Annotated in this window: 55 protein-coding genes and 1 pseudogene (1 of these 56 running past the window's edge); 27 read left to right on the top strand and 29 right to left on the bottom strand. The window is 58.6% G+C overall.

All coding sequences use genetic code 11. From position 1 onward, the window contains the following. A pseudogene (gene tuf / locus MHN28_RS02760) lies at positions 1-365 on the top strand (elongation factor Tu); the annotation flags it as partial. 76 nt (positions 366-441) lie between these two features. On the opposite strand, the gene MHN28_RS02765 reads toward tuf, so the two are convergent. Beyond that, complete coding sequence (locus MHN28_RS02765; protein WP_239335715.1) at positions 442-1,776, bottom strand: surface lipoprotein assembly modifier; 1,335 nt, start codon at positions 1,774-1,776, stop codon at positions 442-444. A 108-nt stretch (positions 1,777-1,884) separates the two neighbouring features. On the opposite strand from MHN28_RS02765, the gene MHN28_RS02770 reads away from it, so the two are divergent. Together MHN28_RS02770 and MHN28_RS02775 are read left to right on the top strand one after the other, a co-directional pair. Beyond that, complete coding sequence (locus tag MHN28_RS02770; RefSeq protein WP_239335717.1) at positions 1,885-2,787, top strand: transferrin-binding protein-like solute binding protein; 903 nt, start codon at positions 1,885-1,887, stop codon at positions 2,785-2,787. Positions 2,788-3,012: 225 nt separating this feature from the next. Then, entirely contained in the window at positions 3,013-4,353 is a 1,341-nt protein-coding gene (locus MHN28_RS02775; protein ID WP_239335719.1) for a tetratricopeptide repeat protein, read from the top strand. 47 nt (positions 4,354-4,400) lie between these two features. Here the strand turns inward: MHN28_RS02775 and rpe are convergent, their stop codons facing one another. Next, positions 4,401-5,087, bottom strand: a complete 687-nt coding sequence (gene rpe / locus MHN28_RS02780) for a ribulose-phosphate 3-epimerase (RefSeq protein ID WP_239335721.1) — start codon at positions 5,085-5,087, stop codon at positions 4,401-4,403. Positions 5,088-5,252: 165 nt separating this feature from the next. Between rpe and phnC the strand changes: the two genes are divergently transcribed. The 5 genes from phnC to MHN28_RS02805 all read left to right on the top strand — a co-directional run bounded on the left by phnC (position 5,253) and on the right by MHN28_RS02805 (position 9,998). Further along, the gene (gene phnC, locus MHN28_RS02785; RefSeq protein ID WP_239335723.1) at positions 5,253-6,074 is read left to right on the top strand and encodes a phosphonate ABC transporter ATP-binding protein; all 822 of its coding nucleotides are present in this window, start codon (positions 5,253-5,255) and stop codon (positions 6,072-6,074) included. Positions 6,075-6,139: 65 nt separating this feature from the next. Beyond that, entirely contained in the window at positions 6,140-7,042 is a 903-nt protein-coding gene (gene phnD, locus MHN28_RS02790; protein ID WP_239335725.1) for a phosphonate ABC transporter substrate-binding protein, read from the top strand. A gap of 66 nt (positions 7,043-7,108) precedes the next feature. Continuing rightward, positions 7,109-7,990, top strand: coding sequence for a phosphonate ABC transporter, permease protein PhnE (phnE, locus tag MHN28_RS02795; RefSeq protein WP_239335727.1), 882 nt, complete (start codon positions 7,109-7,111; stop codon positions 7,988-7,990). Beyond that, positions 7,987-9,354 carry a phosphonate ABC transporter, permease protein PhnE gene (phnE, locus tag MHN28_RS02800; protein WP_239335730.1) on the top strand — a complete coding sequence of 456 codons (1,368 nt, stop codon included), beginning with the start codon at positions 7,987-7,989 and terminating at the stop codon, positions 9,352-9,354. Before phnE (MHN28_RS02795) ends, phnE (MHN28_RS02800) begins: the two co-directional genes overlap by 4 nt. A gap of 23 nt (positions 9,355-9,377) precedes the next feature. Continuing rightward, positions 9,378-9,998 carry a chloramphenicol acetyltransferase gene (locus tag MHN28_RS02805; protein ID WP_239335731.1) on the top strand — a complete coding sequence of 207 codons (621 nt, stop codon included), beginning with the start codon at positions 9,378-9,380 and terminating at the stop codon, positions 9,996-9,998. Between the two features lie 155 nt (positions 9,999-10,153). Here the strand turns inward: MHN28_RS02805 and phnF are convergent, their stop codons facing one another. Further along, positions 10,154-10,864, bottom strand: coding sequence for a phosphonate metabolism transcriptional regulator PhnF (gene phnF / locus MHN28_RS02810; protein ID WP_239335733.1), 711 nt, complete (start codon positions 10,862-10,864; stop codon positions 10,154-10,156). A 103-nt stretch (positions 10,865-10,967) separates the two neighbouring features. Between phnF and phnG the strand changes: the two genes are divergently transcribed. From phnG to MHN28_RS02850, 8 genes are read left to right on the top strand one after another with little or no spacing between them, the layout of a single operon-like run. Beyond that, entirely contained in the window at positions 10,968-11,426 is a 459-nt protein-coding gene (phnG, locus tag MHN28_RS02815; protein WP_239335735.1) for a phosphonate C-P lyase system protein PhnG, read from the top strand. Next, on the top strand, positions 11,426-12,001 hold the full coding sequence (phnH, locus tag MHN28_RS02820; RefSeq protein WP_239335737.1) for a phosphonate C-P lyase system protein PhnH: 576 nt from the start codon (positions 11,426-11,428) through the stop codon (positions 11,999-12,001). The genes phnG and phnH overlap by 1 nt, the downstream gene beginning before the upstream one ends. Positions 12,002-12,004: 3 nt before the next feature. After that, a complete protein-coding gene (locus tag MHN28_RS02825) occupies positions 12,005-13,096 on the top strand; it encodes a carbon-phosphorus lyase complex subunit PhnI (protein ID WP_239335739.1) in 1,092 nt (363 codons plus the stop codon). After that, positions 13,093-13,362 carry a hypothetical protein gene (locus MHN28_RS02830; protein ID WP_239335740.1) on the top strand — a complete coding sequence of 90 codons (270 nt, stop codon included), beginning with the start codon at positions 13,093-13,095 and terminating at the stop codon, positions 13,360-13,362. The genes MHN28_RS02825 and MHN28_RS02830 overlap by 4 nt, the downstream gene beginning before the upstream one ends. Then, positions 13,355-14,215: an alpha-D-ribose 1-methylphosphonate 5-phosphate C-P-lyase PhnJ gene (locus MHN28_RS02835; RefSeq protein WP_255731966.1), complete on the top strand. Its 861-nt coding sequence runs from the start codon at positions 13,355-13,357 to the stop codon at positions 14,213-14,215. Before MHN28_RS02830 ends, MHN28_RS02835 begins: the two co-directional genes overlap by 8 nt. Next, positions 14,212-14,982, top strand: coding sequence for a phosphonate C-P lyase system protein PhnK (gene phnK / locus MHN28_RS02840; protein WP_239335741.1), 771 nt, complete (start codon positions 14,212-14,214; stop codon positions 14,980-14,982). The genes MHN28_RS02835 and phnK overlap by 4 nt, the downstream gene beginning before the upstream one ends. 22 nt (positions 14,983-15,004) lie before the next feature. Then, positions 15,005-15,688 carry a phosphonate C-P lyase system protein PhnL gene (gene phnL, locus MHN28_RS02845; protein WP_239335742.1) on the top strand — a complete coding sequence of 228 codons (684 nt, stop codon included), beginning with the start codon at positions 15,005-15,007 and terminating at the stop codon, positions 15,686-15,688. Further along, complete coding sequence (locus MHN28_RS02850) at positions 15,685-16,233, top strand: AAA family ATPase (protein ID WP_239335743.1); 549 nt, start codon at positions 15,685-15,687, stop codon at positions 16,231-16,233. Before phnL ends, MHN28_RS02850 begins: the two co-directional genes overlap by 4 nt. Here the strand turns inward: MHN28_RS02850 and MHN28_RS02855 are convergent. After that, the gene (locus MHN28_RS02855; RefSeq protein ID WP_239335744.1) at positions 16,215-16,898 is read right to left on the bottom strand and encodes a DUF1045 domain-containing protein; all 684 of its coding nucleotides are present in this window, start codon (positions 16,896-16,898) and stop codon (positions 16,215-16,217) included. The two genes, MHN28_RS02850 and MHN28_RS02855, sit on opposite strands and share 19 nt — an antisense overlap. A gap of 52 nt (positions 16,899-16,950) precedes the next feature. On the opposite strand from MHN28_RS02855, the gene MHN28_RS02860 reads away from it, so the two are divergent. Then, complete coding sequence (locus tag MHN28_RS02860; protein WP_239335745.1) at positions 16,951-18,090, top strand: alpha-D-ribose 1-methylphosphonate 5-triphosphate diphosphatase; 1,140 nt, start codon at positions 16,951-16,953, stop codon at positions 18,088-18,090. Here MHN28_RS02860 and MHN28_RS02865 read toward each other — a convergent pair whose 3' ends face one another. The 7 genes from MHN28_RS02865 to MHN28_RS02895 are packed head-to-tail and all read right to left on the bottom strand — an operon-like array spanning position 18,091 to position 24,585. After that, a complete protein-coding gene (locus tag MHN28_RS02865; protein ID WP_239335746.1) occupies positions 18,091-18,567 on the bottom strand; it encodes a class I SAM-dependent methyltransferase in 477 nt (158 codons plus the stop codon). Positions 18,568-18,581: 14 nt separating this feature from the next. Beyond that, entirely contained in the window at positions 18,582-19,334 is a 753-nt protein-coding gene (locus tag MHN28_RS02870; RefSeq protein ID WP_239335748.1) for a polysaccharide deacetylase family protein, read from the bottom strand. Next, complete coding sequence (locus tag MHN28_RS02875) at positions 19,331-20,473, bottom strand: glycosyltransferase family protein (RefSeq protein ID WP_239335750.1); 1,143 nt, start codon at positions 20,471-20,473, stop codon at positions 19,331-19,333. The genes MHN28_RS02870 and MHN28_RS02875 overlap by 4 nt, the downstream gene beginning before the upstream one ends. Then, positions 20,470-21,054, bottom strand: a complete 585-nt coding sequence (locus tag MHN28_RS02880) for a histidine phosphatase family protein (RefSeq protein ID WP_239335752.1) — start codon at positions 21,052-21,054, stop codon at positions 20,470-20,472. Before MHN28_RS02880 ends, MHN28_RS02875 begins: the two co-directional genes overlap by 4 nt. Next, positions 21,051-22,127: a glycosyltransferase family 4 protein gene (locus MHN28_RS02885; RefSeq protein ID WP_239335754.1), complete on the bottom strand. Its 1,077-nt coding sequence runs from the start codon at positions 22,125-22,127 to the stop codon at positions 21,051-21,053. The genes MHN28_RS02880 and MHN28_RS02885 overlap by 4 nt, the downstream gene beginning before the upstream one ends. Further along, positions 22,127-23,374, bottom strand: coding sequence for a glycosyltransferase family 4 protein (locus tag MHN28_RS02890; RefSeq protein WP_239335755.1), 1,248 nt, complete (start codon positions 23,372-23,374; stop codon positions 22,127-22,129). The genes MHN28_RS02885 and MHN28_RS02890 overlap by 1 nt, the downstream gene beginning before the upstream one ends. Then, positions 23,371-24,585: a glycosyltransferase family protein gene (locus MHN28_RS02895; RefSeq protein ID WP_239335757.1), complete on the bottom strand. Its 1,215-nt coding sequence runs from the start codon at positions 24,583-24,585 to the stop codon at positions 23,371-23,373. Before MHN28_RS02895 ends, MHN28_RS02890 begins: the two co-directional genes overlap by 4 nt. Before the next feature lie 367 nt (positions 24,586-24,952). Here MHN28_RS02895 and MHN28_RS02900 point away from each other — a divergent pair, with 367 nt between their 5' ends. Further along, the gene (locus MHN28_RS02900) at positions 24,953-27,328 is read left to right on the top strand and encodes a mechanosensitive ion channel domain-containing protein (protein ID WP_239335759.1); all 2,376 of its coding nucleotides are present in this window, start codon (positions 24,953-24,955) and stop codon (positions 27,326-27,328) included. Positions 27,329-27,416: 88 nt separating this feature from the next. On the opposite strand, the gene MHN28_RS02905 is transcribed toward MHN28_RS02900, so the two are convergent. From MHN28_RS02905 to MHN28_RS02925, 5 genes are read right to left on the bottom strand one after another with little or no spacing between them, the layout of a single operon-like run. Next, positions 27,417-28,772, bottom strand: a complete 1,356-nt coding sequence (locus tag MHN28_RS02905; protein WP_239335760.1) for a CoA transferase — start codon at positions 28,770-28,772, stop codon at positions 27,417-27,419. Next, the gene (locus MHN28_RS02910) at positions 28,769-29,923 is read right to left on the bottom strand and encodes an ABC transporter permease (protein WP_239335761.1); all 1,155 of its coding nucleotides are present in this window, start codon (positions 29,921-29,923) and stop codon (positions 28,769-28,771) included. Before MHN28_RS02910 ends, MHN28_RS02905 begins: the two co-directional genes overlap by 4 nt. Next, positions 29,920-30,948, bottom strand: coding sequence for an ABC transporter permease (locus tag MHN28_RS02915; protein ID WP_239335763.1), 1,029 nt, complete (start codon positions 30,946-30,948; stop codon positions 29,920-29,922). Before MHN28_RS02915 ends, MHN28_RS02910 begins: the two co-directional genes overlap by 4 nt. Before the next feature lie 14 nt (positions 30,949-30,962). Further along, complete coding sequence (locus tag MHN28_RS02920) at positions 30,963-32,870, bottom strand: ABC transporter substrate-binding protein (RefSeq protein WP_239335765.1); 1,908 nt, start codon at positions 32,868-32,870, stop codon at positions 30,963-30,965. Beyond that, on the bottom strand, positions 32,863-34,635 hold the full coding sequence (locus MHN28_RS02925) for an ABC transporter ATP-binding protein (RefSeq protein ID WP_239335766.1): 1,773 nt from the start codon (positions 34,633-34,635) through the stop codon (positions 32,863-32,865). Before MHN28_RS02925 ends, MHN28_RS02920 begins: the two co-directional genes overlap by 8 nt. A 233-nt stretch (positions 34,636-34,868) precedes the next feature. Here MHN28_RS02925 and MHN28_RS02930 point away from each other — a divergent pair, with 233 nt between their 5' ends. The 7 genes from MHN28_RS02930 (at position 34,869) to MHN28_RS24955 (ending at position 42,727) form a co-directional block, all read left to right on the top strand. After that, a complete protein-coding gene (locus tag MHN28_RS02930) occupies positions 34,869-35,366 on the top strand; it encodes a class I SAM-dependent methyltransferase (protein ID WP_370645643.1) in 498 nt (165 codons plus the stop codon). A 17-nt stretch (positions 35,367-35,383) separates the two neighbouring features. Further along, positions 35,384-36,013, top strand: coding sequence for a glutathione S-transferase family protein (locus tag MHN28_RS02935; protein WP_239335767.1), 630 nt, complete (start codon positions 35,384-35,386; stop codon positions 36,011-36,013). 114 nt (positions 36,014-36,127) lie between these two features. Then, the gene (locus MHN28_RS02940; RefSeq protein ID WP_239335769.1) at positions 36,128-38,530 is read left to right on the top strand and encodes an FAD-dependent oxidoreductase; all 2,403 of its coding nucleotides are present in this window, start codon (positions 36,128-36,130) and stop codon (positions 38,528-38,530) included. A 2-nt stretch (positions 38,531-38,532) separates the two neighbouring features. Then, positions 38,533-40,083: a trimethylamine methyltransferase family protein gene (locus MHN28_RS02945; RefSeq protein WP_239335771.1), complete on the top strand. Its 1,551-nt coding sequence runs from the start codon at positions 38,533-38,535 to the stop codon at positions 40,081-40,083. Further along, complete coding sequence (locus MHN28_RS02950) at positions 40,084-40,758, top strand: TetR/AcrR family transcriptional regulator (protein ID WP_239335773.1); 675 nt, start codon at positions 40,084-40,086, stop codon at positions 40,756-40,758. It abuts the gene before it with no gap. Continuing rightward, on the top strand, positions 40,755-42,059 hold the full coding sequence (locus MHN28_RS02955; protein WP_239335775.1) for an FAD-binding oxidoreductase: 1,305 nt from the start codon (positions 40,755-40,757) through the stop codon (positions 42,057-42,059). Before MHN28_RS02950 ends, MHN28_RS02955 begins: the two co-directional genes overlap by 4 nt. 326 nt (positions 42,060-42,385) lie before the next feature. Further along, entirely contained in the window at positions 42,386-42,727 is a 342-nt protein-coding gene (locus tag MHN28_RS24955) for a hypothetical protein (protein WP_370645644.1), read from the top strand. A gap of 134 nt (positions 42,728-42,861) precedes the next feature. On the opposite strand, the gene MHN28_RS02965 is transcribed toward MHN28_RS24955, so the two are convergent. Next, positions 42,862-43,221, bottom strand: a complete 360-nt coding sequence (locus MHN28_RS02965) for a DUF3307 domain-containing protein (protein WP_370645656.1) — start codon at positions 43,219-43,221, stop codon at positions 42,862-42,864. A 244-nt stretch (positions 43,222-43,465) separates the two neighbouring features. Between MHN28_RS02965 and MHN28_RS02970 the strand changes: the two genes are divergently transcribed. Continuing rightward, complete coding sequence (locus MHN28_RS02970; protein ID WP_370645657.1) at positions 43,466-46,462, top strand: cyclic nucleotide-binding domain-containing protein; 2,997 nt, start codon at positions 43,466-43,468, stop codon at positions 46,460-46,462. Between the two features lie 3 nt (positions 46,463-46,465). Here MHN28_RS02970 and MHN28_RS02975 read toward each other — a convergent pair whose 3' ends face one another. The 9 genes from MHN28_RS02975 to MHN28_RS03015 form a co-directional block, all read right to left on the bottom strand. Further along, positions 46,466-46,807, bottom strand: coding sequence for an ArsR/SmtB family transcription factor (locus MHN28_RS02975; RefSeq protein ID WP_370645645.1), 342 nt, complete (start codon positions 46,805-46,807; stop codon positions 46,466-46,468). Positions 46,808-46,865: 58 nt separating this feature from the next. Then, positions 46,866-48,098 carry a mandelate racemase/muconate lactonizing enzyme family protein gene (locus tag MHN28_RS02980; RefSeq protein ID WP_239335779.1) on the bottom strand — a complete coding sequence of 411 codons (1,233 nt, stop codon included), beginning with the start codon at positions 48,096-48,098 and terminating at the stop codon, positions 46,866-46,868. Positions 48,099-48,122: 24 nt separating this feature from the next. Continuing rightward, the gene (locus tag MHN28_RS02985; protein ID WP_239335781.1) at positions 48,123-49,217 is read right to left on the bottom strand and encodes a Zn-dependent alcohol dehydrogenase; all 1,095 of its coding nucleotides are present in this window, start codon (positions 49,215-49,217) and stop codon (positions 48,123-48,125) included. Positions 49,218-49,298: 81 nt separating this feature from the next. Continuing rightward, entirely contained in the window at positions 49,299-50,498 is a 1,200-nt protein-coding gene (locus MHN28_RS02990; protein ID WP_239335783.1) for a TCR/Tet family MFS transporter, read from the bottom strand. A gap of 67 nt (positions 50,499-50,565) precedes the next feature. Further along, positions 50,566-51,294, bottom strand: a complete 729-nt coding sequence (locus MHN28_RS02995) for an alpha/beta fold hydrolase (RefSeq protein ID WP_239335785.1) — start codon at positions 51,292-51,294, stop codon at positions 50,566-50,568. Between the two features lie 12 nt (positions 51,295-51,306). After that, on the bottom strand, positions 51,307-52,095 hold the full coding sequence (gene pcaD / locus MHN28_RS03000; RefSeq protein WP_239335787.1) for a 3-oxoadipate enol-lactonase: 789 nt from the start codon (positions 52,093-52,095) through the stop codon (positions 51,307-51,309). A gap of 59 nt (positions 52,096-52,154) precedes the next feature. Next, positions 52,155-53,129 (bottom strand): threonine/serine dehydratase, encoded by a 975-nt coding sequence (locus MHN28_RS03005; protein ID WP_239335789.1) that lies wholly within the window; start codon positions 53,127-53,129, stop codon positions 52,155-52,157. Continuing rightward, positions 53,126-53,953 carry an alpha/beta fold hydrolase gene (locus tag MHN28_RS03010; RefSeq protein ID WP_239335791.1) on the bottom strand — a complete coding sequence of 276 codons (828 nt, stop codon included), beginning with the start codon at positions 53,951-53,953 and terminating at the stop codon, positions 53,126-53,128. The genes MHN28_RS03005 and MHN28_RS03010 overlap by 4 nt, the downstream gene beginning before the upstream one ends. Further along, complete coding sequence (locus MHN28_RS03015; protein ID WP_239335793.1) at positions 53,953-54,639, bottom strand: haloacid dehalogenase type II; 687 nt, start codon at positions 54,637-54,639, stop codon at positions 53,953-53,955. Before MHN28_RS03015 ends, MHN28_RS03010 begins: the two co-directional genes overlap by 1 nt. Before the next feature lie 127 nt (positions 54,640-54,766). Here MHN28_RS03015 and MHN28_RS03020 point away from each other — a divergent pair, with 127 nt between their 5' ends. Then, on the top strand, positions 54,767-55,195 hold the full coding sequence (locus MHN28_RS03020; RefSeq protein WP_239335795.1) for a peptidylprolyl isomerase: 429 nt from the start codon (positions 54,767-54,769) through the stop codon (positions 55,193-55,195). Between the two features lie 21 nt (positions 55,196-55,216). On the opposite strand, the gene MHN28_RS03025 is transcribed toward MHN28_RS03020, so the two are convergent. The 3 genes in view from MHN28_RS03025 to fabB are tightly spaced (at most 59 nt apart) and all read right to left on the bottom strand, a layout consistent with a single transcriptional unit that may run on beyond the window. Next, positions 55,217-55,408: a hypothetical protein gene (locus MHN28_RS03025; protein ID WP_239335797.1), complete on the bottom strand. Its 192-nt coding sequence runs from the start codon at positions 55,406-55,408 to the stop codon at positions 55,217-55,219. A gap of 59 nt (positions 55,409-55,467) precedes the next feature. Next, complete coding sequence (locus tag MHN28_RS03030; RefSeq protein WP_239335799.1) at positions 55,468-56,259, bottom strand: enoyl-ACP reductase; 792 nt, start codon at positions 56,257-56,259, stop codon at positions 55,468-55,470. 5 nt (positions 56,260-56,264) lie between these two features. Further along, a protein-coding gene (gene fabB, locus MHN28_RS03035) for a beta-ketoacyl-ACP synthase I (RefSeq protein WP_239335808.1) crosses the window boundary here: on the bottom strand, positions 56,265-57,143 show its 3' portion. Its footprint extends 351 nt past the window's final position; the window shows 879 of its 1,230 coding nt (coding positions 352-1,230); its start codon lies off the right edge, out of view — the gene reads right to left on this strand; the stop codon is at positions 56,265-56,267.

A 57,143-nucleotide genomic window follows, 5' to 3' on the forward strand; every position in this document is an offset into this window, starting at 1 on the left:
ACATCGGCGCGCTGCTGCGCGGTATCGACCGTGACGGCGTTGAGCGTGGCCAGGTTCTGTGCAAGCCGGGTTCGGTTACACCGCACACCAAGTTCGAAGCCGAAGCCTACATCCTGACCAAGGAAGAGGGCGGCCGTCACACGCCGTTCTTCGCGAACTACCGTCCGCAGTTCTACTTCCGTACGACTGACGTGACCGGCACCGTGACCCTGGCCGAAGGCACCGAGATGGTTATGCCTGGCGACAACGTCGGCTTCACCGTCGAGCTGATCGCACCGATCGCCATGGAAGACGGCCTGCGTTTCGCCATCCGCGAAGGCGGCCGCACCGTCGGCGCCGGCGTCGTCTCGAAAATCATCGAGTAATTCGCGCAAGCGATTACCAGAAGAAAGGGCGCCCATCGCGGCGCCCTTTTCCGTATCCAGAAAGAGATCTTTGAATCTAAAAACGACGCTCGATGCCCAGTTCGAATTCAGACTCTTTAAAACTGAAAGCATCTATCCCTGATTTGGTCCGCCGATAGGCTAATAGAAGAAATGGAGAAAAGCCGTTTCCGAAAAAGAGATCATTTTTTTCGACGCGTAGTGATCCGCCAAATGTTTTTTCATTCGGATTCCCGGTAAACAATGCGCTTGGGGTCTTGAACCTTTTTTGTTCGGCAAAGACAGAGGGTCGAAGTGTGAACCCGCCCTGAACGTCGACTTGCCCAAAGATTGTAAAACGTTGGCGGATAAAATTTTCGAGATTATCCTCGACGGATTTATCTTGGAATAGGAAACTGGCGCCAACTAAGCCTTTGCCGCCAAGAGATCTGCGTACTCCGATTTCTGCGCCAATTTCGTCGCCGTCCAGCGAACTTGATGTAGGATTGTGTAAACGCGTACCGCTAAGAATCGCAAAGAATGACGCACCCCTTTGGTTCCGCCTTTCAATGGCGGCCTGAAGAGCGATACGGTTCTCAAATACGTTTCCGCCCAGAAGGCGGGTCGAGACTAAGGGGCCAATTGAAGCTGTCGTATTCTGCGTGAGCATCCGAAGTCCAAATCGGGTGCCAAGGATGTAGTCGTCATAGCTCGATGCCCGCGCCTCGGTAACATCGAAAGACAGCGAGGCGAATGCGACCGTGTCGGCCCCAAGCAACTTCCATTTGACGGGCTTACGGAAATTGGCCGAGCCTGTAGCGCGCAGACCGATTTCAGACGACTTTTCCCGATTAAAGCTGAAAGGCAGATTACCGTTTGGAAAGTCTAGGATAATTTCGTCTGTGTCGTATTCCCTTTGGTCGCCGACATTCGCTACACCGATGCTGAAATCCCAGTCGAACCCGCGACGTGCATCGATTTCGCGGATCAATCCAAGAACCTTGTTACGGACGGAATCCGGCAGATCACCTGAAAGAGCTGTAAAGAACTCATTTCGGGCCCGGTTCCATTGGCGAGAGAGGTAATAGGCAAGGCCAAGCTCCAGCCGGACCCTGACGAGATTGGGATTGTCCGCCAGGATTGAGGAGAACTTTGTGATCGCTGCGTCCGTGTTCCCCCGTTGCAAGTCCTGAAGCCCGCTGAGAAAGACACGCTCGATTTGCTCGGCTTCAGCGATTGAAGCGGAACCTTGGGAGATTTGCGTCTGTGCGCTGGCACTGGTTACGTTCAAAGTGATCGTGGCTATGGCGGCAATCAGGAAAAGAGTTCGAAGCAAAACGAGGGCCAGTTTTTGAAACACGATAGAATTTGTGCTTATTCGGAGTTCTTTCGATTGAACAGATACCAGCAGCATCGACTGCGTTCTGTGTCGAAAAAGACACGCAAAGATTGTATTTAATAATTTCCTTGTACCTTCTTCGTGTGAAATTAATCTGCACTAAAAGCCAGTGTCGGAGGGGTTATGACGGCCAAATTTAGTTTTGTTGTAATTGCGTTGTTTTCTGGAATTTCATTAAGCGCTTGTGGTAGTGTCAGTGGTGGTTTTGACAGTGGCGGTAGCGACGGTGGTGCGCCAAACACCGGTGGTGCTCCGATCCCGGCGATTGTGCTGCCAGATAACGGGACATTGGAACTGCAAGGGACGGCGGTAACGACGGCCTTCACGAATAATGCCGGTAGAATTACCGTTGGTACGGTCAACGCCCCAGCGGCGTCGACACTACAGATGACTACGGAAAGTGGCGAAATAGTTGCGGCGACTTTCCGGGCTCCTGCTTCGGTTGCTTCCTTTGACACTCGCGGGGACGATACGCGCAATGGAGACGTAGCTGTTGCGTTCAATTCGTCGGGAAACGGAGAAAACGGATATCTGATCGATCCATCCGAGTCACGGTTTGAGCACCAGACATTTGGTTTTTGGATCGAAGGCCGCGGGAATACAACGGGTACTGCCGGTGCAGGGTCTTTCGGGAACAGGACGCCATCGCAGGATGTTCCCGTCGGCCGAGACGCGTCTTTTCAAGGGGCCAGTGCCGGATTGGCGGTTCTTTCGGATGGCACTCTCCATCAGACCACATCAACTGTTTTGGTTTCGACAGATTTTGAGACGGCAACAATCTTAAGCTCGGGGACCGAAATCAGAAGCCTTGTCAATGGCGCGGAAAGAAGCGCTCCAGAGCTGAATTTCTCTGGTTCAGGAAATGTTTCGGGTAACACGTTTAATGCCAACGTGTCAGGCACTGGTAACAATGGTACGGCGGACGGTGTCTTTTATGGCCCCAATGCGACTGAAGTCGGCGGTACGTTCCGAACAACTGGAGCCGGCGGCGCTACATATATCGGAGCATTCGGCGCGGATCGCTAAGTCCAGTTTTAGCCGAGACCTACGTACAACTTGAACCCAGCCCCACGGAGAATTTGGTGGGGTTGGTGATCCAGCGTCGCTAAAACTGCGGTTTTCACTTCGGCTGCCTGACCATCCGCTTTTGCCGTGACGTCCTTTGCTGGTCACCTGAGGCGGCCTCTTTCTTATCACAATTGTAAGTATTCTGTTCGCGGACATTGAGATTTCGGTAGCATGATACAGTCGTTGACCAATTTGACCGGGGCTTTTCTGGCGTCATTGATCGCGTTCGCTGGGGTTGGGTTCGCTAAGCCACTGCTGACGAACTCTCAAGAGACATATGCCTCCGCCTGTCTTGATCAGAGTGACACGCCAGATCGCATCATCGAAATCTGTCAGCGTGGGTTAGGTGGCGTTGGTGCGTCTGACCGGCAGCGTATTGAGATGTTGGACAAGCTGGCATGGACCTATTTCGATCTTGATGAGCTGGATCGAGCCGACGACACATTTGCCGAAATTCTGGCCATCAATCCCAACGCCGAGCATGGGCTGCAGGGGCGGGCTTGGGTTCAATACAATCGTGACGATTATGCAGCCGCGACCGAGTTGTTTCGACAAGCCGTATCGCGCAAACCCAATGCGAATAATCTGGCCGGACTGGCGGCCAGCGCGCGCCGGTTGGGCGAGATGGATTTTGCGGAATTCGAACAAACGATGCAAACCGCGCTGGCCCTGAACCCTGAATACACTTGGGCTATGCGGGAACTGGCATGGGTTCTTGTGGACCATCAACGGCAGGACGAGGCGTTGGAACTGTTCAGAACGGTTGGCGATTTGGATCCATATGACCCCTATGCGGAATACGGCATCGCCATTCTTTTGTCCGAGCAGAACGATTGGGCGGCCTCGTTTAACCATGTAAGCCGGGCTTTGGAGTTGAAACCGGGCTTTGTGGCCGCGTTGTCTCGCCGGTCTCTTATCCTGTTGATGCTGGATCGCCCCAAACAGGCGTTAAAAGATGCCGAAGCGGTGATTGCGGCCAAGCCCAACGATGCGGACGGGTATGTTCGAAAGGCGCGTGCCCTTTCCGACCTGGGCCAAAGATCACAGGCGCACGACGTTCTGGAAGAGGCTGAAAACCGGGCGGGGCCGGGCAGCTATCTGTTGTATTGGCGGGCAAGCCTACTGGCGGATGACCTCGACTATGAAGCCGCGCTTTTTCACATTCGGCGCAGCGTCGTGCTGGATGACGCTGATCACTTTGACCATCGCCTCCATGCGGAAATCGCGCTTTGGCTGGGAAACACGGCCGAGGCGCGCGAAGCCATCGATCAGGCGCTGGACCTCGACCCGAATGGGGCGTTTGTGCAGTATACCAACGCGCTGGTGATGTTAGGCGAAGGCAGTTTCGATACAGCGGAGGACACGTTCGATACAGCAATCGCCGATGGTCTGTCCGACGATTATCTAGGAGACTTCCTGTCTGCTCTGGTGGCAGAGGGGCGCTTTATTCAGGCGATAAAGATGCGTGCGCGTTACAGTAACCGCGGGGCGGAAACGGAAAGCGACGCGCCAAATTCGAATTAGCGCGCCGCTTTGAAATTCGACACCACAGTTTAGGGTGGAGGGTTCTGTTATAGGGCCGACTCTGCGGCAGCCCGTACAGCTTTGATGTTTTCCCCATAAACGCCTGGGTTCTCGACCGACCCACCTTTGAACACTGCCGATCCTGCAACCAGCACGTCCGCACCAGCGGCTGCCACCAGAGGAGCAGTTTGAGGATCAACGCCGCCGTCAATCTCGATGTGAACCGGGCGGTCTCCGATCATCTCTCGCAGGCGGCGAACTTTATTGGTCATGTCGATGAACTTCTGCCCGCCAAAGCCGGGGTTCACAGTCATGACGCAAACCAGATCGGTGAGGTCCAGCAGTTGTTCAACAGCTTCGGCCGGCGTGCCGGGGTTCAGTGCAACGCCTGCCTTCATTCCCGCCGCGCGGATGGCCTGCAGGGTGCGGTGCGTGTGCGGACCGGCCTCGACATGCGCGGTCAGGACGTCGGCTCCGGCATCCGCATATGCCTGAATGTAGGGATCAACCGGAGTGATCATCAGATGCACGTCCATTACCGTTTTGACATGCGGACGGAACGCTTTGACCGCTGGCGGGCCAAAGGTCAGGTTTGGCACGAAATGGCCGTCCATCACGTCGACATGGACCCAATCAGCCCCCTGGGCTTCGATGGCCTGAATTTCGGCACCGAAATTGGCGAAATCGGCGGACAGGATCGACGGGGCGATCTTGATGCTGCGGTCAAAGCTCATGGTTGGCCTCATTAGGATAGCGTGTTGGCACCGCATATAGCGGCGATAGGTGCTGAAGGGTAGGCCCCTTGGGTCATAGCTGCGTTTACAAAACTTTCACCCAACCGACACAAAGCCGTTGAAACTCATCTGTAGCTGACCGCCAACACGAATTGGGGGTGGCACGTGCTGCGCATAGAGAAACTGACCAAGCGCTTCGGCGACAATGTAGCCGTTGATGCCGCAACGCTGGATGTAGACAAGCCTTGCATGATTGGCATCATCGGACGCTCGGGCGCGGGCAAATCGACCTTGTTGCGGATGATCAACCGCCTGACCGATGCAAGTGACGGCGAGATCCTGTTTGAAGGCCGCGATGTCACCAAACTGAAAGGCCGCGAGGGGCGCGCTTGGCAGGCCGATTGCGCAATGATCTTTCAGCAGTTCAACCTTGTGCCGCGTATGGATGTGGTGTCGAACGTGCTGCATGGCACGCTGAACCGCCACTCGACGCTGGCGACCATGTTCAACCTGTTCCCGATGGAGGACATCCATCGCGCGATTGATATTCTGGATCGTCTGGGCATCGCTGAACATGCGCCCAAACGCGCCGAGGCGCTATCGGGCGGTCAGCAACAGCGTGTTGCGATTGCGCGCGCCCTGATGCAAGACCCCAGCATCATTCTGGCAGACGAACCCATCGCCTCGCTGGACCCGATGAACGCGCAAGTTGTGATGCAGGCGTTGCGCCGCATCCACGAAGAAGACGGCCGTACTGTTATCGCCAACCTGCATACGCTGGACACAGCGCGCCGCTATTGCGACCGCGTGGTCGGTATGCGCGATGGCCGTATCGTATTCGACGGCCTGCCCGAGCAACTGACAACGGGTGTGGCCCGCGAAATTTATGGCGCCGATGCCAGCTTCTCGGAAGAGGCAACGTCGACAGAGATCGACACGCTCGACGCAACCCAGAAGGCGCTGATGGAAGCCGAAGCCACCATCTAAGCCGATTTCACCCCTTTCATCGACCGGCCGATGAAAGGCCGGCGCATCAAACCGGAGAGAGACAGATGAAAAAACTGATTGCTGCCCTGGTGGCCACAACCGCGATGGCCGCGCCGGCCATGGCCCAGGACATCAGCGAATTTCGCATTGGCATTCTGGGTGGCGAAAACGCCCAGGATCGCCTGAACAACAACGAATGCCTGCGCGAATACACCGAAGAAGCGCTGGGCGTTGAAACCAAGCTGTTCGCCCCTGCCGACTATGACGGCGTGATCCAGGGCTTGCTGGGCGGCACCATCGACATGGCCTGGCTGGGCGCATCGAGCTATGCAAAAACCTATCTGAGCGACGCCGATGCGGTCGAGCCGGTTCTGGTTAAAGTCAACACCGATGGCGGCTACGGCTACTACTCGATCGGTTTTGCCCGCAAGGACAGCGGCATCACTTCGCTGGAAGACATGAAGGGCAAGGCCTTCGGCTTTGGCGACCCGAACTCGACCTCCGGCTACCTGATCCCGTCTATCGAAATTCCTGCAGCAACCGGCGCAACCATGGACTCGGGTGTTTACTTCGGCGAAGTGAAATTCACCGGCGGCCACGAGCAGACCATTGTTGCAGTGAACAACGGCGACGTTGACGGGGGTGTAACCTGGGCCGACGGTTTGGGTGATTGGGAAGATGGGTATCAGTCGGGCGCGCTGCGCCGCGCCGTGGATGCCGGTCTGGTTGACATGAACGACATGGTCGAAATCTGGAAATCCAAGCCGATCCCGGAAGGCCCCATCGTTCTGCGCAAAGCTCTGCCATCAGACGTCAAGGAAAAGATGACTGCCCTGATGGCGGGTCTGGCGGAAAAAGACCGCGAGTGCTTCTACGGCGTTGCGGCGGGTGAAGCGAAGGCGTTCGAGCCGATCACCCATGATGCGTATGAAATCATCATCGAAGCGCGCAAGCTGAAGTCCAACTAAGCCTGCATACCCAATGATCGGGGTCCGGTAAAAAGCCGGGCCCCGTTTTCCACTCAGGAGCATTCCATGACAGACCTGACCGCAGGGTCCCCAAGCGTCGCCCAGATCCGGGCCGACTATACCGAAATGACGCGACGCAAGCGGGTCTATGGTGGTATCCTTCTGATCGTATTCGTGGCCCTGATGGCCGCGGGTTTCCGCACTGCTGATGATCGAAACGCCGGTAGTTTCATCGACGGCTGGCACCGCATCTTCGATTATCCGGCTGAGGTCCTGTCCGAAGCATGGGAAAAGATCGACGCGCTGCCCGCCAATCTGGTCAAATTCTTCCCGGCTTTGGTCGAGACCATCAACATCGCCGCCGCGTCGACCCTGATCGGGACCATTGCCGGCACGTTTCTGGCGCTGATGTCAACACGCGGAATGGCGCTGTGGCCGTCGCTTATCCCGCTGTTTCGCCGCATCGCGGATATCTTCCGCGCAATCCCCGAGATCGTGATTGCTCTGGTGCTGATCTTTGTTCTGGGCGGTGGCCCGGTTCCGGCGATGATTGCCATCGCCATTCATACGGCGGGCGCGTTGGGAAAGCTGTTTTCCGAGGTGAACGAGAATGCCTCGTTGAAGCCGGTTGAGGGGCTGCATTCGGTCGGTGCAAACTGGTCGCAGCGGATGTATCTGGGCGTCATTCCGCAGGTCGGTCCGAACTATGTCAGCTATGCGCTGCTGCGGTTTGAAATCAATATTCGCGCCTCGGCCATTCTGGGTTTCGTTGGTGCAGGTGGCCTGGGCTATGAGCTTCGCAACTCGATGTCTTGGGGGCAGGGACGTTACGACGAAGCGGCCGCAATCTTCCTACTGCTGTTCGTCACAATCGTTGTTGTCGATCAGATTTCGGGTCTGCTGCGCGAGCGTCTGACCCACGGTTCCGAAAAAGGGGCGCGGGCATGAGCACCTTCGCCACCGACCTGACAATCGACGAACTGAAGGCCGAGGCTGACCGTCTGTTCAACCGCAAACGGCTGACCAACTTTGGACTGCCCGCACTAGTTCTTGCCTATTTGGTCTATGTGTTCTTTGCCTTTGACGTGCCGGGACTGACGGAGCGGGCGAATTGGGAAAACGGCAAGACGCTGGTTGCTGACAGCTACAGCTACAAGACCCATATTGAACGTGACAACCGGACCGGTGAGGTTTCGGCCGCCATCGAGGGTGAGCGCAAGGGTCGTTACCCCGAAGGGCAGGCTCCGGATTGGGTGAGCCTGGGCGAAACCACGGTCATCGATCTGGAAGACGGCCACATCGTGCGCTTCGGCCCCGAGACCGTAGAATACGATATCCCGGGTTACGGCACGGTCCGTGCGACACCTACTCGCGCAGCGGGGGTTCAGGCTGAACTGCCCGCAGGCGAGGTGCCCGATTGGATCAACGTCTCGAAAAATCGGATGGCAATCACCACGGATGCCGGACGTTTGACAGTGACGCGCAACCGGTCCGAAGTGTTCCGCTATTTCAACGGGTGGGAGCTGTTCTGGTTCACGCTCGACAGCCCGTATTATGGCAAGTCCTTCCCGGAGCTGGCCGGGCTGGCTGCGCAAGGCGAGGCCGGAGCGATTTTCAACGACTTCTGGACCAACAAGATGTGGCGACATCAGGACGTTGCCTGGGCAATCTTTGAAACTATCCTCATGGCCTTCTTGGGAACATTGGGAGCGGGCATGGTTGCGCTGCCGCTGGCCTTCCTTGCCACACGCAACTTTAATCCGCTTAGATCTGTCCGGTTTCTGACGCGTCGCGTGTTTGATTTCGTACGTGGTGTGGATGCGCTGATCTGGACCGTCGTGCTGGCCCGCGCCTTCGGACCCGGACCGTTGACCGGTGCATTGGCCATTCTGGTTACCGATACCGGTACATTCGGAAAAATCTTCTCGGAAGCGTTGGAGAATGTTGACCAAAAGCAGATCGAAGGCGTGCAGTCCACCGGGGCGAATGCGCCACAGAAGTATCGCTTTGGTGTAATCCCGCAGGTGACTCCTGTTTTGCTGAGCCAGTTGCTCTATTTCCTCGAGTCCAACACGCGTAGTGCGACGGTGATCGGTGCGATCACGGGTGGCGGCATCGGTCTGCTGCTGACGCAGGCGATCATTACTCAGAAGGATTGGGAAGAAGTCGCTTATTACATCGTCCTGATCATCCTGATGGTGATGCTGATGGACTGGTTATCGGGGTGGCTGCGGCGGCGGCTCATTCAGGGAGAAACCGGCAAAAAGCATAAGCCCAAGGACGCTAAAGCAAAGTCGTTCCTGCTGCCATGACCATAGTTAAGGACAAACAGACCATGGCACGATTGCGTTCAGACCAGCCGTTCATCCATCCGGAGTGTCAGATCACCGGCAGTTCCTTTGGTGAATTCGTCGAAATCGGCGCAGGGACCCGTGTGGCGAATTCGACATTTGGCGATTACTCCTACTGTGACCGTACCTGTGACATCGCCAATGCGGAAATCGGCAAATTCGCCAACATCGCCAGCTTCACCCGGATCGGCGCAACCGATCATCCAATGGAGAAGGCGTCATTGCATCACTTCCTCTATCGCTCGGCAGATTACTGGGACGATGCAGAAGATGACGCGGAGTGGTTCGAGTACCGTGCCAGCCGCGTAACTCGGATCGGTCACGATACGTGGATCGGTCATGCGGCGATCATCAAGCCCGAAGTGACCATCGGCAACGGCGCGGTCATAGCTTCGGGTGCGGTCGTCACCAAGGATGTCGCGCCTTATAACATCGTAGGTGGTGTCACGGCTGTGCCTATCCGAGGTCGTTATCCGAAAGGCGTTGCCGAGCGTATGATGACTTTGGCCTGGTGGGATTGGGACAATGCCCGCCTGCGCGCGGCGCTGCCGGACTTCCGATCCTTGAACGCGGAAGCGTTTCTGGAAAAGTACGAAACGGCCTGAACCGCTGAGAGGCAAAAACTCCCGCGCCCGCGGCCGCATCGGCTGCGCCGAAGCGGTCTGGCGGCCTTGGGTCCGGCGCCGCGCTTTGCGCGGCGCTATGCCCAACGGGATGAGACCTCCGTCAGGAGGTTGAAGACGGGCGGGAGCGTTACGACCTAATCTTCGTTCAAGGTCAGAGTTACCCGGTCTCCGGCAAAAACAGTCCGTCCGAATTCAACAGGCAACCCATTCGGGTCCGCGTTGATTCCGACAGAGTACAAAACCGGCGCGCCTTCGGGCAGGCGCAGGTGCAGAGCTTGGGTCGCCGTGGCTGCGCGGGCGGTCAGGCGCGTTGAGATACGTGTGTAGTCCGCAATGCCGCATTGCTGCAGAGCTTTGGTCACGGACTGGGTATCTGAAAGGGTTTCGAGAATTTTGGGCAGGCGTGCCGCAGGAAAGACGCTTTGAAACAGGCCGATCGGTTGCCCGTCAGCAAGAGAAAGCCCGTCGTACACATGCACCGGATCACCAGCGGCAATCTGTAACGCTTCGGCCTCGGTTTCGTCCGCTGTGCGTGTGGTCAGAGTCAGGATTTTTTTCCCAGGGATCTTGCCACTGGCTGAAATGCTCTTGTGGTATCGCACCCGCTTACCAATCGCATAGTCAGTTGGCTGTGCGGCCACAAAAACACCCGCGCCGCGGCGTGCATGGACCAGGCCTTGTTCGGCCAGATCCGACAGGGCACGTCGCACAGTGTGGCGGTTGACCCCATGTTTAGCGGCCAGTTGCGCTTCGGTCGGCAGACGATCACCGGTGCTATAGCGGCCTTCGGCAATGTCGGACGTCAGGCTCAACGCGATGCCTTTCCAGACAGGTGTTTTTCTCATGTCATCAAAACTTCACAAGGATGCGGATTGCGAGTCACCGTGGCGGGGTGTAATATTTGTCTAGTTGTATAGATCAAGTAGACAACCCGGCCAAGAGGCTTTGATGGCAGATCAGACAAATATTGCGAATGCGGCGCGGCAGGGCTGGATGGGCCTGTTGGCTCGAGCTCCCGAAGGGGCGCTGATGGCGCTTTGGAGCAAATACGACGCTCGTCCAGACTTTGAGTGGCTGCGCAGCCCCGAAGTCGGTGGCGTGATGGTTCGCGGGCGCACGGGTGGTACCGGCGCACCGTTTAACCTTGGAGAAATGACAGTCACGCGCTGCTCATTGGTGCTGAACGACGGAACAGTCGGGCACGGATATGTGCAAGGTCGCTCCAAGCCCAAGGCCGAAGCGGCAGCGCTGATCGATGCGCTAATGCAGACCTCGGCAGCGGATGCTGTTCGTGCACAGGTGATCTCACCGCTCAAGGATCAGATGGAAAACGCCAAAACGGACCGAGCGGCCAAGGCTGCAGCAACGAAGGTCGAGTTTTTTACCATGGTCAGGGGAGAGGATTGATGAGCACGCGGACCCAGTTCTCGGGTGGATTTCAGAACGCGCCGGTCGATGCTGCCCACGCATTTCGCGCCGCCATGACCGTGATGGCCCGACCGGGCGAGATCCGTCACCTCACCGGTGGCCAGCCGCCAGAACCGCTTTCGGTCGCAGCGGAAACTCTGCTGCTGACACTGTGCGATCCGGACACAAAGGTTCACCTGGCGGGCGCAGCTGATACGGATGCCGTACGCCATTGGCTGACCTTTCACACGGGGGCACCTCTTTCGGCGGCTGCCGACGCAGATTTTGCGGTCGGGACGTGGTCGGAACTTGGGCCATTAAGCACATACCGTATCGGGACGGCGGAATACCCGGACCGGTCAGCAACCCTGATAGTTGAATGTGACGACCTGCAACAGGCGGGAGCTGTATTGCGCGGCCCGGGCATCAAAGACACGGCGCGTCTGAACTTGCCGGACGTTGCGGCGCTGCAGGCCAACGCGGCTTTGTATCCGTTGGGGTGTGACTTCTTTCTCACGTGCGGTGACAGGGTTGCGGCCTTGCCGCGCAGCACGCAGATCAGTTTGGAGGTCTGAGCGATGTATGTAGCAGTCAAAGGTGGTGAAAAGGCCATCGAAAACGCGCATGCCTGGTTGGCCGAGGAGCGGCGTGGGTCGACCGATATCGCCGAGCTGAGCATCGCGCAAATCCGTGAGCAACTCAGCCTGGCGGTGAACCGAGTTATGGCCGAAGGGTCCTTGTATGACCCCGATCTGGCTGCACTCGCGATCAAACAGGCACGGGGCGATCTGATTGAGGCGATCTTTCTGATCCGGGCCTATCGGACCACGCTGCCGAGGTTCGGGTGTTCGAATCCGGTTGAGACCGGAGAGATGGCTTGTGATCGTCGTATCTCGGCCACGTTCAAAGACGCGCCGGGCGGTCAGGTTCTTGGACCAACCTTCGACTACACCCACCGGTTGCTGGACTTCAAACTGGCAGCTGAGGGTGAGGTTTCGGCAGCGCCCGAGGGTCAACCCCGTACCGAAGCAACGCCGCATATCACCGAGTTCCTGAAGGGCGAGGGCATCATTCAGGATGAACCTGCCAGCGACGCCACACCGGGCGACCTGACGCGTGAACCGATGGAGTTTCCGGCAAACCGCCCGCTGCGTCTGCAATCCCTGACCCGTGGCGATGAGGGGTTCGTGCTGGGCATGGCTTACTCGACCCAGCGCGGATATGCCCGCAACCACGCTTTTGTCGGTGAACTCCGGATCGGCAAGGTCGCAGTCGAGATGGACATCCCCGAACTGGGCTTTGCCATCGAGATCGGCGAGGTCGAACTGACCGAATGCGAAACGGTGAACCAGTTCAAGGGCTCCAAAACCGAACCGCCGCAGTTCACGCGCGGTTACGGTTTGGTCTTTGGGCAGTCAGAACGCAAGTCCATTGCCATGGCGCTGGTAGACCGGGCGCTACGCTGGGAGGAACTGGGCGAGGACAATCTGGGCGCGCCTGCGCAGGACGAAGAGTTTGTTCTCAGCCACTCAGACAACATTCAGGCCACCGGGTTCCTCGAACATATCAAGCTGCCGCATTACGTGGATTTCCAGTCCGAGCTGGAACTGGTTCGCAAATTGCGCCGCGAGGCTGAGGAACGGATTACGCCGAAGGAGGCCGCGGAATGACCCTATTTTCCCCGTCGCTCGGCACGATGCCGCCGAGCAGGGTCCCAATTGCCGCCCTGAACACCATCACATTCGCGGTGGACTGTTTTGTCCGTTGCGCCAATCGAACTCCATTCGTTCGCTCGGTCGCGTTTCACAGCCCGTCGTCGACGTTGAGAGTGGCGGGTGTGCCAAATCAAGTAGGCCAAAACGACAAAAAAGAACGAACTTATTGCAATAACGTCCACAAAAACACCAATAAACAAAGCGATACATCAAATGAATGAGTATAACTTCGCATATTTGGACGAACAAACCAAGCGGATGATCCGCCGCGCCATTCTCAAAGGTCTGGCGGTGCCCGGCTATCAGGTGCCTTTCGCAAGCCGCGAAATGCCGATGCCTTATGGCTGGGGCACGGGTGGGGTGCAGGTCTCGGCCGCTACCCTGACGCCTGAGGATACGTTCAAGGTGATTGATCAGGGTGCGGACGATACCACCAACGCCGTATCGATCCGTAAGTTCTTTGAAAACACCGCTGGCGTCGAAACCACGGAAGAGACCGAGAAGGCAACGGTCATCCAGACGCGCCACCGTATCCCCGAGGCAAAGCTGCGCGAGGATCAGATCATCGTGTACCAGGTGCCGATCCCTGAACCGCTGCGCTTTCTGGAACCGCGCGAGACCGAAACGCGCAAGATGCACAGTCTCGAGGAATATGGTTTGATGCATGTGAAGCTGTATGAGGATATCAGCCAGCACGGGGCGATCTCGACCGCTTATGCCTATCCGGTGAAGGTGTCGGACCGCTATGTCATGGACCCGTCGCCGATCCCGAAATTCGACAACCTGAAGCTTGAGATGGACGCGATCCAACTGTTTGGTGCAGGGCGCGAGCAGCGGATTTACGCGGTACCCCCACATACCAAGGTCGTGAGCCTTGATTTCGAGGACTACCCGTTCGAGGCGACCAAGGCCAATCATCCCTGCGATCTGTGCGGGGCCGAAGACAGCTATCTGGACGAGGTAATCATGGATGACGCGGGAAACCGGATGTTTGTCTGCTCGGATACCGATTATTGCCGGTCGCGCCGCGAGGTGGGCCATGTAGGCCGATTGGCTAAGGAGGACGCGGCATGACCCCCCTGTTGCAGGTCAAAGGCATCGAGAAACGCTATGGCGCGCGGATCGGCTGCACGGATGTAAGTTTCGATCTCTATCCCGGCGAAGTGATGGGGATCGTGGGTGAAAGCGGCTCGGGCAAATCCACCTTGCTGAATTGTATGGCCGGGCATCTGGAGCCTGACGCGGGGCAGGTAATCTTTGACACCCGTGCCGATGGACCGGTGGATACGGTTACAATGTCCGAGCCCGGACGCCGAATGCTGAGCCGAACGGATTGGGCCTTTGTGCACCAGCATGCCCGTGACGGTTTGCGGATGTCCGTCAGCGCTGGCGGCAATATCGGCGAACGCCTGATGGCCGTCGGTGACCGCCACTACGGCGCCATCCGGGACCGCGCTATCGACTGGCTGGGCCGGGTCGAGATCGACGTGACCCGCGTGGATGACCGCCCAACAGCCTTTTCTGGCGGGATGCAGCAGCGATTGCAGATTGCGCGCAATCTGGTGACGGGCCCGCGGTTGGTGTTCATGGACGAACCGACCGGAGGGCTGGATGTTTCGGTACAGGCGCGTTTGTTGGACCTGCTGCGCGGGCTGGTTCGTGAGATGGGGTTGAGCGCCATCATCGTCACCCATGATCTGGCCGTGGTGCGTCTGCTGGCTGACCGGCTGATGGTGATGAAGGGCGGTCATGTGGTCGAGGCCGGCCTGACCGATCAGGTTCTGGACGATCCGCAACATGCCTATACGCAACTCCTGGTCTCCAGCGTGTTGCAGGTTTGAGTATTTGGGAAAAGATGAAGCGATGATTGAGCTTATAGACGTCAGCAAGACTTTTACCCTGCACAATCAGGGCGGTGCCGTGATTCCGGTGATGGAACGAGCCACGCTGAAAGTTTTGCCTGGCGAATGTGTTGCCCTGACAGGGGCTTCAGGGGCGGGGAAATCCACGCTGATGCGGGTGATCTACGGGAATTACCTGGCCGCCTCGGGGCAGGTTCTGGTCGGTGGGCTGGATGTTGCGCAGGCTGAACCGCGCGAAGTTCTTGCACTAAGGCGCGAGACACTTGGCTACGTCAGCCAGTTCCTGCGCGTTGTACCCCGCGTTCCGACCCTCGAGGTGGTGGCCGAACCTTTGCTGGCCATCGGGTGTGATAAACAGGTTGCGTTGGACAAGGCTGCGGGGCTGCTGGCCAGGTTGAACATTCCAAAGCGTCTGTGGACCCTCAGCCCAACCACTTTCTCAGGGGGTGAACAGCAGCGGGTCAATATCGCGCGTGGCTTTGCGCATGAATACCCTGCGATGCTGTTGGATGAACCCACGGCGTCTTTGGACGCACAGAACCGCGAAACGGTGCTGTCCCTGATCGAAGAGGCCAAGGCGCGGGGCGCGGCGATCGTCGGGATTTTCCATGACGTCGGAGCGCGTGACCGTGTGTGTGACCGCGAGATCAACGTCTCGGACTTCACCCCCGGTATGGCCGCATGAGCCTTGCCCCGGTCATAGCGGTCGTTGGACCATCTGGTGTTGGTAAGGACAGCGTGATGGAGGCGCTGGCCGCGCGTGCGTCGGGGATATCTCTTGTTCGTCGGGTGATCACTCGCCCCGAGGGTGAAGAGGGCGAGGATTTTGACCGGGTCTCGGCCGAAATCTTCGAGCAGATGGTGCTGGATGGCGCGTTTGCGCTGCACTGGCCAGCGCACGGATTGCAGTACGGTGTCCCGAAAGAAATCGCAGAGCAACGGCAACAGGCCGATGCCCTGTTGGTCAACCTGTCCCGGTCGATGCTGCTGCGGGCGCAGGAGGTTTTTGGTGATCTGATCGTGATCTCTCTGACCGCTGTCCCCGAGGTGCTGGCGCAGCGCCTGTCCGCGCGCGGACGGGAAAGCGCAAGTGATCAGGTGCGCCGTTTGGGACGGGCCGGTATTCCTTTGCCGGAGGGGTTGAACCGTGTGATCGAGGTCGACAATTCAGGGCCGCTGGACGTCACGATAGACAACATCCTCGCACGGCTTCAGCCGGAAAGGGCGTAACGATGGATCAGGTGAAACCGGCCATCTTTGGCTTCGCCCATCAGAGCCAGATCCTTGATCTGAAACGGGACGGGCAGCAGTGGGACCAACCGGTCTTCCAAAGTCGCCTGAACGTTTCTCAATGTGGGCTTGTCCAGCTTACCGCTGAGCGTGATGTGAAAGCGAAATGTTTCCATCACGTAAGGGTATCCCCACCGAATAAGATTGGCGTCCTGTTCAGGGGTCAGGCCGGACGCGCGCCGACGCGCCAGTTCAGCCTCGGGCGCAGGGGCGCGAAAACTGTCCAGTTCACGAACACAGGCCGCCGCCAGATCGCTCAGCCCGTCAGTATTGCCTGTCGGCCGCAGCGCCAGAAATCGACCCAGCCGGGCAATCTCAACCCCATCCAGAGTCACCGCAGGTCGAGATCCGGCCAATCGTTTGCACGCGTCTTTCAGGTCTTCCAGCGACTGCCCGTCGTTGAGACGAAACGGCGGCTTCATCGTCGCATGCAGCCCATATTTTCGCGGAACTTCGGTCACGGCCGAAACGTCCACGCCGTCAACGATCGGATGCGTAACCTCGTTCCCGGATTCAATGTCCCAACCCAGCCATTGGGTCGCAAATATCGTCCATTCGGCCTCGGCCGGTGGCGCAAAATAGATCGCGTATCGCGTGAATGTCACATTGGCCTCCTATGCGTGGCCTTCCCAATAGCTCAAATGTTGTGAAATTCAGATGACAGAAGAAATGATACTTGCCAATGCCACACTTGTTCTTCCGGATGAGACGGTGACAGGCAGCATTCGGATTGTGGGTGATACCATTGCTGAGGTCGCAACCGGCGCGACGGTTCCGGCAGGCGCAACGGATTGCGAGGGCGATTACATCTGTCCTGGTCTGGTTGAGCTGCACACCGACAATCTGGAGCGGCACATTCAGCCGCGTCCCAAGGTTGACTGGCCGCACGCCCCCGCGATCCTGGCCCATGACGCGGAACTGGCAAGCACGGGGATCACCACCGTGTTTGATGCAATGCGGATCGGTTCGATCCCATCAGGCAACCGGTACAAGAAGTACGCTCGGGGCCTGTCGCAAGAGCTTTGGGACCTGCGCGAGCAGGATGCATTGAAGATCAGTCATTTTCTGCACCTGCGCGCCGAGGTGTGCTCGGAAACGCTGGTGGATGAACTGGATGAATTTGGTCCCGAGGACCGGGTGGGTCTTGTTTCGCTGATGGACCACACACCCGGCCAGCGCCAGTTCCGCGACATGACGCAGCTTGAAGCCTATATGAAGGGCAAGCACGCGATGAACGACGATGACTTCCTGCAACATGTGGCGCAGCTCAAGGCGTTGCGGGACCGGTTCGGTGACAGGCACGAAATCGAAACCGTAAAGGCCGCAAATCGTTTCGGCGCAATGCTCGCCAGCCATGATGACACGACCGAGGGGCAGGTCCGCGTGTCGGCGGGGCACGGCATCACCTTGGCCGAGTTTCCTACGACGGTTGAGGCTGCACGCGCCTGCCATGATCACGGTATCAAGGTGATGATGGGTGCGCCGAACGTGATCCGGGGTGGATCCCATTCCGGCAATGTTGCTGCGCGGGAACTGGCCGAGCTTGGTCACCTCGACATCCTGTCTTCGGATTACGTTCCCGCCGCCCTGCTGCTGTCCGCTGCGCGCCTGGGCGAGATGTGGGGCGATTTCGCCCGCGGCCTGAAGACCGTGACAAAGACACCTGCCGAGGCTGTTGGATTGGAAGACCGGGGTGAACTACGAGCAGGCGCGCGCGCCGACGTTATCCGGTTTCGCATGCGCGAGGGTGCACCTGCACTCAACGGCGTCTGGTCACGCGGGCGGCGTGTGGCCTGATCAGGCCCTGTAGAACAGATAGCGGTCCGGAGCGATGGTGTCCGGGCCGCTAATCTGCTCAAAGCCAACCAGAGGCTGGCCTGAGATCAGCAGCCCCCCGGGCAGCACCACTTGCGCGATAAGAGGGCTGAGGCGCGCTGCTTCGGCAACATCCTCCTCCTTGACGCCACGCCCGAAATCGTAATGCGCCATGGCGACAGCCGGCCCACCCTCAGCCAGTTTCTGCAGCATCGGCTCGGCCTCGCCCTGCAGAAAGTCCTCTGCCGGAGGCGTACTGGACGGATGACATTGCAGCACGCGGTCCATCACCCAGATTCTTCGGTTCGGCAGGATTTCCCGCAGATGGTCGTAAGTGCGGCCGTTTCCAAGGCCCATGTCCAGCACATCGCCATCCATGTCGGCAATCTGATCAACTGCCCAGTTCAGACCGTCGCGTTGGGCGGTCAGGCGGCGCAGCATGGAATCCAGTCGGCTCATTCAGGTCTCCGTATTCAATCGCGGGCTACAGACCAGACGTACCCCGGGCCTTCCAGAAGCCGGTGCAGCAGGTCATGAGAAAAGGCCCAGATGTCCTCATCATGAACCAGATGGTGGGTCAAGACACCAAAGGGTTCCGCGTTGTCCGCGCGCCCTTCACGGCGGTCGCGCAGCAATTGCGCCGTTTTGGCGATCAGCGTCTCGGGTGCGGCCAGTCCGCGGGTTCCGCGCCAGTCGATCGGATCCAGGTGCGTGTTGATCTGTTCCAGCGCCGGAGCGGCCTGTGGGCTTGTTCTTGGCGTCGCTGTCGACAGGATACGATACCCTGCGGCAGGCAACTCGTTTACCACTTCAGGCGCTATGCGGTTCCAGGGCGGTACGAACATGGGGCACAGCTGATCTGCGAACAGCGTGCGCATGCGCAAAGCTCCGGAACGGGCGTTTTGGATGATTTCGGGCAAAGGTCGATGCAGGCGAAACTCGGACTTCTTCTCGCCTTTTGGCGCGTGGTTCTTATGTGCCCATCCGTGAACAACAGGGATCAGGTTCGACCGGGCGGACACGTAATCGACAAGCCCGATTTCGACATCGCGTGGAATGACGGCCAGATGTACTGGTACGCCCAGCTTATCCGACATTGCCGACAGGCGATCCAGTTGCGGCGTTGATGAAATCGCATCATCGTCGCGCCACCAAAGCGGCAGCGTCAGCCCCTGCTGTTGCCAGATTGCAAGCTCGGCAGTCAACGGGCTCCAGTCTGCAGTCATGTGCGCTGCTCCCAAAGCCTTTTTGCAATCTGAACCGATTGCGCGGCACCGTCGAAACCATGGGTGGAAACCGGGCGCGGGCCTGACTCGATAACTTGGCTGACGGACTGAAACAGGGCTTCCCCGTCCAGGGATTTACTTGGCAGCACGCCTATGGCGGGTAGCTCCGATAAGGTTTGGCCGCGCAGGCTTTGCTCGATTTCCTTGCCGTCATCAAACGGGATGAAAACAGCGGGTGTCCCGGTTTGCAGAATGTCCAACGCAGTGTTGTAGCCGCACATACTGACCGAGGCCGCCGCATGAGGTAGCATCTGCCGGAAATCGGGGCGTACGGGTTCCACTATGACGGGGACGTCTCCCGCCAGTTGCGCCAGTTGTTCAATACGCGCCCGTGCGTTCTGCCCGCCCACCAACAGGCGCCAGCGCCTGTTGGGCATCTTTCGAGCGGCCTCGATGGCCGCGCGAAAGATCGGCTGGCCTACCGATCCACCCCCGGCGCTGACCAGTACTTCGTCTTTGCCGATCGCGTCTGTGTGTGGGGTTGGGGCGGGCGGAGCCACGAAACCCGTATAAAACAGGCGATTTTCCAGTTGTGCGGACACCGGCCAACTGATGTTTAGGGGCACGACGTTCTGGTCCGAATGTACAAGGACGCCGTCGTAATGCTCCAAGACAATTTCCTCGGCCCGCTCGGCCTTCGAGGGTTTGGACGGCGGTGCCAGAATGTCCCGGATCGATCCCAGAATGACCGGGCGCGGGTTCATCTTCCGGGCTTTCTCCAATGCGGCCGTGAATTCAGCGGCCAGTGACCGTCGACCGAATGGATAAAGCTCTGTGATCAGAACGTCTGGCGCAAAGGTGCCAATAGCCTCGACCAAAGCGGTTTTTCGCGCTTCGAAATAGTCGGGATCGGCGACAGATCCTTCCTGAGTTAACAAGCGGGTGAAGTCCGTACCATCTGAACGTAAAGGCGGCAGTCCCAACACTGTCAGTCCGGTGCTGTCTAATTGCGGGGCAGGCATTCCGCCGGACACAATGAAGGTTCTGTGACCATCCTGAACAAAGGCTCGGCCCAAGGTCAAAGCGCGGCTGAGATGCCCGGTGCCCAGCAAATGGGTCACAACGATCATAACCTTCATTCAGATGCCTCCTGTCTAAGCAGGCGGATCGGCTCTGGCTGAGGGTCGGAGCTATTTAGGTCGATGACATAAAGGCGGTTTCGTTTGATCTTAAAGGGTGCAGGGCCTTCAAAATTCCAACCCCACGCCCCGGCTAATATCACGCGCATGATACCAATGTGGCAAACGGCCACCGTGTCACCCTGCAACCCCTCCAGCCAAGGCTGCAACCGTGCCCGGACTTCTGCAGGGCTTTCGCCGTTCGGCGGGCGGTAATCCCAACCCCAGTCTTCAATATGGAGGTATCCGCTGTCTGCGTCGGCAATCAGGTCGACACCCCGTTTACCTTCCCAATCGCCCCAGTTCATTTCGGTCAGCGCTTCGGAAACGCTGGGTTCTCGCCCTACCACCAAGCGAGCTGTCTCGCTCGCGCGTTGCAGTGGGCTGGACCAGAGGGCCGCTGCTTCCCACGGTTCGGGCAGTTGATAACCTGCCAGTTCCGTTCGGGCGTCGTCATCCAATGGAATGTCGCTGCGTCCCTGAATGCGGCCCGCACGGTTCCAATGCGTGTGACCATGGCGCAGAAGGGCAAGCTGGCTCATGATGTGGTCTCCGTCAAAGGTCGGGCCGCCTGCCAGAACCGGTCGGTTGCCGCGGGCATCAGGTGGCGTTCGGACATACGTTTCCGGGCCTCGTTGCCCAACGCACGGCGTGTTGCGATATCTTTGAGCAGCACCTGTATTCTGGTGGCAAGCCCTTCCGCTCCGGCATCGACGGACGGATACTCAGCAGGTGCCAAAACGTCTCGTACGCCCGGTCTGTCCTGCGCAACGACAGGTACGCCATTGGCCTGAGCTTCCAGATAGACCATGCCATACGCTTCGTTGACGCCGGGCCAGACAAAAAGAGAGGCAGTGGCGTAGGCTGCTTGCAGGGTTTCGCGGTCCAACTGGCCAAGAAACCGGACTTTAGACCCGAAAGGCGCCATCAGGTCTTCGACTTTGGACCGGGCAGGGCCGTCGCCCGCAATATTCAAGACCCAATCGCCGGAAAGTCGCGCCAGTGCCTGTGCAAGCAGTTTGTAGGAGGCAAATTTGTCACCGTGCCGCATCATCCCAACAGTCAACATTGGCCCTTCGCAGGTTGACGCAAGCGGCAGTTTAGCCATCGGAAGGAACGGTGGCAGTTCGACCAAACTCTGATCGCCGAATTTTTCGCGCTCCAAAGTAATCAGGTCGTTGGCAGTGTGGTAATAGATGACCTGCGCGGCGTCGCAAGCGTTGTGTGCGGCCCTCGCGAAATCGGCCCACGGGCCGTGCAAACGACTGGTCGCGCGAGTGCTTTCCAATTGAACGTAGGGAATGTTCCGCTCGGCGCACACCTTGGGACCCAGAAGGTCGGGCGCTTTGTAATAGTTGTGGTACGTCACCCACAAGGCCGTGTCTGTGGGCAAAGCGGCAAGTACGCGCTGCGCCTCAGACTCGGCTTCGGCCCGAAGATTGGATTGAACCTGTGCATCGCCTGCTTTGTCGTAGATGCGCAGCCGGGACACCAGATCCACCTGGTCCCCCTGCGCGGCAATTGCCTGCATCAGATTGCGCGCCATTTCTCTGTCGCCCGAAGGCACCGGACTGTCCGGTGATTTCATCGGAGAGTAAAAGGCGACGCGGGCCATCAGCCTCTGTCCGCGCCCAGCGCACTCAGGCGTTTGGACAAAAGAGCAATGCCGGGGTCCATGCGGAACTCGGCAATCAGGCGGTCATAGGCAGCCGCCGCCATCGCGGCCGTGCGTTCAGGATCGGTCGCCATTTCCGTGATAGCGTCAGCAAGCGCCGCCGGGCTGTCATCCGACAAAAGCCCATGTACGCCCGTGTCGATGAATTCGGGGATGGCGGACACCGGGGTCGATAAAATGGGCAACAGCTGAGACGCGGCCTCCATCAAGACATTCGGCAAACCGTCCCGGTCCCCGTCAGCTGCGATCCGGCTCGGAAGCACGAACAGATCAGACTGGCGCATTGCCTCGATAACTTCGGGTTGATCGCACGCCCCTTTCCAGGTGATCTGATGCGATATCCCGGCGGCTTCGGCCTTGTTGCGCAGCGCATCGCCAAGCCCACCGCCGCCAATATGCGTCCAGTGCCAGTCCAGCGTTTCCGGCAGCATGGCAAAAGCATCAATCAGGCGGTCGAATCCCTTTTTTTCGACAAGGCGGCCAACCGAAACCATGTGAAACGGTCCCTCAGGTTTCCGGGCCTCTCGGATTGGGGGAGCAGGGAAGCGGTTCAGATCCAGACCGTGGTAGATCAGGTCGACCCGCGCCGGGTCGTCGGCCAGACTGCGCAGGTGTTTGGCACCGATGGCGGTGCAGGTCGCGCCGAAGGCCGCGCCGTGGGTGCTGGCTTGCAGTTTTTCCGCCTTTTCCCAGTCGGGCGAGGTCCAGATGTCCTTGGCATGTGCGGCAAAGCTCCAGGGCAGGCCGCGCATGATGGCCGCGTATCGCGCGACCGAGGATGGGGTATGCATGAAATGCGCGTACATGACCCGGGTTTCCGCTGGCAATTCGGCGGCCAATACGCAGGCCTGCCCAAACCGCCGGATTCGGTTATGCGTCGGATCACGGCGCAGATCCGCGCGCCAGACCTTATAGGCCTCGGCGTATCCGGGCAGGGTTTGCGCAACGCGACGCCCGGCCCAGACGCGCTCAGGTTCCTCATACAGGTATTCGGGCAGATAGTGCACGTTCCCGTTGAAACGGTCATGCAGCGGGTGGCGCTTGACATCCGTTGGGTGGCGCAGCGACCAGATGTCAAAGTTGTGCCCCGCGTCCTGCAAGGCGACCAGTTCCTGCGCGATGAACGTCTCGGAAAGGCGCGGCCACCCTTTGACCAGCACCGCGAGCTTAGGTTTTTCAGAAGTCATCCGGTGGCCCGTTCCCGTTCCCCACCAAGCAGCGCGTCAACGCGGCTTGTTACATAGTCCAGGCCGTCCAGCAGGCCTTCGCGGATTGCCTGAGATGGCAATGGCTGATGGGGCAGATCGCGGATGGCCTGTATCATGGCGTCGGCAGTCAGCCCGTCGCGGTTTTCGTCCAGCATCCGAACAAGCCCCAGATCCTCGGCACGGGACGCCCGAATCCATTGCTCTAAACGCGGGGTCGTGCGCGGAACGATGACGGCACGTTTGTCGAACGACAGGACCTCGCAAAAGGTGTTGTACCCGCCCATGCAGACTACCCCCGCCGCGCCTGCAAACAGCGTTTCGATTTGGGATTCGAAACCGACTGCTGTGACCCGTCCATTCAGTGCGGCAACACGCGTCTCAAATTCTTCGCGCAGTTCACCGGCCAGAAAAGGGCCGTACACAAGTACGGCGCGCGGCGACAAGGTTGGGTCTTTCTCATAGGCGGACAAGACCTGATTGACCATGGCTTTGCCGTCGCCGCCGCCACCGGGCGTAATCAGGATGTAAGGTTGTTCCGGCGGTTCGCCGATCGGCCCCAGATCGCGCCGCAGATAGCCGGTCCAATGGATGCGCGACTGCGCGGCCGGGCTGAGCGGTAGACCTTGGGTGGGATCATAGATCGAGCGCAGCCCGTAGACCCAGATTTCGTCATAGTAGCGCTCGGTTGCCTCGATGGCCTCTTTCCGCTCCCACTCGGCGGCCAGAACCTCGGGCTCGTCCAGAACGTCGCGCAGGCCAAGAACCAGTTTGGTGCGAGGGGACTGTAACAGGCTTTCCAAAGTGGGCAGAAGCTCGCTCCGAAAACCGGTTGGTTCCTTGTCGACGATCAACACGTCGGGGTCGAACTGTTGCACCGCCGTCTGGATCAGACCCGCGCGCAGTTCGGTCACTTCCTCAATGCCCATTCCGATCGTCTGTGAGGCATAGGACCCATCGGCGCGCTTTGTCACACCCGGCAAGCGCACGTGGTCCACACGACGCGGAAAGGTGAACCGTCCGGCCACGGGTGATCCGGTCAGGATCAGTGCAGAGGCCGACGGGTCAGCCTGAGTGATCGCCCCGGCCAACGCACGGGAACGACGCAAGTGGCCCAACCCGAACGTGTCGTGGCTGTAGAACAGAATGCGCGGCGCACGGCCGGTTATTTCTTTTTGTATTCCTAGGCTCATGCCTTCGCCCGTTTCAGTGTTTTGGTGCAACTCCGCGCGCTTGCACCAGTATCGTATATTTTTTCCAACCGCTTGCAAAATCACCGGTGTGACCAGTCATTCCCGGCTTTCATTGCGAATTGGTGACATTTTACCAGCCCGGTTCGAGTGTCCGCTCTGTTTTACATCAAAATGCCAGCTCGTCCGCCAATTAGCCTGCGCCGGACCGGTCATATTCAGTTTTTGCCGGGTTGAAAACACTTCTATTCATAGCATGGTCTCAGGAACACGGCTTGACACGATATCGAGACGGCAGGGGTTGATTATTTGAACCCACTTGTCGGCTTCTATAACCTGTGTCGCGAAAGACGAATTGGAAAAGTACCCGATGACACGCACACTGTTGGCTGGATTAACGCTTATAATCTGGTCCCTTACCCTGACATTTGTTACCGGGGCTGCCGCGCAGACCTCGCTTATTCCTGGGTATACCTCGGGTACGGACACCAGTACTGCAACATCCGGCGAAGGGGATCTGGCTGCGGCGATCCGTTCGGCGACCGAAGCCGGGGCCAGTGTGATCGTCATAGACAGCACCGGCCAGGTCGTATCGTCAGGTGGACAAAACACGGCTGGCACCGGACCCGAGTCACAAGACCCGATGGGCGACGGGTCCCAGCTTATGAAGGCGCAGGAGCGGTTCTCGAGATTTCGAGAGTCGATGAACTCACGACTCGAGGCTTTGCCCTATTCGATCTTTGAGGTCCAATACATCTTGCGCCAAACCAGCCCGGACGGCCGGATACAAACCTATGTCGAGGTCCTGTTCTGGAATGTCCTGTTCCTGCTGATCGGCCGATGGTTGTCGATTGAGATCTATGGCAAGCGGATCGCAAAAGGCATTGTCGTCGCCCGATCCAAGGAAGACCCGCAAGGTTATCGGGAAAAGATGCCTTTTCTGGTCTTCCGGTTCCTTATGGGGATTGGGGCCACGATCTTTGCAATGTTGATGGCGCTGATCGTCGGTTTTCTGTTCTTTGGCGAGGCCGAGGACATTTCGATCCAGTTTACGGTCACGGCTATTTTTACGGCGTTTTTCCTGTCGCGCACCGTGTCAGACTTGTGGCGGATGGTCCTGTCCCCCTATCTCAGCCAATACCGATTGCCGCCGTTTTCGGACCGTGATGCCAAGCGTTTGTATCGCTGGGCCTCGGCGCTGGCGACCTACGATATTACCGTGGTGCTTTTTGCGACCTGGGTCGCGGATTTTGGACTGAACTACAACGTCTATGCGATGGTCTATGGCGGCCTGACCATGTTTGGTGCAGTCGGCAACGTCCTAATGATTCTGTTCAACGCGCGTGCTATTTCGAACGCCATTCGCGGCGGCCGGGCACCTGATCAGGTGTCTTGGATACTTAGGTTCATTTCGTTTGCCTGGGCACCGGCGTTGATCGTGTACATGGTGTTCAGCTGGTTCAAGCTTGCCGTGGATCTGGTGCTGGAAAATCAAAACTCGATCCCGATCGTGGCCAGCAGCTATGCGATCTTCATGTCGGTCGTCATTGCCTATGGTGCCATGAACTATTTGCTCGAGCGGTACTTCGACCGAAACCGCCAGCTTGAGGAACTGAACGCCGAAACAGACGAGGCAGAAGCGGAAGCTGAGGTGATTGAGACACCGCAGGCTGAAATGAGAAAGCACTCGATCCTGACCTACGAAGATCTGGCGCGTCGGGTTGCAGGTATTCTGGCATTTGTCGTCGGGCTGTATGCGCTGGTGGTGATCTGGAACCCGGATGCCAGCTGGAGTGAGGATCTGCCGATCGAGCGTGCGCTGGATGTGATGGTGATCCTGTTTATCGGGTATGTTTTGTTCCATTTCTTCCGCATCTGGATCGATTCGAAGATCGCTCAGGAAATTGACGACGGTGGTGGTGAGGCTGAACTGGGGGACGAAGGCGGGGAAGGCGGGCAGAGCCGGCTTGCGACGCTGTTGCCCTTGTTCCGCGGGGCCATTCTGGCAGTCGTGGTTGTGACGATCGTTCTGATCGCTCTGATGGAACTGGGCATTAATGTCAGCCCATTGTTCGCCGGTGCCGGCGTCGTTGGCCTCGCGGTGGGCTTTGGTTCTCAGACCCTGGTTCGAGACATTTTCTCGGGGGCGTTTTTCCTGATGGATGACGCGTTCCGCAAGGGCGAGTACATCGACATCGGTGACGTGAAGGGAACGGTCGAGAAGATCTCGGTCCGGTCGTTCCAATTGCGCCACCATCTGGGCGCGCTGAACACCATTCCATTTGGTGAGATCAAGGTTCTGACCAACTACTCCCGCGACTGGGTCATCATGAAACTGCCATTGCGGGTGACCTATGACACGGATGTCGAGAAGGTGCGCAAGCTCATCAAGAAACTGGGACAGGAACTGCTGAGTGACCCTGTTATCGGCGACAATTTCATTCAGCCTCTGAAATCGCAGGGCGTGATCGAGATGCAGGATTCTGCGATGATCATCCGGGTCAAGTTTATGACCAAACCGGGTGATCAATGGCTGGTACGCAAAAAGGTCTATCAGGACATCCGCGAGTTGTTTGCCCGAGAAGGTATCAAGTTCGCACACCGCGAAGTGACCGTGCGTCTGGCCGATGGCAAGGAAGCAGAGGACCTGACGCCGAAACAGCGCGAAGCCGTAACTGGTGCGGTGCAAGCTGCAATTGACGAAGACTATCTGGACGATATCGGTCCCGGCGGGGATGATCGCTGACAGGCGCTCCCGCCCTTTTGGGCTGTGTCTCTGACGAGACCCCGCCCAAAGCGTTGGGCCGGGCCGCGCGTGCCGCGCGGCCGTCAGCTCAGGCGGTCGACGAGGGCCAGGCCGCAGACGAAGTGCCAAGCATTGACGCGGGCAGGTCCCAGGACATGTTGGCAGTTCCGACGGTGAGCGCCGGTTTCAGCCGGTGGCCGGCCCCCCATCCAGACGCCTCGGGCGTCGTGCCGTAGTCGGTCGGGGCGGCGTTCGTGATGGTTTCTTCCACGTCGGATTTGCCGAGAACGGCCAGCAGTTCGGCCGTTCGGGCGAGTGAAAGCTGACCCGACATGATCGGGTTTCCCGAGGCTGCCTCGGCCATGGCGGACAGCACGGAGGCGGCCATGAGATATCCTGTCGCATGATCCAGCGCCTGAACCGGCAACGGAGTGGGCTTGTCGGCATTGGCCCAGTCCCGGCCAGCGTCCGCGATACCGGCGCTCATCTGAACAAGGCTGTCGAACCCACGCCGAGCCGCCCATGGTCCTTGCCACCCGTAGGCGTTGAGAGTGACCTCAATCCGGTTCGGTGCAAGCTCATCCCGCTTGGCCTTGGTCAAACCCAGCGCGTCCAAGACGCCGGGGCGGTAGCCGTGGACGAATACGTCCGCCTGAGACAGCAGACTCTGAAGTTTCTCGAGGCCCGAAGGCGATTTCAGATCGAGATAAGCGCAGGTTTTGCCCAATGAGATATCCGGAATGACCCCGGGTTCGTCCCAGCCGGGCGGGTCAATACGCAGAACTTCTGCCCCAAATCCGGCTAACGTGCGGGTCGAAACCGGCCCTGCCAGAACGCGGGTAAGGTCGAGAACCCGCAAGCCTGCCAACGGGCGTTTGGCGGTGGCTTCGGGCCGGTCACGTAGAGTGATCTGACGCGGGCCCTGCCAGCCGATCAGCGGGTCTCTCGACACTGCGCGGCCCTGAGGATGATCCAACCACTCAGCGCGGCTGCGCATGGCCGCGGCTACGCCGCCCTCGGCCACGATTGCGGCTTCGAGTTCGCCTGCGGACCACGTTCGTAGTGCCTTGGATACTTCGGTTCGGTCCGCCTCGACCCCTAGTACCTTGAGCGCCGCCGCGCGATGGCGGGGCAGATTGGTGTGCAATCTGATCCACCCGTCCGAGGTCTGATAATCACCTGCGACGGCGTCCCAGAGGCTGGGCATTTCCCAGCCATCGGGTTTGAATGAAAACCCGTACCAGAGCGAGGCCAACCGGTGGTCGACGGTGATCTGGGGTGCGTCGGGCGCAAGGTTCAATGCGGTCACAAGTCGTGCCAGTTCCTGACCTACTGCGCCGAAACTGGCGGTCGCAATCTCGGAAACAGCATAGACGCTGGGACGTGCCCCCGTGCCGATCGTGCGATAGCTGTCCGATGCGGGAAGGGCTGAAAGCAGGGTCATTGCTGATACGGGTCCAGACTGTCGCGCAAGCCGTCACCCAGGAAGTTGAAGGCCAGCACGACGATGATGATCGGCAACATCGGGATTGCCGTCCACGGATAGATCTCGATCGAAGCGAGGTTCTGCGCGTCGTTCAACATCACACCCCAACTCACCGCCGGAGCCCGTAGGCCGAGGCCAAGGAAACTGAGTGCGGTTTCGCCAAGGATCATGGCCGGTATCGACAATGTTGCCGATGCGATCAGGTGGGACATGAAGTTGGGCAAAAGGTGTTTGCGGATCACCCGGCCAGAACTTGCGCCCATCATTTCGGCGGCGCGAACGTATTCCTCTTCTCGCAGTGACAGGAATTTTGCGCGCACTGAACGGGCAAGACCAGGCCAGTCGAGTATCCCGAGGATGATCGAGATGATGAAGAACACCGCGACCGGACTCCAGTTCGACGGCACCGCAGCGGACAAGGCCAGCCAGAGCGGTAACTCCGGCAGAGAGCGCAGGATTTCGATCACGCGGTTGATGACCCAGTCGATCTTGCCGCCGAAATACCCGGCCATCGAGCCGAACAGGATGCCGAGGAAGAAGGAAACCGAAATCCCGATCAGGCCGACAGTTAGGGACAGTTGCGCGCCATAAAGGATACGGCTGAATACGTCTCGGCCCAGTCTGTCAGACCCCCAGAGGAACAGCGTTGCGCCTTCAGGTGCGCAGAACAGGTGGGTGTCAGACCTGATCAAACCGGCGAGCTTATATTCCGCGCCTTCGCAGAAAAACCGGATTGAGCGCGGGTCTTCCGTGTCAGGTACGAATTTCCACTGAAAGGTCTCGAGATCAGCTTCGGCCACAATCGGATAGACATGGGGGCCGAAAAACTTGCCGTCGTGGAACCAGTTGATGCTTTGGGGCGGAGCGTACAGATGTTCACCGTTCCGTTCATTCGGACCGTAAGGCGCGATGAAACCGGCAAATGGCAGCATCAGATAACAGAACAGAAGAAAAATGCCTGAGATCAGACCCAGTTTATGAGTTCTGAACTTGCGCCAGACCAGCACCCAGTTCGGCGCGTCCAGATCGGCACGCTCCAACTGTTGAAGGGATGCATCCGGGTCGAATGGGGCGTCGTCGACGAAGCGACCGTCGGGATGTTTGGTCATGCTTCACGCCCCTCGTATCGAATGCGCGGGTCCAGCATGACCAGCAGGATGTCAGAGATCATGGTGCCGATCAGGGTCAGCAGGGCCACGAACATCAGAATGAATGCAGACAGGAACTGATCCTGCGTTTTCAGGGCCGTCAGCAGTGTCGGCCCGATGGTCTGCAGGCCCAGAACGACTGACACCAGAACCGATCCCGACACCATTGACGGCAGCAAGTTCCCGATATCGGCCACAAAGGGGTTGAACGCCACGCGCAGCGGGTACTTTGTCAGCATCCGCGACGGGGACATCCCTTTGGCGATGGCGGTCTCGACATAAGGTTTACCCAACTCATCCAGCATATTCGCTCGCAAGCGCTGCATCATGGCAGATGCGCCGGACGTGCCGATCACAAAGGTCGGAACGATCAGGTGGACGAGAATAGACTTCATCTTTTCCCAACTCATCGGCTGGCCTTCGAATGATGGGTCCATCAGACCGCCGATGGGCAGGTTGAAATAGCGATGCCCGTAGTAGAACAGGATCAGCGCCAGCAGAAAGTTCGGTGTCGCCAGCCCGAGGTAACCGACAAAGGCCGAGGTATAGTCGATCCACGTCCGTGATCGCGCAGCGGCGATAACGCCTAAGGGCAGCGCGACCGCGTAGACGAACAGAATAGCGGCCAAGTTGACCACAACGGTAAGCCAGAGCGTATCGCCAACAATTTCGGCCACTGGGCGGTCGAATTCGAAGGACCAGCCATAGTTGCCTTGCAACAGACCTTCGAAGCCGTGTGGCCCCGGCCAGAAGCCCACCCAGATCAGGTATTGTTCCCATATAGGGCGGTCCAGAGCGTATTCCGCCCGAAGGAATTCAGCCTTTGCCACGCCGGCCGACTGGCCCGAAGCCTGCAATTCGGCGATCTGGTTGCTCAGATAATCACCGGGTGGAAGGTTGATGATCACGAAGATCAGCATCGACACCACCAGCAAAGTCAGCAGCATCGTGAAAAAGCGATACACCGCATAGCGCAGCATGACCATTTAGCTGCTCCTGCTTAGTCGGCGAAAAAGAATTCGTCAGGACGGTGAATACCGAAATGCGCGCCGGGCTCCCACGCCCACATGGCCTGCTCCGGAACATTGCGCAGACGGTTGGATACTACGATCGGCTGTGGTGCGCCGTTCAAAATGCCAATGGCATAAAGCTGCTCGGCGTGAATGTTCAGCATTTCGGTCCAGATTGCCTTGCGCTCGTCGTCTGTCGTCGCGACTTCCCAATCGTGCGCCAACTGCATCAGGCGCTCGGCTTCCGGCAAGTCAGGGGCTTCGCCGACATCGCCGCTGGTCTGATAATGCTGTCCCCATTTGGGCCAGGCCAAGAACACCTGATCTGTCGGCGCCAGATAAGCCGGGGAGGTGTGCGGCTGCGGGATGCCGTCATCCCAGCCAAACCACACGGATGCCATTGTGTTCCCCGCGAAAACGCGGTTGCGCAGGATGTCACGGTCCAACGGGCGCATGACAAGGTCCACGCCGATCTCACGCCAAGTATCGGTAACGATCTGCAAGGCGTTTTCAACCTCTTGCCGTTCACCCGCGGTTTCCACGATCAATTCCATCGGGCGACCGTCCGGCAGCTGGCGAATGCCGTTCTTGTTGCGCTCGGTCAGGCCTGCTTCATCCAGCAGCGCGTTGGCCATTTCGATATCATACTGCGCCCAGGCCTGCGCATTTTCCTCGCTGTAAAACGGTGACGCCGGCAAAACAGACATCGCGCCGGGTTGGGCCAGCTTGAAATAGAGCGCCTGGTTGATCGTCTTGCGGTCGATGGCCAGGGAAAGCGCGCGGCGCACGCGGACATCGCGCAGAACCTCGCGCCAACCGTCATCGGCAAAATTCAGGTTCGGATAGATTGCAATTTGCGATGCAACGCCGGTCTTCCACAGCAAGGTCTTGTAGTCTCCACCAGCCTCGCCTTTTTTCAGGATCGAAGCATCACGAAACGCCAGCCCACGTCCTTGCAGGTCGGTTTCACCTGCGTTGGCTTTAGCTGCGACCAGACCGGGGGCCACAATCTCCATCTCGACCACGTCGATATACGGCAACTGAACACCATTGGAGTCGATCCGGTGATAGTACGGGTTGCGCACGAAATTGTGGCGGATTTTCTTGCCCGAGCTGGCATTCAACCAAGGTTGCAGCGTCGGCAATTCATGGTTGTCGAACTTGTACAGGTTATCCAGCTTGTTGTGCAGCGCGGCCCAGCTTTTGACGCGGGCGTCTTCGACCTGAAAGGCCAGTTCATCGGCATCCGCGAAGTCTTTGTGATACTGCTTCAGAAATGCCGCCGGGCGGTAAATGAAGGGCGGTCGGGCCTGCGCCAGAGATTGCAGAAAGTCCGGGTTTGGATCTTCCCACTCATAAACAACGGTCGTTTCGTCCGGGAATGACACGGTGGGCGTCTTGCCTTCAACGATCAGAAAATCAGGTGGGCCCGAGGGGCTGAGCAATTCGTTGTTGGCGACGTCCTCCCACCAGTAACGGAAGTCTTCCGATGTGAACGGCGATCCATCGGACCACTTGTGGCCTTCGCGCAGATGCAGGGTGAATTTCCGGTTATTCTCATTTTCGAAGGAGTCGAGCAGGTCAGGTACGATCTCATAGTTTTCGTCAAACCCAACTAGTCGCGAGTATCCGTATACAACCATCTGCCGGATGTCTTTCGACCGGGTCACCATGGTGCGCAGGGTGCCACCTGGCGTTCCGAATTCACGCCCCTTGGCGGCCAGGTCTACGACCAACGGCTCAACAGGCAGGCGTTCCTCGACCGGTGGCAGGTTTCCGGCATTTACCTCAGTTGCCCAGAATTCGCCTTCCTGAGGGGTAGGCGTTCCTGCATTGGCGGGCAGCATCCAGGCGGCCATTGCGGCGGCCAGAATCATGGGGCGAGTGGTCTTAAACATGGCATCGTACCTTATGGCCGGGCTCCATCTCTACCAGTGAAGGTACCACGGAGTCGGTAAATCGGAAGGCGTCATCCCAACTGTCAGGTGAACCTGCGCCCAAAGCAACCAGTTTCAGGTCGATGGGCCGGTTGATGTCGGGTTCCGGCTGAGCGGCGATCAGCGCCTTGGTGTAGGGGTGGCGGGGGTTGTAGAAAAGCGTTTCCGGCGGGGCCTGCTCAACGACCAGCCCCCGGCGCATCACGGCGACTTCGTCCGCGATGCGCGCAACGACCGCGAGGTCGTGAGAGATAAACAGATAAGACAGGTTCAACCGGTCCTGCAGATTTTCCAGCAATGTCAGGATCTGTTCCTGAACGGATACATCCAGTGCCGATGTCGGCTCGTCACAGACAATCAGTTGGGGGTCCAGCATCATCGCACGCGCAATCGACAGGCGCTGACGCTGTCCGCCGGAAAAGGCGTGCGGATAGCGTTTCAGCATGTCCGCGTTTAGCCCGACGCGCTGCAGCATCTCGACCGCCTTGTCTTTTTGTTCAGCGGCGGAACCGATGCTGTGGATTTCCAGCGGCTCGGTCAGGGCGTCCTGAATGCGCATTCGCGGGCTTAGCGAGCTGTAAGGGTCCTGAAACACCATCTGTGCCTTGCGCTGAAAGGCCGTGCGTTGGGCGCGGCTCATGTGATGCACGGTAATCGGATCTTCGCTGGGCGAGGTGCGAAACAGGACTTCTCCGCCTGGATCAGGCAATTCCGCGCCAAGAGCGATACGTGCGGCCGTCGTTTTGCCCGAGCCGCTTTCGCCGACGATCGCCAAGGTCTTGCCGCGCGCCAGTTTCAGATCCACTCCTCGGCAGGCATGGATCAGTTTGTCGCCCTGCCAGCCCCTGCTGGACCGCATGGTGTACGTCTTGGATACCCCCTTCATCTGCAGAATGAGGTCTTCGTCGGGCATTGGCAGCCCGACCGATTCCTCGTCGGGGATTGCCGGGGCTGCATTGAAAAGCTGCTGCGTATAAGGGTGGGCGGGGGCGCTCAGGATCGGCGCGGCAGCCCCGGACTCCATCACACGGCCCTTGTGCATCACGACCACCTGTTCCGCCATGTTGGCAACAACACCAAGGTCGTGCGTCACAAGGATCAGGGCCATTCCTGTCTCGCGCTGCAGCTCCTTGATCAGGCCCAGCACCTGCGCCTGTGTCGTTACGTCCAAAGCGGTCGTTGGCTCATCCGCGATCAGCAATTCCGGCTTGGACACCATCGCCATTGCAATCATGGCGCGCTGGCGCATACCGCCGGACATCTCAAAGGGGTAAGAATCATAGGCGCGTTGAGGGTCGGGAAAGCCCACGCGTTCAAACTGGGTCAGGACCTCTTTGCGGGCCTGCGCCTCGGACGCGCCGCGGTGCAACCACAACACCTCGCTAACCTGATTGCCGATCTTGTGCAGAGGGGACAGCGAGCGCATGGGCTCCTGAAAGATCATTGAAACGCGGTTGCCGCGAATATCGCGCATCTGGCGTTCGCTGATTTTGGTCAGGTCCTCGAAGCCTTTCGAATCGTTCAGAGTAATCGTGCCGCTGCGAATCTGTGCCGCACGTGGCAGGATGCGTAATGCGGCCCGGCATGAGATGGTTTTGCCCGATCCCGATTCCCCGACCAAAGCAAGCGTTTGCCCCGCTTCGACATCAAAGCTGACGCCTTTGACAACGGAGTCGCCATCACCAAAACCAATGCTGAGGTCTCTGACGGACAACAACGCAGTCATGCGGGTTTTCCACCCGTTCGTCCGTAGGTCGGCATCGGCGTTTTCAACTCCCTGTGTTTTTTGTCGCAGTTTCGCGCGGTTGGGGCCGTCTAGTCAAACCCGTTCTTGGGTTGAATTGTCGCGAAAATGTGAAACTTAGGCCAATTTACCTACACAAATCCTTGAAGATTTGTCATCACGTGCGGTGTTGGACCCATTTAACATGCCAACTGATATCAAGGAGAGATTTCCCAGTGCCAGACAACCAAAGCCGCCTGGATCTGTTCATCGACCGCATGGTGTCCCAACGGGCCTGTCTGGATTATGCCATCGACCAGACCAAAGGCATGCCGGGGCCGGTGTTCGAACTGGGGCTGGGCAACGGACGCACGTACCATCACATGGCGCAGTACATTGATGACCGTCCGGTCTACGTGTTTGAGCGTGCAGTAGCGTCTCATCCGGATTCCACGCCGCCCGAGGATTTGGTGATTTTGGGAGACGTGCGCGAAACGCTACCGTCTTCGCTGAATCGTTTTGGAGCGACCGCCAGCCTGATTCACGCGGACCTTGGCGGCCATAACCGGAAAAAGAACGATGACTTCGCCCGTTTCGTCTCACCGCTGATCGAGCCGCTTTTGGCCGAGGGTGGCCTGATGGTCTCCAGCGACCGGATGTATTTCGACACACTGACCGAGCTTCCCTTGCCGGATGGTGCAGTGGAAGGGCGTTGCTTCATCTATCGTCGCTAACCGATCAGGAAATCCCAATGCTATTTTATGATTGTTCCACGGCCCCCAACCCACGTCGGGCACGCATGTTCATTGCGGAAAAAGGCCTTGAGATCGAAACCCGCGAAATCTCGATCGGGAAGGGTGAGCAACTCAGCGACGAATTCCGTGCCGTGAACCCGAACGCGACTGTTCCGGTCCTTGTGACGGACCAAGGCAGCACGCTGACCGAAAACCTCGGGATCGCGGCTTATCTTGAGGCTCGCTTCCCTGAGCCGCCTTTGATAGGGCGCACACCGGACGAAAAAGGGCAGGTTCTGATGTGGAACAGCATTGTCGAACAACAGGGCGGCGCGCCCATTGCCGAGACACTGCGCAACACGCACCCGGCCTTTGCCGACAGGGCGATTCCCGGTCCGGTGAATCACGCCCAAATTCCCGCATTGGCACAGCGCGGGTCCGCGCGCGTTGGTCATTTCTTCTCTCTGCTCGAAAACAGGCTGGCCGAAAGCGCCTTTGTTGCAGGGTCGGATTTCACTCTGGCCGACATTTCTACCTTTGTCTTCGTGGACTTTGCCCGCGTGATCAAGATGCGGATTCCACAGGAAAACGTGGCCACTCTGGCATGGTTTGAAAAGGTGGCATCGCGCCCCAGCGCTCAACTATAACACCTGCTTGTCCAAAGGCATATTATTAGGCATCTGCAGGACTGTACAGAAATGTCTAGACAGAAGTGAACAGTGCGTCTAGCGTCCTTCCGTAGTCATGCAGGGGAGCGCAGGATGAAATCTCAGTATCGCGTTGTGGTCATCGGTGGCGGCGTTGTCGGCGCTTCGGTTCTGTATCATCTGGCCAAGTTTGGATGGTCGGATGTGGTCATGTTGGAGCGGCGGCGTTTGGCGTCAGGATCATCATGGCACGCGGCGGGCGGTATTCATGCGTTGAACGCCGACCCGAATATGGCTTCGTTGCAGGCCTATACCATCGACCTGCTCAGCGAGATCGAAAAAGAATCGGGCCAGAATATCGGTCTGCATATGACAGGTGGTCTGACGCTGGCCGGTACGCCGGAACGCTGGGAGTGGCTGCAAGCGAACTACCGCATCTTCCAGTCCATCGGGATTGACGACTGCGAGCTGCTGACCCCCGAAGAGGCACAGAGACGCTGCCCGATCATGTCGACCGATGGCGTGCTGGGCGCGATGTGGGCGGATCGTGAGGGCTACATCGACACAACCGGCACCGTGCAGGCCTACGCAACGGCAGCTAAGAAGCGTGGCGCTGAGTACTATGAAGAGACCAAGGTCGAGGAACTGATCCAGACCGACGATGGCTGGCAGGTTGTGACCGACAAAGGCACGGTCACCTGTGAGCATGTGGTCAACGCCGCTGGTCTCTGGGCCAAGCAGGTGGGGCGCATGGCAGGGGTCGAACTGCCGGTCTCACCACTGAAGCATCACTATCTGATCACAGACGCAGTGCCCGAAGTCGCGGCAGCAGATTTCGAGATGCCGATGACCGTCGACCTCGAAGGGTTCACCTATATGCGGCAAGACCAGAAAGGGGTTTTGGTCGGCATCTACGAGGTCGATCACGAACACTGGGCCATGGACGGCGCGCCATGGAACTATGGTGAAGAACTGTTTCAGGAACAGCTCGACCGGATTGAGAATGAACTGACGCTGGGCTTTGAACGTTACCCGTCGATCCAGAACGTGGGCATCAAGACATGGGTGAACGGCGCGTTTACCTTCTCGCCGGACGGTAACCCTCTGGTTGGGCCGGTCCCCGGCAAGCGCGGGTATTGGTCGGCCTGTGCGGTGATGGCAGGTTTCCTGCAAGGTGGCGGTGTGGGCAAGACACTGGCCGAGTGGATGATCCATGGCGAGCCCGAGGCCGATGCATGGCCGATGGACGTGGCGCGTTATGGCGATTTCGCCCAGAACAAACGCTACATCCGCGAGACCACCGGGCAGTTCTACTCCCGCCGGTTCGTGATGACCTATCCGAACGAACAGCTGCCAGCAGGTCGTCCGCTGAAAATGGCACCGGCGCATGACGCGATGACCGAGGCGGGCTGCAAATGGGGCGTCAGCTGGGATCTGGAAGTCCCGTTGTACTTTGCGCCAAAGGGGTTTGAGGAGACCCCGACTCTGAAACGCTCGAACGCGCACGATATCGTGGCCGAGGAATGCAAGGTGATCCGCGAAGGCGCGGGCCTGTTGGATATCTCGGGCTTTTCGCGGTTCGAGGTTTCGGGTCCGAATGCTGAAGTTTGGCTGGACAAAGTCATGGCCTCGAAACTGCCCGCGCCGGGTCGGGCCAAACTGGCACCGATGCTGGGGGAAAACGGACGCCTCAAGGGCGATCTGACCGTGCTGAACTGGGGCGATGGCACCTGGTGGATCATGGGCAGCTATTACCTGCGTGCGTGGCATATGCGCTGGTTCGATGATCACATGATCGAAGGCGTCACTGTCCGTGATCTGGGCGAGGAGTACTGCGGGTTCGCCGTAGTTGGTCCAAAGTCGCAGGCGGTGGTCGAGAGGCTGGCCGAACAGGACATCTCGGGTCTCAAATTCATGGGCTGCGGCGATTTCGATATCGGTTTGGTTCGCGCCCGTGTCGCCCGCATGTCTGTCACGGGCGAGAAAGGGTACGAGATCAACTGCCGCTATGGCGACCACATCAAACTGCGCCGGATGCTGCTTGAGGCTGGAGCCGAGGAGGGCATTCGTGAGTGCGGCTTCAACGCAATGCTCTCGACCCGGCTGGAAAAGAGCTTTGGCATCTGGTCGGCCGAATTCACACAGCTTTACACACCGGGCATGACCGGGATGGATCGCTGGATTGACTGGGACAAAGACTTTGTCGGCAAAGAAGCGGCGGTGGCAGAACGAGATGGCAACGGCCCGGCGCAAATTCAGGTCACGTTGGAGGTGGATTCGTTCGACGCGGACGCGAGCGGTTACGAGCCTGTCTGGTCGGGTGAGGAACGCGTCGGCTTTGTGACCTCGGGCGGGTATGGCCACTACACCGGAAAATCTCTGGCAATGGCGCTGGTCAATCGCGATATGGCCGAACCGGGGACGGAACTCTCGGTCCACGTGGTCGGTGTCGAACGTCCTGCGCGGGTCGTGGCGCCATCGCCATATGACCCGCAGGGCGAAGCGATGAGAGGCTGACCATGATTGGGCAAACATCAGAACGCGGACGGCGACGTCGCGGGCGAAGCCCCGAAGCCGCCCCCGCGCCCAGTCGGAACGTGAACTACCGTCAGCTAAAGAACCCATTTCCTTTGATGGAGGTTTTCCCGGCGGATCAGATCGCCGAGATGCATAAAACGGCCCTGCGCACCCTGCAGGAGCTGGGGGTCAAATGTCTGCTGCCCGAAGCGCGACGCATCTTCGAGAAAGCGGGCGCGCGCGTAGATGAAGATTCCGAGATGGTCTTTATCGGACGTGACATTGTCGAGGCGGCTGTGGCATCGGCCCCCAAATCGATTGCCTGTCATGCCGGGGCGCGACGCAGGGACTTCACGCTGGAGCTTGGGTCACTTGTGTTTCAACCGGGGGCAGGGGCTCCGAATGCGACGGATCTGGAGCGGGGTCGCCGCCCGGCGACCGGCCAAGACTATCTGGACTTTCTGAAGCTCACCCATCACTTCGACGTCTTCCAGATGATTTCGCCTCAGGTCGAACCGCAGGATGTGCCAACCCACCTGCGCCACTATTTCACAACGCAGGCGCAGATGGAGTTGACGGACAAGTTCCCGTTCTTCTTCTCCCGCGGGACCCCTCAGGTGATGGATTGCTTTGAGATGCTGTCCATCGCGCGCGGCCTTTCTGACGACGAGTTTCAATCGGGCGCGCATTGCTACACGATCATCAACACGAACAGCCCGCGTACGCTGGATATCCCGATGGCGCAGGGGTTGATCGATTTTGCGCGGAGTGGTCAGATGTCGATCATCACGCCTTTCACGCTGATGGGAGCGATGGCACCGATCACCGTGGCCGGAGCCATCACGCTGTCACATGCCGAGGCGCTGGCAGCGCTGACCTTGACCCAGCTTGCCAAGCCCGGCGCGCCGGTCTGCTATGGCACGTTCACCAGCAATGTGGACATGAAATCGGGCGCGCCTGCTTTCGGCACCCCATCGCATTTTCAAGCCTCGCTGGCGGCGGGGCAACTGGCGCGCCATCTGGGCCTGCCATGGCGGTCTGCGGCTGGGTCAGCGTCCAACATCAACGATGTTCAGGCAGCGAACGAGAACCAGTTCGGCCTGTGGGGCTGCCTCATGGCTGGGGCAACTGTGATCATCCACTCGGCGGGTTGGCTGGAGGGCGGTTTGAGCGTGTCGTTCGAAAAGTTGATCTGCGATGCCGAGGTTCTGAACATGGTGGCCGAGCTTTGCGCCGGAGCGCAGGCAGGCACCGCCGAGATCGGCTTTGATACCGCGTTGAGCGAGGTTGAACCCAGCGGGCATTTCTTTGCGTCCAGCCAGACGATGGAGCGTTACAATACCGAGTTCTACGAGCCGCACGTGCACGACTATGCCAATTTCGGAACCTGGACGGAACGCGGGTCAGTCGATGCCAGTCATCGCGCGACGGGGGTTTGGAAAGGTATTCTAAGCGATTTCAAGGCTCCGCCAAGCGACAGCGACCGTATAGGCGCCTTGCAGGAGTTCATTACCCGTCGTACCGCTGAAGGCGGCGCACCGCCGGAGAGTTGAATGAGCACCAAACCTATCCTGCACCGGGATGACCCCGAAGCCGAGCCTCTGGTCGGCAATATCAAAGTCACGCGAGATGATTGGCTGAATGTGGCGATGGATGTTCTGATCTCGGACGGCGTAGATCAGATCAAGGTGCTCAACCTGGCCGAACGGATGGCTGTGTCGCGGTCGTCGTTCTATTGGTACTTCAAATCCCGGCAAGAGCTGCTGGACGCGTTGTTGGCGCGGTGGCAGGCCACCAATACGGCTGCGTTGGTTGCGCAGGCCGAGGCCCCGGCGGAAACAATTACTGCGGCTGTTTGCAACGTGCACCGCTGCGTGGTGAACACTTCGTTGTTCGACACAGCACTAGATTTCGCTGTCCGGGACTGGGCGCGTAAATCGGGCAAGGTGCGGCGCGCGCTGAATCAATCCGATGCGCGCAGGCTTGAGGCGCTGCACGCCATGTTCGCGCGCTATGGCTATTCCGAATACGAAGCAGAAACCCGCGCCCGCGTGCTGTACTACATGCAGATCGGGTACGACCTTGCGCAGTTGAATGAACCGATGTCCACGCGGATCGCTATGGTTCCGCACTACCTTTACGTCTTCACGGGGGTTGAGCCTAAGCCCGAAGAAGTCGAAGAATTCAGCGCGTATTCAATGCGCTATTGGAAAGGAGAACCTTCATGAGCCAACCTGACGCAATCATCATCGGAACCGGTGTGATCGGCGCAGCTATCGCCTTTGAAATGGCAAAAGCGGGGTGGAAAACCCTGTCGTTGGACCGCAACAGCCAGGTTGGCCACGGTTCGACTGCCGGGTCTTGTGCGATCATTCGGATGCATTATTCGACCTTCGATGGAACCGCCTTTGCGTGGGAGGGATATCACTATTGGCGCGATTGGGCCGAATATCTGGGCCTGCCGGAAGATGCTAACCTGGCACAGTTCCGTGAGACTGGCTGCTTGGTGATGAAGACTGACGCGAACGGCCTGCTGGAAAAGCACATGAAAAATAGTGCCGATCTGGATTGCCCGTTCGAAGAATGGTCGGTCGACAAAGTCAGTGAGCGTCTGCCGATCTATTCTCAGGACAGTTTCGCGCCTGCGCGTCGCATGGATGATCCGGAGTTTGGGCAACCGAATGGGCGCAAGATGCAGGGCGGCGTATTCTGGCCGCAGGCGGGCTATGTCACCGATCCGGCGCTGTCCGCGCAAAACCTGATGGATGCCGCCAAGCAGCACGGCGCAGAGGTGCGCACCAGCGCCGAGGTGGTTGAGATCCTGACCGATGACGGCCGGGTGTCGGGTGTGAAGCTGGCCTCGGGTGAGGAAATCCTCGCGAAGGTTGTGGTGAACGTTGCCGGCCCGGGTTCAGCCATCATCAACAAGATGGCGGGTGTTCTGGATGACATGACAATCGAAACCCGCCCCCTTCGGCAGGAAGTCGTCCACGTCCCCGCGCCCGAAGGGTTCGATTTTGAAAATGACGGCACGATTGTCTCGGACAGCGACATTGCCTGCTATTGCCGCCCGGAACACGGCAATCACATTCTGGTCGGCTCGGAAGATCCCGCATGCGACCCGCATCAGTGGTGCGAGGATGACGTGCACTACAACCACGACTTCACGGATCAGTGGACAACGCAGGCGATGCGTTATGCCCAGCGTGTGCCAAGTCTTGGTATTCCGTCCAAAACACGTGGGGTGGTTGATTTGTATGACGCGTCGACCGACTGGATCCCGATCTATGATAAATCCAGCCTGCCGGGGTTCTACATGGCCTGCGGAACCAGCGGGAACCAGTACAAGAATGCTCCGATTGCGGGCAAGATGATGACGGCCCTGATCGAATACTGCGAAGGCGGCGCGGACCACGACGCGCAACCGCTGCAATTCGAACTGCCCTATATCGGGCGGTCGATTGATGTTGGGTTCTATTCCCGTAAGCGTCCCATCAACGAGGAAAGCAGTTTTTCCGTACTGGGCTAATCTGCGTTCCAAATCGCTCTAACCTTCCTGGGGACTGTAAGTAGGCAGGACCCAGGATGACCGAGCCGAAGAATTGAGTTCTGATACTTGGAAGTGCCCCATCCGCGCTGTCCGCGCGGGACTGGGCGCGAGCCCCCTTTACCCATATCGTTGCCATCAACAATGCCTGGCGTGTTCGGCAGGATTGGGATGTACTTATCCACCCCGAGGACTTTCCTGCCCATAACCGGCCGGTCGAAACACGCTCTGGCCAGAGGATTGTCGAGGCCGACAAATACGTTCCTTTGCAAAACCAATTCGGTGGATTTGTGTACGCTGGCGGTACCATGGCATTCACGGCGGGATACTGGGCGTTATCCGCGCTTCATCCCGCCGTTTTGGCCTTTTTCGGCTGTGACATGATCTATCCTCGTTCCGGCCAGACTCATTTCTATGGCAACGGTTCTGCTGATCCTTTGCGGAAAGATGTAACCTTGCGTTCGCTCGAGGCGAAATCCGCCCGATTGGCGTTGTTCGGCGCTGCGCAGAACTGCCACGTGGTTCGGTTGTCTCAGGGCGATAGCCGTCTGGTGTACCCGTCAGTTACGGCCGAGAGGATTGTGTCCGTCGAGCTGCCGTCGACGAAAGGCATGCACGCTGTATTGCAGGCCGAAGCAGCGTTGAACTAGGTCGTTCCATCTGGCCGGTACTGGGAAGTGGCGCACAAGTTTGACGCCGCCAAGATCGATCAATTGGACAGGCAGTGGCTTGCCGCGTATTGTCCTCCGGCTTTGAAAAACGTCGCGTGACTTTGGTTCGCCGTTCAGGCGGCGAACTTAACCCAAGCCCAAACCATGGCAATGTATGTCAGGTTGTGCATGCACTGATCCAGACCGGCGGCCCGCCAGAATGCGGCCTGCGTCGGTATAAGTTGCTTTTTGTCCGAATAGCTGGCTTTGGCAAAATCGATATTGAAATGTACGATCCATTCCAGCGCGGCAATGATCAGAATAAACGACCACGGCGCGCCAAAGATCATGAACACAATTACCGAGCCGATAACGTGTACGCCAGCATGCTGAGCACGGCCCGCGTGTAAGTACTCACCGCGACCGGACAACATTTTAGGAGTCTGGAGGAAAAAGTCCGCAAACATATGTTTGATCTGCAATAAGCAGAGCATCAATAACACTGCGCCTATGCTGGCAGTCAAAATAGTCCTCCCGATATCGTCCCAGTCCAAACTCTAGGCACTAAATTGTAGTTGCGCAAATGAACTTGTTCACACTTGGCGATTATCTGATCATATTCGAAACTATTTGCGTCTCTTGTCTGGATTGCGGTAAATTCAGGGTGTTGGATTTGCGACACTTTCGTCAAGATCGGATCGGTGATCCATAGCAGGGGCAGATTCCATAGAACGTTCAATTTTCCGATTTATTTGGAAGTACTCAAAACGCGACCAACTGATCCTGTTGGCCGTGACCTCAACGCTGTTTCCTCTGCTCTACCTCACGCTGGAATTGCCCAAACGCATCATCAACGACGCGATCGGTGCCACAAGTTCAATTGTGGATGTCTGGGGTTACGACCTGCCGCAGACCACTTTCCTGATCATTTTATGCGTGGCCTTTCTGGTGGCTGTTTTGGCGCATGGTTTGATGAAGATGCGCATCAACACCATGAAAGGTGTGCTGAGCGAGCGGATGCTGCGCCGGTTCCGGTATCAGCTCATCAGCCGCGCGTTGCGCTTTCCGCAGCCTTATTTCGAACGGGTCAGCCAGGGCGAACTTGTTTCGATGATCACCGCCGAAAGCGAGCCGATGGGCGGGCTTATGGGCGATGCGATCAGCCAGCCAGTTTTGCAGGCCGGGCAGATGATCACGATTCTGTCCTTCCTGTTTTTGCAGAGTGTCTGGTTCGGTCTGGCAGCAGTTGCATTGATCCCGCTTCAGGCCTGGCTGATCCCGAAGCTGCAACGCCAGATCAACCAGCTGAACAAAAAACGCATTCAGGAAGTGCGGGTATTGGCGGCTCAGATCGGTGAGAACGCGGCGGGTGCGTCCACGTTGCGTACGAATGGCGGGTGGCGGTATCGCCGGGCGATGATTTCGGACCAGCTGGGCCGTTTGTTCGGTATCCGGTTCGAAATCTACCAGAAAAAGTTCTTTATGAAGTTCTTGAACAACTTCATCTCACAACTAACGCCGTTCATGTTTTATCTGGTTGGCGGTCTTCTGGTCCTTCAGGGTTCGGTTTCGCTGGGTGCGCTGGTCGCGGCGTTGGCGGCGTATAAAGACCTGAGCTCGCCGTGGAAAGAACTGTTGACCTACTACAACCAGACGCAGGATATGGGCCTTCGCTGGGAAGTTGTGACGGAACGCTTTGCCCCTGCCGGAATGCAGGATGAGAAACTGTTCGAAGGCGAACCCGAAACACAGCCACGGTTGTTCGGCGACATTGTTCTGGATCATGTCTCGGTGCGCGATATGGACGGCAATCAGGTATTGGATGATCTGGATCTGACTTTTCCGGGTGGAAAGATCGTCGGAATTGCCGCCCCAAGCGAGGAAGACCGCCGCGCCGTCGCCGAGTTGCTGACCCGGGAAATCCTGCCCAGCGCTGGCAGGGTTCGGATCGGAGATGCGAATTTGGCAAACCTGCATCAAAGCACTGTTGCCGCGCGTATCGGATACGCCTCGTCTCGGCCCGTGATGTTTCAGGGCACGCTGGGTGACAACGTAATGATGCCGATGCGCTTCAAGCCTTTGACAAGCGAAACGGACGATCCCGATTTTGCCGAGACGCTGAGGGCAGGAAACAGCTCTGATCCCTTCAAGACGGATTGGCTGGACCCGTCGGCCGCCGGGTTGGAAAGTGCAGTCGCGGTCCGGGACTGGTGGCTGAAGCTGATCGACGGAAAAGGCTCGGGGATGGCGTTGTTCCAGCGCGGGGCCGAGCAGGCGTTCAACAGTGCAGAACACCCGGAGCTGGCGCACAAATTGGTCGAACTGCGCCCATTGGTTCAACAGGCCGTCAAAAACGTGGGTTTGGATCAGCAGGCGTTTGTCTTTGAACGCAACACCTATAACCCCGCTTTGCCGGTTGCTGAGAACCTGTTGTTTGCCACGCCCAAAGTGCCCGTGACGCAGGAGCTTTTGGCGCGCCAGACAGTCTTTCTGGGGCAGCTTCGCGAATTTGGGCTGGATGAGACGCTGATCAGCCTGACCCGCGACGTGATTGAGATGTTGCGTCAGATTTTTGGCCTGGACGGCACCGACCATCCGCTGTTCCGGAAACTCGGACTTGAGGCGCAGACCTATGAGGCTGCCGTGGAGCTGGTCGAGAAAACCCGGAACGAAGGAGTCTCGGGTCTCGATGATGAGCAACTGGCCAACCTGCTGGCTGTGCCTTTCGTGATTTCGGCCGAACAGATTGGTCCGGCTTTCACGGATGACCTCAAGGACCGCATCCTGGAACTGCGCCACAGCCATTCCGAAAAACTGCTGGAACGGTTGCCGGATGTCTTCGTGCCGCTGGATGAGACAAAGTTCGCGCCCGGACTGACCGTTCTGGAAAACGCGCTGTTCGGAAAGGTCAGCCAGATCGGCGGTGCGCGGTCAGACGACGTGCGCAAGCTGATTGTCGATGTTCTGAACGAGAACGGAGCCCGTCCGCTGGTGGTCGAGCTGATCTTCGACGTCCCGGTCGCACTTGGGGGGCAGAATCTGCCTGCGGTGTTTGCCGAACCACTGTCCTTTACACGCGCGACGATCAAGAAACCGGACATCCTGATCCTCGAGGACGCGCTGGCCAGCTACGATATGGCATCCAAGGTTGCCGTGTACAAAAACCTGCGGGCCCTGTTGCCGGATACGACCGTGATCTACCTGAACGACCAGTTTGAAACCCCGGACGTGTTCGACATGTTTGTCGAAATCAGGCAAGGTCGTGTCGTCTCGGACGAAGGGCCTGCGGACGTGGAAGAAGATAGTGCCGCCTCAGCCGACCTCGCGCGCAAGCTGCGCGCGCTGGAGCAGACTCCGCTGTTTTCCGGTCTTGACCGCCGACAGCTGCGCCTGCTGGCTTTTGGTGCGCGCTGGTTTGACGCGAAGCCGGGCGAAGTGGTCTTCCTGAAAGACGACCAGCCGACCGATGGTGCCTATGTCGTGCTGGAGGGCGAAGCCGGGCTTTATCTACCGCAACCCGACGGTGAGGATCAGTTGATTGCCACAGTCGGGTCCGGCGCGCTGGTCGGTGAGTTGGGTTTGATCCGCAAAGAACCCCGCGCCCTGAGCATGATCGCCGAAACGGAACTGTCCTGTTTGCGCATCGGTGAGGAAGAGTTCCTGGCCGTTGTAGAAAACGATGCCGCAACGGCTTTCAAGCTGTTGCAGGTGATTGCGGGATATGTGTCGAATTAAGGGTTATTCCCCGTCCGGTTCACAGAACATTTCATACAGGACCGCGATGACCTGCGCCACGCCATCGTTGCTCAGAGAGTAGTAGATCGTTTTTCCGTCCCTGCGCGTCGCAACAATATTCTCGGCGCGCAACCGGGCAAGCATCTGGCTGACTGCGGCCTGACGTATCCGCAACAAGGCCTCCAGCTCACCGACCGATTTTTCTCCGTCGGTCAGATGGCATAGGATCATCAACCGACCCTCATGGGCGAATGTTTTCAAAAACGCGGACGCCCGGGCAGCGCTTGCCTGCAAATCTGACAGCGCTTTTTCTGCTTGCCGGGTTTCACCGTCTTTAAGTGTCACACGTGACCTGTCCAACATCTTGAGGTTGGGTCAATGTGCCTCAAGAACCCCTTGGTTGTCACCCCTCGGTTGCTGGCGCGCCTCCCTGAAATGCATTTCCGTTTACATAGTCACACGGCTCTTCCTGCATTTGCAGATGCAGTTCGTTGCCTGTGTAAGGGTGGGCGCGGGCAAGGTCTTCGTTCACTTCGATGCCAAGGCCGGGTGCAGTGGGGGCCAGGACGAACCCGTTTTCGACACGCAATGAGCAGTTGATAAGCTGATGGTGAAACGGTGTTTCGATGGTCTCAAGCAATAAAAGATTTGGGATGGACGCGGCCAGATGGATATTGGCGGCCCACTCAACCGGTCCGGCATAGAGGTGTGGTGCCATTTGGGCGTTGAAAACCTCGGCCATGGCGGCGACCTTCTTCATCTCCCAGATGCCGCCGGCGCGACCCAGCGCAGGTTGAAGAATTTCGGCCGCTCCTGCACGCAATACAGCGCCGAATTCGGCCTTGGTTGTCATACGTTCACCGGTTGCGACCGGAATTCGGACGTTGCGGGCGACACGGGCCATGTCATCAATCATGTCTGGCGGGGTGGGCTCTTCGAACCACAGTGGCGAATAGGGTTCCAGCGCCTGACCCAGACGGATGGCTCCGGCGGTGTTGAATTGCCCGTGGGTTCCAAACAGCAAATCCGCCTTGTCTCCGACGGCCTCGCGGATCGCTTTGCAGAACGCGACGGACATCGAGATATCGGACATCGCCGGCATGTGCCCGCCCCGGATCGTGTAGGGGCCTGCCGGGTCGAATTTGACGGCCGTGAAGCCGCGGCGCACCATTTCTGCGGCGCATTCTCCGGCTTGCTCTGGCGATGTCCAGAAATCGGTCAAGTTGTGCTGGGGCAGGGGGTAGAGGTATGTGTAGGCCCGAATGCGTTCATTCATCAGGCCTCCCAACAGGGCATAGACCGGGCGGTCACGATCTTTGCCCAGTATGTCCCAGCAGGCGATTTCCAACCCGGAAAATGCGCCCATGACCGTCAGATCGGGGCGCTGGGTGAAACCGCTGGAATAGGCGCGCCGGAACATCAGCTCGATGTTTTCCGGGTTTTCGCCCAGCATGTGCCGTTCGAAAACGTCCCGGATAACATGGCGCATTGCTTCAGGGCCAACCGAGGACGCATAGCATTCGCCCCATCCGGTGATCCCGGTGTTGGTCGTGACTTTGACCAATATCCAATACCGCCCTCCCCATCCGGGGGCAGGCGGGGCTGTGACGATGATATCGAGGTCCTGCAGCTTCATCAGATGTTCTCCCGCCCTGTGAGGTCAATCTCTGTCGAAAATGATGACGTTGCGCTTGGCTGATCCGCTTTTGGTGTCCTTGATCGCCTCATTGATCTGCGACAGGGACCACCGGCCCGAGATTAGCTCGCCAAGTTTCAAACGGCCTTGTTCATAGAGGTCAATCATCCACGGGATATCGCGCTGGATGACGACATCCCCCATTTTCGAACCGATCAACCCTTGACCCAATGCGGCCAGCACCACCGGCTCGTAACTTGCCATGTCCCCCGAATGTGGCATCCCGATCATGATCGCCTTGCCACCGCGGCCCAAGTAACGGGGGGCCTGATCGTACGCAGGAATTGCGCCAACAGTAATCAGTACGGCGTCCGCTCCCCGCCCGCCGAGGGCTTTGTAGGCGTCTTTCCAGGGGGCTTTCTGATCGGCCAACACGCCGTGGGTTGCGCCGAATTCTTTGGCGATGGCCAGTTTCTCTTCGGTCATGTCCACCGCCACGATGCGGCGCGCGCCCGCGATGCGGGCACCTTGGATTGCGTTCAGGCCCACTCCGCCAGCGCCGATCACGACAACATCCTGACCTGCACGCAGTTCAGCGGCGTTCACAGCCGCGCCGACACCAGTGATCACGCCACAGGACAACAGGCTGGCCACGTCCTTGGGCATGTCATGCGGAATCCTCACGATTTGCCGGTGGCTGACCACAACCTTTTCGGCAAACGCTCCGCAGGCCATGGCCTGTTCCAGCGGGCCGCCGTCTTCGGTCCGTAAAGGACCTTTGACGGTATCGTACGGCGTTTCGCAAACAGTTGGTTTTCCGCCAGCACATGAGGGGCAGGACCCGCATGCCCGGATCAGGGTAACGACGACTGCGTCGCCGACCTGAAAGTCCCCGGTCGAGTCTCCGACGGCAGTGATTATCCCAGCGGCCTCGTGCCCGTATACGGCGGGAAGAAACCCGCCCCAGGCGCCGCTGGCGTACGAGATGTCGGAATGGCAGATCGCCACCGCATCCAGTGTCACTTCTACCTCACCCGTTTTGGGAGGCGCGATTTGAACGTTTTCGATGACCAGAGGTTCACCGAAAGCCCGGCAGACGGCGGCTTTGATGGTTTGCATGTGTTCCCTCACTCCCTTTCGGCCACGGTGGCGCGGTTGAGAGGGTACTGCAATACGGAATCCGCCAAAGGGATGTCGCTGTTACGCCATGACCCTACGTGAGCGTAAAAACAGTGAAAGACCGAAGATCATCATAACCAGCGCCAGCAAGAAGGGGGCGCCTGGCAGGTAGATTGGCGCGTCCGGTTTGATGAACTGTGCAAAGACGGTGGTCATGAGAAGCGGAGAAATGACCATCGACAAAGCGTGAAGCGAGGTGAGAACGCCCTGCAGTTCCCCTTGCTGCGAGTCCGGTGTCGCGCGAGACATCAATGCCTGCAGGGCCGGGGTCACGACGGCTCCGATTGCAGTAATCGGGATCAGCATCAATGCAATGAATCCGTTGGTCAGGAACCCTAGCAACAGGAAGCTGAATATCTCGAAGCCCATGCCGTAGATGATGGTCACACGCTCGCCGAGGTATTTGGTGGCCGGACGGATCAGCCCGCCTTGTACTGCGGCCATACCGATCCCGTACACGCCCAGCGACAGGCCGATCATTTGCGGTGACCAGCCAAACCTCTCGGTGGTGAAATAAGCCCAGATGGCGGGGTAGACGTAGATCGAGACTGAATACAGAAAATAGACCCACAACATCGGTCGGATACCGGGCAGCGATGCGATGGCGCGCAACGAATTCACCGGATTTGCGCGACGCAGGTTGAAAACCCGTCTGGTTCTGTCGGTGACTGTTTCCGGCATGACAAACAGCCCGATCCCGAAAGCCAGAGCAGACAACGCCGCAGCAACCCAGAATGGCGCGCGTGTGCCGTATTCGCTGAGCAGTCCGCCGATGACGGGCCCCAGCACGAATCCGATTCCGAAAGCCGCGCCTAACAAGCCAAAGTTTGCCGCCTTTTCATGGGGTTTTGATACATCTGCCATGAATGCCGCCGCTGTCGCATGCGTGGCCGCCGTGATACCGCCGACGATGCGTCCGGCCAAAAGCAGCCAGATACTGCCAGCCAGCGCCATCACGACGTAATCCAGAGACATGACGAACAGCGACACCAACAGCACAACCCGTCGCCCATACGCGTCCGAAAGGTTCCCCAGGATAGGCCCAAACACGAACTGCATCGCCGCAAATGCCGTGCTGAGAATTCCGCCCCAGATCGCGGCAGAGGCCAACGTGCCGCCCTGAACTTCGACGATTAATTCCGGCATGATGGGCAGCACCAGACCGATGCCCATGGCGTCGATCATGACTGTGAGAAGGACGAAGAAAAAGGGCAGGCGCATTGGAACCGGGAGGATGATAATCTGGCCGGACCTTACCCGCAGAGGATGCGGGTGGAAAGGGACCTGTTCAGATCTGCGATGTGGGCAACGTGTTCCCGATAGTATCCAACAACTCAGCCAGCTTTTTCGGTTGGGCAAAGAACGGCGAATGCGAGGTGCTGATCGTGTGGCGCATGCCCTCGGGGGCGCAGTGGCTCATTTGTTCTTGATACTCGGTCGGGATCGTCCGGTCGTCCGTTGTGCGAATGTAAGCTTTGGAAACCTTATCGAACTTTTCAGTTACGGGCAGGGGGGTATCCTGCGGCGCGATGGCTTGCGGACACATCCGCGCCAGCGCGTAGGGTACGGTTTCCGGCGGGCAATCGTGATAAAACAGGTCATGCACCTTGCTTGGTTTGACCGTGTAGGACAGCCCGTCCGAGGATTTCTCAACCGCATCATGGATTGTCTGGCGAGGCGACAGTTTTCGCATCTCGACCATCGACAATCCATCCCGTGGGACATAGGCAGCCAGGTAGATAAGCGCACGTATGGCGTCCGGTGCAGCCTCGGCCGCGGCACTGACCGGATACCCGCCCCACGAATGCCCGACGACAATTGTCTCTGGGGTAGATGCCGACAGAACTGCATCTCGGCAGCTGTCCAACGTCACGTCGGCAATGGGCGTCGGGTCCGAGCCATGGCTGGGCAAGTCAATCGCGCGGACGTTGTGCCCAAGTGATTCCAGCGCAGGGATGAGGTCCCGCCAACACCACGCGCCATGACAGGATCCGTGGACTAACAGATAATCCGCCAAACCATTGCTCCTTCAAATGTGGCCGATGTCGGTCAGAAAACTCTGCAGCAATGCCGCATACTCTGCCGGTTGTTCGACACAAGGCAAGTGTCCTGCGCGTCGCATCAGTTCGAAGCGGGCTCCGGGGATAAGTTCAACGGTCTCCCGTACCAGATCTGGCGGAGTCGAGCCGTCCTCGCTGCCGGCGATACCCATAGTGGGCAGGCGCAAACCGCTGGTCGGCGTGTAGAAATCCGTGCCCGAGATCGCCGCACAGCAGCCCAGATACCCGTCGACAGGTTGACGAACCATCATGTTGCGCCACAACAGGTGCTCTGGCGAGGTGCGGAATGTTTTGGAGAACCAGCGTTCCATGGTCGCGTCGGCCAAAGCCTCGATCCCACCTTTACGCACCGCATCCATCCGGTCCTGCCAGATCGAGGGAATACCGATCTTGGCTGCCGTGTTGGACAGCACGAGGCCGCGCACCTGATCCAGACGCTTGACCGCCAACCCTTGCGCAATCAGCCCGCCGATCGAAAGTCCGACGAACACGCAATCGCGGACCTCAAGATGATCCAGCAAGCTCTCGGCGTCCTTGACCAGCGCGCCCATCGAATAGGGGGCAGGAGGTTGCGACGACAAACCATGCCCCCGCTTGTCGTAACGTATGATGCGCAGCCCTTCTGGAAGGTGCGGCAGCAAATCGTCCCATAGTCGAAGGTCGGTTCCCAAAGAATTGGCAAACACAATCGGCGCGCCTTCCGGATCGCCGTCGATCCGATAGTGGATTTGCACCTCTCCAAGGTCTGCGATCTGCATGACTCAATCCCCTGTCGTCATATGCATTGTGGTCAGGTTGCCCCAGTTCGATTGACTTGTCAGGTCAGGAAACCCAGCGCTTTTGCAAAGACTTCGGGGTCAGCGTTGCCCCCCGAAGCCACCACGATCACCGCGTCGCTTTCGATTTCGTCCGCCCTATAAAGCGCCGATGCAAGCGACACCGCGCCACCCGGCTCCAGTACGATCTTTAGGCGCAAAAAGGCCTGTGCCATGGCGCGCATGGCCTCGTCCTCGGTGACCGACAGGCCCGGACCGCAGAGCCGGTTCAGGATCGGAAAAGTGATCTGGCCCGGCTGCGGCGTCAGGATCGCATCGCAGATATTGCCGGCGGTGGCATTGTTGCTTTGAATACAACCAGTGGCGAGGGATCGTTTGACGTCATCAAATCCCTTTGGCTCGCAAGGGCGGGCCCGCAGACCCGGCGCGTGACCTTCCAGTGCCAGTGCGATGCCGGATGTCAGCCCGCCGCCGCCACAACACACTAGTACATCGGCTTCGTTGACGTCCATTTCCGCCGCCTGCCGCGCAAGCTCCAGTCCGACAGTGCCCTGACCTGCGATGACCTGAGGTTCATCGTACGGCCGTATCAATGTCAGCCCGCGCTCGGATGCCAGTGCTTCGCCGATTTCCTCGCGGCTTTCGTTCGCGCGGTCATAAAGGACAACTTCGGCACCCAGCGCGCGTGTGTTGTTGATCTTCAACTGCGGTGCATCGGATGGCATCACGATCACCGACGAAATCCCGTGCTGAGCTGCCGCATACGCCACGCCCTGCGCGTGATTGCCCGAGGAATAGGCGATCACGCCACGCTGACGGTCCTCATTGCCCAAAGCTGAAATAGCCGACCACGCACCACGGAACTTGAAGCTGCCAGTGTGTTGCAGGCACTCGGGTTTCACCAGTACGCGTCGGCCCGCGATTTCATCCAAGAAGGGTGAGCTCAGAATTGGCGTTTCCCGAACATGTCCTCTGAGCCGCCCTGCGGCGGCCTCGATCATTTCAAGTGTGCTCATGTGGCGTTCAGTACCTTGTGAATAAGTTCAAGCGACTGCGGCTCGTCCAGAAACGGGGCGTGGCCGCGATCCGGAATTTCTGCTGAGATAAGGCCGGGATGGCGGTTGTGCATCTCTGTCAGCGTGTCTTTGCCGAGCACATCCGAGTTTGCCCCACGAACGACCCCGGTCGGGATGCCTTGCAGCGCTTCAAAGAACATCCACAGGTCCGGAGTACCTCCGGCGGTGGCCTGCTCCAGCAGCGCGGTGCGCAACGCGGGATCATAGCGCAGCGCAAGGCCGTCCGAGGTCTCTTCAAACTGAATCTCGGCCTGCTGTCGCCAACGTTCCAGTGGAACGCCGGGGAAGTGGGGTTCCATGACATGCTGCAGCGCCTGTGCCGCTTGGTCGTAAGTTCCGGATACGGGCGGTTTGCCGACATATTCCATGATCTTGATGATGCCCGACGGGTCCAAGACGGGGCCGACATCGTTCAGAACCACGCTCGACAACCGGTCAGGGTGGCTTGCCGCCAGCGCCATGGCGATCAGTCCGCCGCGTGATGTGCCGATGACGTTCACGCGGTCCAGACCAAGGTGGTCCAACAACTCGATCGCGTCATGCGATTCGCGATTGACGTTGTAGTTCATGTAGTCGGGGTCATGATCCGATTGCCCGCGCCCTCGGTAATCCATCGCGATCATCCGCATATCGATCAGATGTGGCGCGAGAAACGAAAAGTCCCTGCTGTTACGGGTCAAACCCGCAAGACACAGCACCGGCTTCCCGGCTCCGGTGTCCTCGAAATAGATACGTCTGTCGTCAGACGTTGTAAAAAAAGCCATTAGAGTCCAGCCAGTTGAGGAATGCTCGTCAGGTCGGACAGTACATGTGCAGGCGTCCATGGCAAGCGGTCCATCGGTTCCCCTGCGCGATTTACCCAGGCCGTAACAAAGCCATACCCGCTGGCCCCGGCGGCATCCCAGCCATTCGAGCTGACGAACAGGACTTGGTCGCGGGCACAGCCGAATCTTTCCTGCACAAGGTCGTAGACACGCGAATCCGGTTTGAAGATGCCGACGCTTTCGACAGACAGAACATCGTCCAGAAGATCGCCTATGCCCGCCGATTGGACAGCGCCGTCCAACATCGGAGGGGATCCGTTCGACAGAATTGCCGTTTGCAGCCCGCTTGCTTTCAATGCGCGCAGCATTTCCGGAACTTCAGCATAGGCCTGCAATTCCCAATAAAGATCAAGAAGCCGCTGCCGCAGCGCTGCGTCTCCTTCCAGCCCCGTGGCCTCAAGCGCCCAATCAAGTCCATCTTGGGTGACGTCCCAGAAATCCGCATGAGCGTCCGTAACCGCGCGCAGCCAGGTGTATTGCAACTGTTTAAGACGCCAGTGGTTGGCCAATTCGGGCCATTTCTGCCGAAGGGCTTCAAAACCCGGTTCCGCAGCTGCCTGTCGCGCGGCAGCCGCCACGTCGAACAAAGTTCCATAGGCATCAAAAACGCAGGTCGTGATCGGCATTTGGTCCCCTCCCATCCATTCGGGGCAGGTTTGCATAACAACAGAAGCCATAAAAGAGGTCAGGGTTTACAATGTCGTGTGACACCCTAGGCTTGGCCGCTCAACTTTTTAACGGCCGGAGGCCAAAATGACCGAAATCAAACAAGGCGACACGGTTCGCATCCACTACACAGGAACGTTGCTGGATGGGAACGTCTTCGACAGTTCCGAAGGACGTGATCCGCTGGAATTTGTCGTAGGTTCTGGCCAGATCATCCCCGGTTTGGATGCGGCGATCCCGGGCCTGAACGTGGGTGACAAGAAACGGGTCGAGATTGCCTGCGTTGATGCCTATGGCCCGATCAATCCCGCGGCGCGTCAGCAAATCCCGCGCGAGGGTATTCCGGATGACATTCCGCTGGATCCGGGCACCCAATTGCAAATGCAGACGCCAGACGGGCAGGCCGTGCCAGTGACGGTCGTCGATTCCGACGAAGCGACCGTAACGCTGGATGCAAATCACCCTCTGGCCGGTCAGGACCTGATTTTTGACATTGAGGTTGTCTCGGTGAATTAACCGAATGCCGACGGCACCGGATCAGCCCGTGATGAGGCTGATCCAGGATTCTACGGTCGCACGTACATGCGGTTGCGTGAAGAACACGAACAGCATCAGTAGAGTGGTTAGTGCCAACAGCGCGATGCGTCCACGCAAGCCCAGAAAACCAGACCTGCGTTGCGACCGGGCGCTGCGCGTGTTGCTTGCTAGAATGTGATCGGCTTTGCTCATGCCGATATCCCTGCCCGTGAAAGATGGTCAAATCTTGGCACCGGCAGGGAAAGATCGGGTCACATGTGATCGGGCTGCGGCATGCCCAAAACGTGGAAGCCGCCATCGACGCGGATGATCTCACCCGACGTGCACGCGCCCGCATCTGACGTTAGGTAAACTGCGGTGCCGCCAACGGCCTCAAGCGACGCGTTCGAACGCATGGGCGCGTTCTGATCGCAGAACTTGTAGGTCTTGCGCGCACCGCCGATCGCCGCACCTGCCAGCGTCTTCATCGGGCCGGGCGAGATCGCGTTGACGCGGATGCCTTCGGGGCCAAGATCGTTGGCCAGATAACGCGTCGCCGATTCCAGCGCGGCCTTGGCCACACCCATCACGTTGTAGTTCGGGACAACCTTGTTCGACCCCTGATACGTCAGGGTCAGCAGCGTGCCACCATTCTCTTGCATCAGCGGGTAGGCGCGGCGTGCGACCTCGATGAAGGAATAGGCCGACACGTCCAGCGAATGCTTGAAGTTGGCTCGCGTGGTGTTCAGGAACCGACCTGTCAGTTCGGACTTGTCCGAATAGGCGATGGCGTGGACCACGAAGTCAATTGTGGGCCAGCGCGCACCAAGCTCTTCGAACGCACGGTCCAGCGACTCGTCATCCGTGACGTCCGCGTCCACCATGAAATCACTGCCCAGGCTTTGTGCCAGCGGCTCAAGCCGTTTGCCGAACGCTTCGCCCTGATAGGTGAATGCCAGCTCGGCACCGGCCTCGTGCATGGCTTTGGCGATACCCCAAGCAATGGAACGGTCGTTCGCCACGCCCATGATCAGGCCGCGTTTGCCCTTAAGAAGATCCGACATCATACTCACCCGTTATACTTCGACAGAACCATGGACCCGTTTGTGCCGCCAAAGCCGAAGCTATTGGTCATGACACTGTCCAATCCTGCGTTTTCAACAACTTGCGTTGCAATTTCACCGGGCTGGATGCCTTCGGCAAGAGTGTCGACGTTAATCGACGGTGTAATGAAGTCATGGTGCAACATCAGCAGGCAGAAAATCGCTTCCAGCGCACCTGCCGCGCCCTGTGCGTGGCCGGTCATCGACTTGGTCGATGAAATCGGGGGCACGTTGCCTTCACCAAAGATGCGACGGACGGCTTCGACCTCGCCAACGTCACCGACCGGGGTCGAGGTGCCGTGGGCGTTGATGTAGCCGACCTTGCGGCCATCGGGCACGGTTGAAAGGGCCAGACGCATCGCGCGCTCGCCGCCTTCGCCGGACGGTGCGACCATGTCGTGGCCATCCGAGGTGGCCGCATAGCCGGTCACTTCGGCGTAAATTTTTGCGCCGCGGGCCAGAGCGTGTTCCAGATCCTCAAGAACGACGATCCCGCCGCCGCCCGAGATGACGAACCCATCGCGATTCTGGTCGAATGCGCGGGATGCCTTTTCCGGAGTGTCATTGTACTTGGACGACATCGCGCCCATCGCGTCGAACAGGCAAGACAGCGTCCAGTCCAACTCTTCCCCGCCGCCTGCGAACATGACGTCCTGCTTGCCCAGCATGATCTGTTCGGCGGCGTTGCCGATGCAGTGCAGCGAGGTCGAGCAGGCCGACGTGATCGAGTAGTTGATTCCCTTGATCTTGAACGCGGTCGCAAGGTTGGCCGAGATTGTTGAGCACATGCATTTCGGCACAGCGAAGGGGCCGATGCGTTTGGTCGCGCCGGTTTTCAGAACGGT

This window comes from Ruegeria sp. Ofav3-42 (assembly GCF_022347725.1).
In the GTDB taxonomy this organism is placed as follows: Bacteria; Pseudomonadota; Alphaproteobacteria; order Rhodobacterales; family Rhodobacteraceae; genus Ruegeria.

Coding starts and splice junctions, on each gene's coding strand:
- phnD (WP_239335725.1), top strand. CDS start 6,140: ATGAAAAAACTGATTGCTGCCCTGGTGGCCACAACCGCGATGGCCGCG.
- MHN28_RS03005 (WP_239335789.1), bottom strand. CDS start 53,129: ATGAGCACACTTGAAATGATCGAGGCCGCCGCAGGGCGGCTCAGAGGA.
- MHN28_RS02950 (WP_239335773.1), top strand. CDS start 40,084: ATGAGCACCAAACCTATCCTGCACCGGGATGACCCCGAAGCCGAGCCT.
- MHN28_RS02830 (WP_239335740.1), top strand. CDS start 13,093: ATGACCCTATTTTCCCCGTCGCTCGGCACGATGCCGCCGAGCAGGGTC.
- MHN28_RS03020 (WP_239335795.1), top strand. CDS start 54,767: ATGACCGAAATCAAACAAGGCGACACGGTTCGCATCCACTACACAGGA.
- MHN28_RS02860 (WP_239335745.1), top strand. CDS start 16,951: ATGACAGAAGAAATGATACTTGCCAATGCCACACTTGTTCTTCCGGAT.
- MHN28_RS02895 (WP_239335757.1), bottom strand. CDS start 24,585: ATGAGCCTAGGAATACAAAAAGAAATAACCGGCCGTGCGCCGCGCATT.
- MHN28_RS02865 (WP_239335746.1), bottom strand. CDS start 18,567: ATGAGCCGACTGGATTCCATGCTGCGCCGCCTGACCGCCCAACGCGAC.
- MHN28_RS02765 (WP_239335715.1), bottom strand. CDS start 1,776: ATGCTGCTGGTATCTGTTCAATCGAAAGAACTCCGAATAAGCACAAAT.
- MHN28_RS02935 (WP_239335767.1), top strand. CDS start 35,384: ATGCTATTTTATGATTGTTCCACGGCCCCCAACCCACGTCGGGCACGC.
- MHN28_RS02880 (WP_239335752.1), bottom strand. CDS start 21,054: ATGAGCCAGCTTGCCCTTCTGCGCCATGGTCACACGCATTGGAACCGT.
- MHN28_RS02945 (WP_239335771.1), top strand. CDS start 38,533: ATGATTGGGCAAACATCAGAACGCGGACGGCGACGTCGCGGGCGAAGC.
- MHN28_RS02925 (WP_239335766.1), bottom strand. CDS start 34,635: ATGACTGCGTTGTTGTCCGTCAGAGACCTCAGCATTGGTTTTGGTGAT.
- MHN28_RS02965 (WP_370645656.1), bottom strand. CDS start 43,221: ATGCTCTGCTTATTGCAGATCAAACATATGTTTGCGGACTTTTTCCTC.
- MHN28_RS02900 (WP_239335759.1), top strand. CDS start 24,953: ATGACACGCACACTGTTGGCTGGATTAACGCTTATAATCTGGTCCCTT.
- MHN28_RS02825 (WP_239335739.1), top strand. CDS start 12,005: ATGTATGTAGCAGTCAAAGGTGGTGAAAAGGCCATCGAAAACGCGCAT.
- MHN28_RS02835 (WP_255731966.1), top strand. CDS start 13,355: ATGAATGAGTATAACTTCGCATATTTGGACGAACAAACCAAGCGGATG.
- MHN28_RS03015 (WP_239335793.1), bottom strand. CDS start 54,639: ATGCCGATCACGACCTGCGTTTTTGATGCCTATGGAACTTTGTTCGAC.
- MHN28_RS03010 (WP_239335791.1), bottom strand. CDS start 53,953: ATGGCTTTTTTTACAACGTCTGACGACAGACGTATCTATTTCGAGGAC.
- rpe (WP_239335721.1), bottom strand. CDS start 5,087: ATGAGCTTTGACCGCAGCATCAAGATCGCCCCGTCGATCCTGTCCGCC.
- phnF (WP_239335733.1), bottom strand. CDS start 10,864: ATGAGAAAAACACCTGTCTGGAAAGGCATCGCGTTGAGCCTGACGTCC.
- MHN28_RS24955 (WP_370645644.1), top strand. CDS start 42,386: ATGGCATTCACGGCGGGATACTGGGCGTTATCCGCGCTTCATCCCGCC.
- phnH (WP_239335737.1), top strand. CDS start 11,426: ATGAGCACGCGGACCCAGTTCTCGGGTGGATTTCAGAACGCGCCGGTC.
- MHN28_RS02850 (WP_239335743.1), top strand. CDS start 15,685: ATGAGCCTTGCCCCGGTCATAGCGGTCGTTGGACCATCTGGTGTTGGT.
- phnE (WP_239335730.1), top strand. CDS start 7,987: ATGAGCACCTTCGCCACCGACCTGACAATCGACGAACTGAAGGCCGAG.
- MHN28_RS03025 (WP_239335797.1), bottom strand. CDS start 55,408: ATGAGCAAAGCCGATCACATTCTAGCAAGCAACACGCGCAGCGCCCGG.
- MHN28_RS02885 (WP_239335754.1), bottom strand. CDS start 22,127: ATGGCCCGCGTCGCCTTTTACTCTCCGATGAAATCACCGGACAGTCCG.
- MHN28_RS02910 (WP_239335761.1), bottom strand. CDS start 29,923: ATGACCAAACATCCCGACGGTCGCTTCGTCGACGACGCCCCATTCGAC.
- phnK (WP_239335741.1), top strand. CDS start 14,212: ATGACCCCCCTGTTGCAGGTCAAAGGCATCGAGAAACGCTATGGCGCG.
- MHN28_RS02905 (WP_239335760.1), bottom strand. CDS start 28,772: ATGACCCTGCTTTCAGCCCTTCCCGCATCGGACAGCTATCGCACGATC.
- MHN28_RS02955 (WP_239335775.1), top strand. CDS start 40,755: ATGAGCCAACCTGACGCAATCATCATCGGAACCGGTGTGATCGGCGCA.
- MHN28_RS02870 (WP_239335748.1), bottom strand. CDS start 19,334: ATGACTGCAGACTGGAGCCCGTTGACTGCCGAGCTTGCAATCTGGCAA.
- phnE (WP_239335727.1), top strand. CDS start 7,109: ATGACAGACCTGACCGCAGGGTCCCCAAGCGTCGCCCAGATCCGGGCC.
- MHN28_RS02990 (WP_239335783.1), bottom strand. CDS start 50,498: ATGCGCCTGCCCTTTTTCTTCGTCCTTCTCACAGTCATGATCGACGCC.
- phnL (WP_239335742.1), top strand. CDS start 15,005: ATGATTGAGCTTATAGACGTCAGCAAGACTTTTACCCTGCACAATCAG.
- phnG (WP_239335735.1), top strand. CDS start 10,968: ATGGCAGATCAGACAAATATTGCGAATGCGGCGCGGCAGGGCTGGATG.
- MHN28_RS02875 (WP_239335750.1), bottom strand. CDS start 20,473: ATGAAGGTTATGATCGTTGTGACCCATTTGCTGGGCACCGGGCATCTC.
- MHN28_RS02890 (WP_239335755.1), bottom strand. CDS start 23,374: ATGACTTCTGAAAAACCTAAGCTCGCGGTGCTGGTCAAAGGGTGGCCG.
- MHN28_RS02985 (WP_239335781.1), bottom strand. CDS start 49,217: ATGCAAACCATCAAAGCCGCCGTCTGCCGGGCTTTCGGTGAACCTCTG.
- MHN28_RS02980 (WP_239335779.1), bottom strand. CDS start 48,098: ATGAAGCTGCAGGACCTCGATATCATCGTCACAGCCCCGCCTGCCCCC.
- MHN28_RS02805 (WP_239335731.1), top strand. CDS start 9,378: ATGGCACGATTGCGTTCAGACCAGCCGTTCATCCATCCGGAGTGTCAG.
- MHN28_RS02940 (WP_239335769.1), top strand. CDS start 36,128: ATGAAATCTCAGTATCGCGTTGTGGTCATCGGTGGCGGCGTTGTCGGC.
- MHN28_RS02770 (WP_239335717.1), top strand. CDS start 1,885: ATGACGGCCAAATTTAGTTTTGTTGTAATTGCGTTGTTTTCTGGAATT.
- pcaD (WP_239335787.1), bottom strand. CDS start 52,095: ATGCAGATCGCAGACCTTGGAGAGGTGCAAATCCACTATCGGATCGAC.
- MHN28_RS02920 (WP_239335765.1), bottom strand. CDS start 32,870: ATGTTTAAGACCACTCGCCCCATGATTCTGGCCGCCGCAATGGCCGCC.
- MHN28_RS02915 (WP_239335763.1), bottom strand. CDS start 30,948: ATGGTCATGCTGCGCTATGCGGTGTATCGCTTTTTCACGATGCTGCTG.
- MHN28_RS03030 (WP_239335799.1), bottom strand. CDS start 56,259: ATGTCGGATCTTCTTAAGGGCAAACGCGGCCTGATCATGGGCGTGGCG.